51 protein-coding genes and 2 pseudogenes (1 of these 53 only partly in view) are annotated in these 56873 nt (G+C 61.7%); 39 read left to right on the plus strand and 14 right to left on the minus strand.

What is annotated here, in order from left to right; translation table 11 throughout:
- The coding region (locus EN807_RS15725; RefSeq protein ID WP_189522425.1) for a translocation/assembly module TamB domain-containing protein at nucleotides 1–3009 on the plus strand (3009 nt) is incomplete at its 5' end.
- A gap of 662 nt (nucleotides 3010–3671) precedes the next feature.
- Here the strand turns inward: EN807_RS15725 and EN807_RS15735 are convergent.
- Genes EN807_RS15735 through EN807_RS15750 form a run of 4 tightly spaced genes read right to left on the minus strand, consistent with a single transcriptional unit; the run spans nucleotide 3672 to nucleotide 6842 of the window.
- Nucleotides 3672–4355 (minus strand): transporter substrate-binding domain-containing protein, encoded by a 684-nt coding sequence (locus EN807_RS15735; RefSeq protein WP_135935584.1) that lies wholly within the window; start codon nucleotides 4353–4355, stop codon nucleotides 3672–3674.
- A complete protein-coding gene (gene hpaI, locus EN807_RS15740) occupies nucleotides 4342–5133 on the minus strand; it encodes a 4-hydroxy-2-oxoheptanedioate aldolase (protein ID WP_135935585.1) in 792 nt (263 codons plus the stop codon). Before hpaI ends, EN807_RS15735 begins: the two co-directional genes overlap by 14 nt.
- An 8-nt stretch (nucleotides 5134–5141) precedes the next feature.
- The gene (locus tag EN807_RS15745) at nucleotides 5142–5924 is read right to left on the minus strand and encodes a fumarylacetoacetate hydrolase family protein (protein WP_135935586.1); all 783 of its coding nucleotides are present in this window, start codon (nucleotides 5922–5924) and stop codon (nucleotides 5142–5144) included.
- 24 nt (nucleotides 5925–5948) lie between these two features.
- The gene (locus EN807_RS15750) at nucleotides 5949–6842 is read right to left on the minus strand and encodes an intradiol ring-cleavage dioxygenase (protein ID WP_135935587.1); all 894 of its coding nucleotides are present in this window, start codon (nucleotides 6840–6842) and stop codon (nucleotides 5949–5951) included.
- A 253-nt stretch (nucleotides 6843–7095) separates the two neighbouring features.
- Between EN807_RS15750 and EN807_RS15755 the strand changes: the two genes are divergently transcribed.
- The 14 genes from EN807_RS15755 (at nucleotide 7096) to EN807_RS15825 (ending at nucleotide 21629) form a co-directional block, all read left to right on the plus strand.
- Complete coding sequence (locus tag EN807_RS15755; RefSeq protein ID WP_135935588.1) at nucleotides 7096–7833, plus strand: GntR family transcriptional regulator; 738 nt, start codon at nucleotides 7096–7098, stop codon at nucleotides 7831–7833.
- Complete coding sequence (locus EN807_RS15760; protein ID WP_135935589.1) at nucleotides 7833–8654, plus strand: sugar phosphate isomerase/epimerase; 822 nt, start codon at nucleotides 7833–7835, stop codon at nucleotides 8652–8654. Before EN807_RS15755 ends, EN807_RS15760 begins: the two co-directional genes overlap by 1 nt.
- 46 nt (nucleotides 8655–8700) lie before the next feature.
- The gene (locus EN807_RS15765) at nucleotides 8701–9369 is read left to right on the plus strand and encodes an amino acid ABC transporter permease (RefSeq protein ID WP_135935590.1); all 669 of its coding nucleotides are present in this window, start codon (nucleotides 8701–8703) and stop codon (nucleotides 9367–9369) included.
- A 9-nt stretch (nucleotides 9370–9378) separates the two neighbouring features.
- Nucleotides 9379–10029 carry an amino acid ABC transporter permease gene (locus tag EN807_RS15770; protein ID WP_135935591.1) on the plus strand — a complete coding sequence of 217 codons (651 nt, stop codon included), beginning with the start codon at nucleotides 9379–9381 and terminating at the stop codon, nucleotides 10027–10029.
- Nucleotides 10030–10070: 41 nt separating this feature from the next.
- Nucleotides 10071–10895: a transporter substrate-binding domain-containing protein gene (locus EN807_RS15775; protein WP_135935592.1), complete on the plus strand. Its 825-nt coding sequence runs from the start codon at nucleotides 10071–10073 to the stop codon at nucleotides 10893–10895.
- Between the two features lie 7 nt (nucleotides 10896–10902).
- Entirely contained in the window at nucleotides 10903–11676 is a 774-nt protein-coding gene (locus tag EN807_RS15780; RefSeq protein ID WP_189522426.1) for an amino acid ABC transporter ATP-binding protein, read from the plus strand.
- Between the two features lie 18 nt (nucleotides 11677–11694).
- On the plus strand, nucleotides 11695–12555 hold the full coding sequence (locus tag EN807_RS15785; protein ID WP_189522427.1) for a shikimate dehydrogenase: 861 nt from the start codon (nucleotides 11695–11697) through the stop codon (nucleotides 12553–12555).
- Nucleotides 12556–12569: 14 nt separating this feature from the next.
- Nucleotides 12570–12938: a 5-carboxymethyl-2-hydroxymuconate Delta-isomerase gene (locus tag EN807_RS15790; protein ID WP_135935595.1), complete on the plus strand. Its 369-nt coding sequence runs from the start codon at nucleotides 12570–12572 to the stop codon at nucleotides 12936–12938.
- A gap of 33 nt (nucleotides 12939–12971) precedes the next feature.
- Nucleotides 12972–13421, plus strand: coding sequence for a type II 3-dehydroquinate dehydratase (aroQ, locus tag EN807_RS15795; protein ID WP_065009891.1), 450 nt, complete (start codon nucleotides 12972–12974; stop codon nucleotides 13419–13421).
- Between the two features lie 7 nt (nucleotides 13422–13428).
- Nucleotides 13429–14466 carry a Gfo/Idh/MocA family oxidoreductase gene (locus EN807_RS15800; protein WP_135935596.1) on the plus strand — a complete coding sequence of 346 codons (1038 nt, stop codon included), beginning with the start codon at nucleotides 13429–13431 and terminating at the stop codon, nucleotides 14464–14466.
- An 822-nt stretch (nucleotides 14467–15288) separates the two neighbouring features.
- Complete coding sequence (locus tag EN807_RS15810; RefSeq protein ID WP_135935597.1) at nucleotides 15289–16941, plus strand: ABC transporter substrate-binding protein; 1653 nt, start codon at nucleotides 15289–15291, stop codon at nucleotides 16939–16941.
- A 226-nt stretch (nucleotides 16942–17167) separates the two neighbouring features.
- Nucleotides 17168–18202: an ABC transporter permease gene (locus tag EN807_RS15815; RefSeq protein WP_135935598.1), complete on the plus strand. Its 1035-nt coding sequence runs from the start codon at nucleotides 17168–17170 to the stop codon at nucleotides 18200–18202.
- Nucleotides 18203–18214: 12 nt separating this feature from the next.
- Entirely contained in the window at nucleotides 18215–19372 is a 1158-nt protein-coding gene (locus tag EN807_RS15820) for an ABC transporter permease (RefSeq protein WP_135935599.1), read from the plus strand.
- Between the two features lie 52 nt (nucleotides 19373–19424).
- Nucleotides 19425–21629: an ABC transporter ATP-binding protein gene (locus EN807_RS15825; protein WP_135935600.1), complete on the plus strand. Its 2205-nt coding sequence runs from the start codon at nucleotides 19425–19427 to the stop codon at nucleotides 21627–21629.
- A 13-nt stretch (nucleotides 21630–21642) separates the two neighbouring features.
- Here EN807_RS15825 and EN807_RS15830 read toward each other — a convergent pair whose 3' ends face one another.
- Nucleotides 21643–22233 carry a hypothetical protein gene (locus EN807_RS15830; RefSeq protein ID WP_135935601.1) on the minus strand — a complete coding sequence of 197 codons (591 nt, stop codon included), beginning with the start codon at nucleotides 22231–22233 and terminating at the stop codon, nucleotides 21643–21645.
- 219 nt (nucleotides 22234–22452) lie between these two features.
- Between EN807_RS15830 and EN807_RS15835 the strand changes: the two genes are divergently transcribed.
- A complete protein-coding gene (locus EN807_RS15835) occupies nucleotides 22453–23991 on the plus strand; it encodes a trimethylamine methyltransferase family protein (protein ID WP_145972437.1) in 1539 nt (512 codons plus the stop codon).
- A gap of 82 nt (nucleotides 23992–24073) precedes the next feature.
- Nucleotides 24074–26515: an FAD-dependent oxidoreductase gene (locus EN807_RS15840; protein WP_135935603.1), complete on the plus strand. Its 2442-nt coding sequence runs from the start codon at nucleotides 24074–24076 to the stop codon at nucleotides 26513–26515.
- On the opposite strand, the gene EN807_RS15845 is transcribed toward EN807_RS15840, so the two are convergent.
- Entirely contained in the window at nucleotides 26495–26920 is a 426-nt protein-coding gene (locus tag EN807_RS15845) for a DoxX family protein (RefSeq protein ID WP_135935604.1), read from the minus strand. The genes EN807_RS15840 and EN807_RS15845 overlap by 21 nt on opposite strands.
- A gap of 191 nt (nucleotides 26921–27111) precedes the next feature.
- On the opposite strand from EN807_RS15845, the gene EN807_RS15850 reads away from it, so the two are divergent.
- Entirely contained in the window at nucleotides 27112–27600 is a 489-nt protein-coding gene (locus tag EN807_RS15850; RefSeq protein WP_135935605.1) for a hypothetical protein, read from the plus strand.
- A gap of 100 nt (nucleotides 27601–27700) precedes the next feature.
- Here the strand turns inward: EN807_RS15850 and EN807_RS15855 are convergent, their stop codons facing one another.
- Nucleotides 27701–28477, minus strand: a complete 777-nt coding sequence (locus EN807_RS15855; protein WP_135935606.1) for a VOC family protein — start codon at nucleotides 28475–28477, stop codon at nucleotides 27701–27703.
- Between the two features lie 179 nt (nucleotides 28478–28656).
- Here EN807_RS15855 and EN807_RS15860 point away from each other — a divergent pair.
- From EN807_RS15860 to EN807_RS15885, 6 genes and pseudogenes are all read left to right on the plus strand, one after another.
- Nucleotides 28657–29372 (plus strand): annotated as a pseudogene (locus EN807_RS15860) (gamma-glutamylcyclotransferase).
- Nucleotides 29373–29514: 142 nt separating this feature from the next.
- Nucleotides 29515–30879 carry an NAD(P)-dependent oxidoreductase gene (locus EN807_RS15865; RefSeq protein WP_135935607.1) on the plus strand — a complete coding sequence of 455 codons (1365 nt, stop codon included), beginning with the start codon at nucleotides 29515–29517 and terminating at the stop codon, nucleotides 30877–30879.
- A gap of 2 nt (nucleotides 30880–30881) precedes the next feature.
- Nucleotides 30882–32195 carry an NAD-dependent dihydropyrimidine dehydrogenase subunit PreA gene (preA, locus tag EN807_RS15870; RefSeq protein ID WP_135935608.1) on the plus strand — a complete coding sequence of 438 codons (1314 nt, stop codon included), beginning with the start codon at nucleotides 30882–30884 and terminating at the stop codon, nucleotides 32193–32195.
- A 110-nt stretch (nucleotides 32196–32305) separates the two neighbouring features.
- The gene (locus tag EN807_RS15875; RefSeq protein ID WP_065009902.1) at nucleotides 32306–32824 is read left to right on the plus strand and encodes an Rrf2 family transcriptional regulator; all 519 of its coding nucleotides are present in this window, start codon (nucleotides 32306–32308) and stop codon (nucleotides 32822–32824) included.
- 11 nt (nucleotides 32825–32835) lie between these two features.
- Nucleotides 32836–33294 carry a carboxymuconolactone decarboxylase family protein gene (locus EN807_RS15880; RefSeq protein WP_135935609.1) on the plus strand — a complete coding sequence of 153 codons (459 nt, stop codon included), beginning with the start codon at nucleotides 32836–32838 and terminating at the stop codon, nucleotides 33292–33294.
- A 59-nt stretch (nucleotides 33295–33353) separates the two neighbouring features.
- Entirely contained in the window at nucleotides 33354–33731 is a 378-nt protein-coding gene (locus EN807_RS15885) for a DoxX family protein (RefSeq protein ID WP_135935610.1), read from the plus strand.
- A gap of 152 nt (nucleotides 33732–33883) precedes the next feature.
- On the opposite strand, the gene EN807_RS15890 is transcribed toward EN807_RS15885, so the two are convergent.
- On the minus strand, nucleotides 33884–34693 hold the full coding sequence (locus tag EN807_RS15890; protein ID WP_135935611.1) for an SDR family NAD(P)-dependent oxidoreductase: 810 nt from the start codon (nucleotides 34691–34693) through the stop codon (nucleotides 33884–33886).
- A gap of 52 nt (nucleotides 34694–34745) precedes the next feature.
- Between EN807_RS15890 and EN807_RS37440 the strand changes: the two are divergent.
- Nucleotides 34746–34922: pseudogene (locus EN807_RS37440) on the plus strand (transcriptional regulator); the annotation flags it as partial.
- Between the two features lie 109 nt (nucleotides 34923–35031).
- Here EN807_RS37440 and EN807_RS15900 read toward each other — a convergent pair.
- Nucleotides 35032–35661, minus strand: a complete 630-nt coding sequence (locus EN807_RS15900) for a TetR family transcriptional regulator C-terminal domain-containing protein (protein ID WP_246684118.1) — start codon at nucleotides 35659–35661, stop codon at nucleotides 35032–35034.
- A 255-nt stretch (nucleotides 35662–35916) separates the two neighbouring features.
- Between EN807_RS15900 and EN807_RS15905 the strand changes: the two genes are divergently transcribed.
- The 4 genes from EN807_RS15905 to EN807_RS15920 all read left to right on the plus strand — a co-directional run bounded on the left by EN807_RS15905 (nucleotide 35917) and on the right by EN807_RS15920 (nucleotide 40450).
- Nucleotides 35917–37245, plus strand: a complete 1329-nt coding sequence (locus EN807_RS15905; RefSeq protein ID WP_135935613.1) for an aspartate aminotransferase family protein — start codon at nucleotides 35917–35919, stop codon at nucleotides 37243–37245.
- Between the two features lie 69 nt (nucleotides 37246–37314).
- On the plus strand, nucleotides 37315–38565 hold the full coding sequence (locus EN807_RS15910; protein ID WP_135935614.1) for a Zn-dependent hydrolase: 1251 nt from the start codon (nucleotides 37315–37317) through the stop codon (nucleotides 38563–38565).
- Between the two features lie 62 nt (nucleotides 38566–38627).
- A complete protein-coding gene (gene hydA, locus EN807_RS15915) occupies nucleotides 38628–40079 on the plus strand; it encodes a dihydropyrimidinase (protein ID WP_135935615.1) in 1452 nt (483 codons plus the stop codon).
- On the plus strand, nucleotides 40076–40450 hold the full coding sequence (locus EN807_RS15920) for a hypothetical protein (RefSeq protein WP_246684119.1): 375 nt from the start codon (nucleotides 40076–40078) through the stop codon (nucleotides 40448–40450). Before hydA ends, EN807_RS15920 begins: the two co-directional genes overlap by 4 nt.
- Before the next feature lie 35 nt (nucleotides 40451–40485).
- Here EN807_RS15920 and EN807_RS15925 read toward each other — a convergent pair whose 3' ends face one another.
- Nucleotides 40486–40890: a cupin domain-containing protein gene (locus EN807_RS15925; protein WP_135935617.1), complete on the minus strand. Its 405-nt coding sequence runs from the start codon at nucleotides 40888–40890 to the stop codon at nucleotides 40486–40488.
- Nucleotides 40891–41024: 134 nt separating this feature from the next.
- Between EN807_RS15925 and EN807_RS15930 the strand changes: the two genes are divergently transcribed.
- The 5 genes from EN807_RS15930 to EN807_RS15955 all read left to right on the plus strand — a co-directional run bounded on the left by EN807_RS15930 (nucleotide 41025) and on the right by EN807_RS15955 (nucleotide 45992).
- A complete protein-coding gene (locus tag EN807_RS15930) occupies nucleotides 41025–41816 on the plus strand; it encodes an ABC transporter ATP-binding protein (protein WP_135935618.1) in 792 nt (263 codons plus the stop codon).
- 469 nt (nucleotides 41817–42285) lie between these two features.
- Entirely contained in the window at nucleotides 42286–43164 is an 879-nt protein-coding gene (locus EN807_RS15940; protein ID WP_135935619.1) for an ABC transporter permease, read from the plus strand.
- Nucleotides 43161–44297 carry an ABC transporter permease gene (locus EN807_RS15945; protein ID WP_135935620.1) on the plus strand — a complete coding sequence of 379 codons (1137 nt, stop codon included), beginning with the start codon at nucleotides 43161–43163 and terminating at the stop codon, nucleotides 44295–44297. Before EN807_RS15940 ends, EN807_RS15945 begins: the two co-directional genes overlap by 4 nt.
- 81 nt (nucleotides 44298–44378) lie before the next feature.
- The gene (locus tag EN807_RS15950) at nucleotides 44379–45350 is read left to right on the plus strand and encodes an ABC transporter substrate-binding protein (RefSeq protein ID WP_029351531.1); all 972 of its coding nucleotides are present in this window, start codon (nucleotides 44379–44381) and stop codon (nucleotides 45348–45350) included.
- A gap of 192 nt (nucleotides 45351–45542) precedes the next feature.
- Nucleotides 45543–45992, plus strand: coding sequence for a CHRD domain-containing protein (locus tag EN807_RS15955; protein WP_127315319.1), 450 nt, complete (start codon nucleotides 45543–45545; stop codon nucleotides 45990–45992).
- A 40-nt stretch (nucleotides 45993–46032) separates the two neighbouring features.
- Here the strand turns inward: EN807_RS15955 and EN807_RS15960 are convergent, their stop codons facing one another.
- The 3 genes from EN807_RS15960 to EN807_RS15970 all read right to left on the minus strand — a co-directional run bounded on the left by EN807_RS15960 (nucleotide 46033) and on the right by EN807_RS15970 (nucleotide 49887).
- The gene (locus EN807_RS15960; RefSeq protein WP_135935621.1) at nucleotides 46033–47682 is read right to left on the minus strand and encodes a thiamine pyrophosphate-binding protein; all 1650 of its coding nucleotides are present in this window, start codon (nucleotides 47680–47682) and stop codon (nucleotides 46033–46035) included.
- The gene (locus EN807_RS15965) at nucleotides 47679–48854 is read right to left on the minus strand and encodes a CaiB/BaiF CoA-transferase family protein (RefSeq protein ID WP_135935622.1); all 1176 of its coding nucleotides are present in this window, start codon (nucleotides 48852–48854) and stop codon (nucleotides 47679–47681) included. The genes EN807_RS15960 and EN807_RS15965 overlap by 4 nt, the downstream gene beginning before the upstream one ends.
- A 97-nt stretch (nucleotides 48855–48951) precedes the next feature.
- Nucleotides 48952–49887, minus strand: a complete 936-nt coding sequence (locus EN807_RS15970) for an alpha/beta hydrolase (RefSeq protein WP_135935623.1) — start codon at nucleotides 49885–49887, stop codon at nucleotides 48952–48954.
- Nucleotides 49888–50090: 203 nt separating this feature from the next.
- Here EN807_RS15970 and EN807_RS15975 point away from each other — a divergent pair, with 203 nt between their 5' ends.
- A complete protein-coding gene (locus EN807_RS15975; protein ID WP_135935624.1) occupies nucleotides 50091–51116 on the plus strand; it encodes a ribonuclease in 1026 nt (341 codons plus the stop codon).
- 10 nt (nucleotides 51117–51126) lie between these two features.
- On the opposite strand, the gene EN807_RS15980 is transcribed toward EN807_RS15975, so the two are convergent.
- The gene (locus EN807_RS15980; protein WP_135935625.1) at nucleotides 51127–52419 is read right to left on the minus strand and encodes a GGDEF domain-containing protein; all 1293 of its coding nucleotides are present in this window, start codon (nucleotides 52417–52419) and stop codon (nucleotides 51127–51129) included.
- A gap of 262 nt (nucleotides 52420–52681) precedes the next feature.
- On the opposite strand from EN807_RS15980, the gene ettA reads away from it, so the two are divergent.
- The 4 genes from ettA to EN807_RS16000 all read left to right on the plus strand — a co-directional run.
- Nucleotides 52682–54331 carry an energy-dependent translational throttle protein EttA gene (gene ettA / locus EN807_RS15985; RefSeq protein WP_135935626.1) on the plus strand — a complete coding sequence of 550 codons (1650 nt, stop codon included), beginning with the start codon at nucleotides 52682–52684 and terminating at the stop codon, nucleotides 54329–54331.
- Nucleotides 54332–54379: 48 nt separating this feature from the next.
- Entirely contained in the window at nucleotides 54380–55150 is a 771-nt protein-coding gene (gene tam / locus EN807_RS15990; protein ID WP_135935627.1) for a trans-aconitate 2-methyltransferase, read from the plus strand.
- 205 nt (nucleotides 55151–55355) lie between these two features.
- On the plus strand, nucleotides 55356–56477 hold the full coding sequence (locus tag EN807_RS15995; RefSeq protein WP_135935628.1) for a beta-ketoacyl-ACP synthase III: 1122 nt from the start codon (nucleotides 55356–55358) through the stop codon (nucleotides 56475–56477).
- A 143-nt stretch (nucleotides 56478–56620) separates the two neighbouring features.
- A protein-coding gene (locus EN807_RS16000) for an MOSC domain-containing protein (RefSeq protein WP_135935629.1) crosses the window boundary here: on the plus strand, nucleotides 56621–56873 show its beginning. It continues 365 nt past the right edge of the window; only the first 253 of its 618 coding nucleotides appear in the window; the start codon lies at nucleotides 56621–56623; its stop codon lies beyond the right edge, outside the window.

Here is a 56873-nt window from a genome sequence, read left to right on the forward strand (position 1 = left end):
GCCACCAGTCTAGCTAAGGTCGAGGGGCTCACCCTGGCATTGCACTCGGACGCCTTCGATCTGAAGGGCCGGACAGGGCCGATCTCCGGCACGGTGACGGCGGACAAGATCGGCCTGGACAACCCGACGATCGCGCCGCTGATCGCCGGCAGGATCACCGCCAAGGTCGCCGGCAGCCTCGCCACTGATACCATCGTCATCGACAGCGGGTCGTTGACGGGCGACGCGCTGAACACCGGCTTCAACGGAAGGGTTTCGCTGGCCGACGGCGCCATCGATCTCAACCTTAGGGCGGATGCGGCTTCCGCAGCGCTGCCGGCGGCGGCGCGCGGTGTGCTCGCGGAGCGGACGGAACTCAGTGCCGCACTGAAGCGTGACGCCAATGGCAATGTCACCGCCAACGCGATCAGGCTGGTTTCCGGCGCGCTGACCGCCGACGGGCAGGCCAGCCTTGCCGACAATAAACTCGCCGCCGACATCAAGGGCGCGCTGGCCGACATCTCGCTTCTGTCCGGGGATGCCAAGGGCGCCATCGCTTTCGCGCTGAATGCGCAAGGCTCCAGCACAGCGCCCGACCTGTCGCTGACGGTCGACAGCGACCGGCTTTCGGTGGCCGAACGCGAGATCACCGGGCTGAGGCTCACCGCCACCGGCAAGGCCGATGCCGCCAACCCGGCGGCCAATGTGCAACTGTCCGGAAATGTCGCGGGCCAGGCCCTGCAAGGCAGCGCCGTGCTGGCGACGTCCGACGGCAAGCGCGCCATCAACGGACTTCTCCTGTCGCTCGGCAAGAACCGGATATCAGGCGACCTGGCACTTGATAATGCCTTCGTGCCGTCCGGTACCGTGGCCCTCGACCTGCCTGATATCGGTCCGCTCGCAGCCCTTGCCCTGGAAAAGGCGGAAGGCGACGTGCGCGGCACGATCGTATTCTCGAAGACCCGCGATGCGCCTGATGTCGCCATCAAGGCTTCGACGGCTTCGATTACGCGCGGCGATCTTTCGGCAAAGACGGTCACCATCGATGCGCGGATCGCCAACTATCTCGCCGCACCGGTGATCTCCGGAAAAATCCGCGCCGACAGCGTCACCTCCGGCGGCACCGTCATTCGCGGCATCGATGTCGATCTCACCCGCGACGGCGACTGGACCGGCTTTTCCGGCGGCGCCACCGTCAAGGACATTCCGGCCAGGGCCGCCGGCCGCGTCAGGGTTGCCAACGGCGCTACAACGGTCGAGCTCACCTCCGGCCAGGCGACCATGCGCGGCATCAAGGCGGCGATCGCTCAGGCCTCGACCATCACCATCGCCAACGGCACCACCAGCCTGGATAGGCTCGCGCTCAACCTCGGCGGCGGCACGGCGACGGTTTCAGGCAAGGTCGGGGAGGCGCTCAATCTCGACGCGACGCTGGCGCGGGTGCCGATGTCGCTCGCCAACAGTTTCTCGCCGGGCCTCGATGCTGCCGGCTCGATCTCGGGCACGTTGAAGGTGACGGGGGCGCCGGCCAATCCGGCCGTCGCCTTCAAGATCGACGCCGCAGGCGTCCAGACGTCGCAGACTCGCGGTGCCGGTTTCGGCGGCATGGGAGTTTCGTCCTCCGGCACGTATTCGGGCAACAGACTGACCTTCGACGCCAACATGAGCGATGCCGCCGGTCTCGGCCTCAAGGGCGGCGGCACGATGACAACATCAGGCACGCCCACCCTTGATCTCGACTTTTCCGGCAAGGTGCCGTTCGCCTTCCTCACCCGGACACTCGCAGCGCAAGGCCTGTCCTTGAGCGGCACGGCCGACGTCAATTTGAAGGTGCGCGGCCCGGCGACGTCGCCGGTGATTTCAGGCACGGTCCGCACGTCAGGCGCCCGCCTGATCGATGCACGCTCGGGACTTGCGATCAACGATATCACCGCCGATGTGGCGATCGCCAGTAGCGTGGCCAGGATCAACCGCCTGACCGGCAATTTGTCGACGCGCGGCAGCCTGTCGGCCAGCGGCACGGTCGGCATCAATCCGGCGCAAAGTTTTCCGGCCGACCTGTCGGTCAAGCTCGTCGACGGCCGCTACACCGACGGCAGGGTGGTCACCGCCAATCTCGGTGGCGACCTGACCATCAAGGGGCCGCTCGTGTCGGCGCCGGTGATCTCGGGTACGATCAACCTGGCCAAGACAGTCATCACCGTTCCCGAGAAGCTGCCGGGCTCGCTTGCGACGCTCAACGTCAAGCACAAGAACGCACCGGCCGCCGTGCGCGCACAGGACAAGGCGTTGCGCCCGGCGACGGCGAGCGGCAGCAGCGGTGGGGGCGGCCTCAACCTCGATGTCACGGTCAACGCGCCGAGCCAGATATTCATTCAGGGCAGGGGTGTCGACGCCGAGCTTGGCGGTTCGCTGCGGCTGACCGGCCCGGCATCGTCGCCGCAAGCGGTCGGCACCTTTACGTTGCAGCGCGGGCGGCTGACGATCCTCGCCAAGCGGCTGACCTTCACCGAAGGCACGGTCGGCTTTTCAGGCTCGCTGGTGCCTTATCTCAACCTCACGGCGACGTCGACGACGAGCAGCGCCACCGTCACCATCGTGGTATCGGGCGAGGCGACCAATCCGAAATTCAACTTCTCGTCGGTGCCGGCGCTGCCGGAAGACGAGGTCCTGGCGCAACTGATTTTCGGCCGCTCAATGTCTAACCTGTCGCCGCTGCAGATCGCCCAGCTTGCCGAAGCCGCCGCGCAGCTGGCCGGTGTCGGTGGCTCGACCTCGCTGCTCCAGAACCTGCGCAGCGCAATCGGCGTCGACGATCTCGACGTCATCACCGACGAGGAAGGCGGCACCGCGGTCTCGGCGGGCAAATATCTCAACGACCGCACCTATGTGACCATCCAGAAGGGCGACAAGCCGGGTTCGGGCAAGGCGGCGATCGATCTCGACGTCGGGCGCGGCGTCAAATTGCGCGGCGAGGCCACAGACGCCGGTGAAGCCAAGGGCGGCGTTTTCTACGAGCGCGAGTACTGAAGCCGGCCGACGCGAGAGGGTCTGGCAATCCGACATTTGTCGCCGTTTTGGCACCCCATCCGGGATCGGCTGGCGCTGTGCAAAGCTTCGCGCATGACGCCGGAAATCGGGACCGATTTTCGGTCAGACTAGAGGGCATCAACGTTCTCACACGGCAACTCAAACCACACCGCGCTCCTCTTCGGCGTGCGCTTCTGGAGAGGACGATAGTCCTAACGCAGTCGTACCACCCGGCAATAAACCACCGACCGGCTTCCGCGCCGTCGCCTGATGTTGCTCACCCAGTCGGTCGCTATCGCGCTCGCAGTTTTCCTGGCGGTCATGGTGGACCGTGTGGATGTGCCCGCGCGTCGGCCACGCCACGCCGCCACCGCGAGAATGGCCCAGATCGGCGCTCCTCTCCAGCGTCAGGACGCCGAATGGCAACGACTACGGCAAGGACTTGCTGCGCCAGCACCACGAAGCACACGCCCATGATCCAGGGCCACGGCCACCCCCAACCCTTCGGAACAAGAGTTGCTCGACATCGTACGCTAAGGCTCAACGAAACATGAACTTCCGAGTCAAAACGCTTGAGAGGGAAGAGGATTCCAATTGACTATTCGGGAGTTAACGTGTCGCGTCCCCTCGACCTGGCTCCCTCGCATGTCCCGCCAACTGCTTCAGTTGCTCGGCTTACCCGCACTGCAATGCTGTTGGATGAAGTCCGACAGGAAGGTTGAAGCGTGAACACACCTCCGATGCACAGCGATCGCCTGAGGCACTTTCGAGAATGTCCTCTCAACAATGCGGAAACCTGGATTCTCTTCGCAGAAACGTGACAGGGACTCGGTCAAGCCCGCAGCCGCATCGCACTGGGAGGATACAAGCATGTCCAGGGCGGAAGCGAAATTTTCGGTATGGAGGACAATTGCATTTCTAACCTGTCGCTCAAGCTGCTTTGTATACGCTGCGGTTCTGGCGGCGGCAATGCGCACCCCTTCGACGTCAACATGCTCCACGCTGCCTAGCGGGCTACTGTCTGGCACCAGAAAGCTGGCGGTCACCGCGGTATAGGGGGGCGAGAAGGAGAACCTGTCGGCACGTGATGGATCGGAAGCAATGAACGCAACGTCCCACTCGTTGCCTTCGGCAGCCGCAAGAATGTCAGCGGCCGATCCGTATTGAACCAGCGACAAACCGCAGTCGAGTTCTGCCGCAAGTTCGATCGCGATCTGCGCGCTCGGCCCTGTTAGAAAGCCTGTCACTGGATCGAGTTGGACAAGTGCGGCATTCGACATGTTGACCGCCGCTCTGAGGACTCCCGTCGGTGCGATTTCAGTGAGGAGCTCATCACGTTCCGACATCGTGGTACACTCCCTGAGATGCAAATCGTGCCGCGAGTGCTTCCGATCCCCTTGCCAGAACAGCGACATCGACACCAACGGCAGTAAATAGTGTTCCCAGCGAGAGGCACCGTGCCGCGAACTTCTCATCCGGGGTCAGAATGCCCGCAGGCTTGCCCAACGATTTCAGGCGTTCAATCGCGTCAACAATTGCATCGACCACCTCCGGGTGGCTCGGTTGGCCCCTGTGTCTGAAACTCGCTGCCAGGTCTGCCGGTCCTACGAATACGCCATCCACTCCCTCTACCGACGCAATCGACTCGAGGTTCCCAAGCGCCTCCCGCGTCTCAACTTGCAGCAACAGGCAAATTTCCCGTTCCGCATTTTGCGCATAGTTCGCAACTCGGCCGAAACGAGTGGCGCGCGTCAGGGCAGAAACACCACGAATTCCATCCGGAGGATATCGCACGGCCGCGACTGCGGCTTTCGCCTCTTCTGCGTTCTGAATGTAGGGAATGAGCAGTGTCTGAACGCCAATATCCAGGAAACGTTTGATGAGAACGGGGTCGTTGATGGCCGGGCGGACGACTGGGGAAACGTCGTATGGCGCGACCGCTTGCAATTGCGGCAGGACGGTCAGAACGTCACCTGGAGAATGTTCCGTGTCGAACAGGAGCCAATCGAAACCTGAAGGCGCGACGATTTCCGCGGCGTAGTTTCCCGGCAAGCCACACCACAGGCCGATCTGACTTTGACCAGAAAGAAGCTTCTGCTTGAATCGATTGACAGGATGTTCCATCTAGCACCTCACACAAACGACACGCCAATGGAGCCAACAGGGCCATAGTCGGCTTGAATGACATCACCTTTCGCGATATCGACAGGACGCGTGAAGGAGCCGGCCAGGACTATTTGTCCCTTCTTCAGGCCACCGCCCACAGCATAAAGTTTGTCGACCAGCCACGCGATGCCGGCTGCCGGATGTCCCATGATCGCCGCCGACACGCCCGACTCCTCGATGATGCCGTTCTTGGAAAGAGTCGCTCCGACCCAACGGATATCAATGTCCATCGGGCGAATTATACGGCCGCCAACGACGAGGGCGCCGAAAGCTGCATTGTCCGCAATGGTGTCGGTGATCGCTCGAGGGACTTCGGTCCGGTAGTCGATAATCTCGAGCGCCGGGACAACGAACTCGGTCGCACGCATGACGTCATAGATCCTGGTGCCGAGCCCGGCGAGATCCTCACCCATAACAAAGGCCAGCTCGACCTCGAGGCGCGGCTTGATAAACAAGTCAGCCCTGATCTGCGCTCCGTCGTTGTAAAGAGCATCGTCAAGAATGCAACCGTAGTCCGGCTCCGTCATTTTCGAAGCCATCTGCATTGCGCGTGACGTCAGGCCGATCTTATGCCCGACGATCCGTGCGCCCTTGGCCACCCTCGCCTCCGCCCACAAAGCCTGAATCCGGTAGGCGTCCTCGAGTTCGAGGTTCGGGTAGGTCTCGCTAGGCTGTATGATCGGCTTCCGCTCGATTTCAGCTTTGAGCAGCGCGTCTGCCGCGGCCTGGCGTTCTTCTTCGGTGATCATATCGTTTGCTCTGCTGATAGTGATTTATTTGATCGGGGGACGCGGCAAAACGGCTTCGCCGGGTTCCATGACATAGGTGTAGTCGAGCGAGAACCATGGGCCAGGAATATCCGTTTCGGTCGGATGGGGCGCCTCATGGCGAATGAAGTCGCCGGTCAGGGCTGCCGTGACACCGAACTGAACATCGGAGTCAATGTTCGGGTCGCTGGGGTCGAAGACCTGGGAAATCAGCGTCTTGTATCCGTGCTTGAAGATCAGTGCGTGCAGGTGCGCTGGTCGGTACGGATGGCGTCCCTGAGCTTTGAGCAGGCGTCCGACGACGCCATCGACCGGTATGGGATACCCGACCATCTTGACGGTCCTGAACCAGAACCGACCTTGCACGTCGGTCATGAATTTGCCGCGCAAGTTCATCTCGGCCTGGTCCGGGTCCTGGTTTTCGTAAAGACCGACGGGAGATGCATGCCACACATCCACTTCGGCGCCGGCAATTGGCTTACCGTCGCGGTCAACGACCCTGGCATGCACGAACAAGGGAGTGCCGGGCGTCTCGGATCGGATAATCGTCCCGCCATTTTCGACTCGCGGAGAGTCGAGGCGCCAGAATGGGCCCAACAGCGACTGGGAGGTCTCAGTCTGTCCCCTCTCGCCATTGTTAAGTAGGCAGACAAGTGAAGACACGCCAAGAGAACCGGCCATCAACACAAACTCGTTGTGGTGATCAGTATGCAGTTGCCCGATCTCATTCAGCATGGCTGTCGCCTCCCGAAACTCGACCTCCGTCAGTCGAACCTCGCGCACGAAGGCATGAAGATGCGTGACCATCGCCACGAGGATTCCTCGCAGGCGGGGGTCTTCAGTGCGATTCATCACAGCGAGGACGGCTGGCGTCAGATCGCTTTCAGTTTTGATCACCATGTGGGCTACCTCCCGATTTCCCCGACTATCCGAATAATCGATTATCTGTCAAGGCCGCCGTACATTCTCGCGGCTCCCACAAGTCGGGATAAAACAGGATATCGACATATAAATGATTGTTTTGATTATGTTTTATTCGCATAAAAAAAGCTAAGGCTTGACTTTTTGCAGATTTCATCGCACTCAAGTTGACAGGAATAATCGTTTATTATATTGATCAGCGACAATTAGTTCGGGAGCCTTGGGAGGAACAATGGTACCGGATGACGACGGCGCATTTGCTCCGACGACAGAAGATGCTCCATCGTCTTCTGGCTTTCTCGATGATGGCAAAAACACAATTGGGAGCCAGCTTGCATCCCGTCTTCGTGAAGCGATCATCTCCGGCGAGCTTCAGGCCGGCAGCAAGATCAATCTCGACAAGGCGCGCAAGACGTTCAACGTGAGCCTCAGTCCGCTGCGTGAAGGGTTGGCGCGGCTGATATCGGATGGTCTAGTGGAGTTCGAGGACAATCGCGGCTACCGCGTTTCATCAATTTCCTTGGCCAATCTGGAAGAGATAACCACCCTGCGCGAAGAGTTTGAAGTCTTTGCGCTTCGCGAGTCCGTGCGGGTCGGCGATGTGGAGTGGGAGGGTAACGTCATGCGCGCGCTGCATCGCCTTAACCGCACCAATCGTGACGCGGCTCGGCCAGAGACACTGGAGCGCTGGGAAGAGCTCCACCGCGAATTTCATCTGACACTCGTATCTGGCTGCGGGAAGCCGATCCTGCTCCATTTCTGCAGACTGCTTCTTAATCTCAACGACCGTTATCGCCGGGTGTTTCTGACCCGCACGTCGGGTGACCGCAACGTCAGCCAGGAGCACAGCGAGATTGCTCAGGGAGCCGTCGCCCGGGATCTGGACTATTCGTGCGATATGTTGCGTGAGCATATTCACCGCACGGGAACCAATCTGCGCAATCACCTCGCGACAAAGGGGATCTTGTGATGACCGTCGCGACGCCAAGACCGGACCTTGAACTGGGCGTGGCGCATTTTTCATCCATCGCGCTGCCGCCCAAGGAATTCGCCGTGATAGCTGCTCGGGCGGGTTTTGCGTCGATAGGGCTGCGTCTGCACCCCGCCTTTCCCGGAGCCCCTTTCTACGAGTTGCCGGTGGGCAGCCAGAGTGCCCAGGAATTCAAGACAATTGCCGATGGCGAAGGCGTCAAGGTGTTCGATATCGAGTTCTTCGTGATCGACGAGAGCTTCGTCGCGGGCTCCCATGAGGCGACCGTGGCAGCCGCTGCGAACATAGGGGCGCGCCGGCTGAGTGTTTGCGGCGATGATCGAGACGGCGGCCGTCTTGCCACAAACCTTTCAGAGTTTTGCGCCCTCGCGGCGCGATATGGCATGTCAGTCGACATCGAAAACATGGGCTGGCGGACGGTAAGAACCTTTGGCGACAGCGTCGCGGTCGTGAATTCCTGTGGAGCAGAGAACGCCGGTGCTCTCGTGGATGGGGTTCACTTCTTTCGAAACGGCGCCTCGATCGACGAGCTTCGCGGAAATGCAGGGAAGGTAAAACACGTCCAGCTTTGCGACGTCCGCGGGCCTGCTCCTAAAACGTCGGACGCAATGATCGTCGAGGCGAGAAGCGGTAGGTTCGCTCCTGGAGAAGGCGAATTGCCATTGAAGGACCTCTGGGCTGCAACCGAATACGGTACTGCTATCTCGGTTGAAGTGCCACTCGTCGGGTCGGTGGACCCGGAGGCACATCTAAAACATCTCCATGACAGCGCACTGGGAATTTTGAAACCGGATCAGTGATCCGGCGCCAACGCGGCGTGGGCCGGTCGGAAGGAGGAAGTCTTAGATGCCTTATACGTTCGATTTCGGTGCGGTCCTCGACCGGGCCCCGGAATTGCTATGGGGTTCGCTTGGAACGCTTGGCCTTGCGCTGGCTGGGATGCTCCTCGCACTCGTCATCGGAATCCTGGGCGTTGTTGCAAGGACTTCCAAGAGCGAGATCACGCGCACTTCCGTGATCGTTTTCGTTGAGGTCGTGCGTAATACGCCATTCCTCGTGCAGATCTTCTTCATATATTTTGCCCTTCCTCTCATGGGCATACGGCTCAATCCGACCGTTACGGCGATCATTGCCCTCGGCATCAATGGTGGGGCGTACGCAATCGAGATCATCCGAGGCGGGGTCGAGAGCGTGTCGCGCGGCCAGATCGAGGCAGGTTTCGCACTTGGACTGCACAAGGCGGACGTCTTCCGGCTCATCGTGCTCAAGCCGGCACTGCGGGCGATTTATCCCTCGCTCACAAGCCAGTTCATCATGCTGACACTGACAACGTCTGTCTGCACGTCAATCGCCGCTTATGAACTGACCTCGGCCGCTCAGCGCATTGAGTCTGACACCTTCCGCAGCTTCGAAGTCTATTTCACGGCGACCGCTATCTACCTGGTTATTTCGACGCTGATGATGGGCCTCTTTGCCCTCATTTCTCGCCACTACTTCAACTACCCGACGCGATAGGAGGCAGCCATGGGTCCCATCGGCGAAAATGAATTCTTCTTTTTGATGCAGGGTTTGAAGTGGACCGTGCTGCTCGCGATCGTGGGCTTCATCGGTGGGGGGATGTTCGGAATCCTGATCGCGCTGCTGCGCACCTCAAAGAAGAAGGTCGCCCGGACGATCACCGCAGGATATATCGGCATCTTCCAGGGCACGCCCCTTCTGATGCAGCTCTTCGTTGTCTATTACGGCGTTGCGCTGTTGGGCGTCGAGGTCAACGCGTGGATCGCGGTCGCAATCGCCTTCACGCTCCATGCTAGTGCCTTCCTGGGCGAGATCTGGCGCGGCTCCATCGAGGCTGTACCGAAGGGCCAGACGGAAGCCGCCAACGCCCTCGGTCTGCATTATGTCTCGCGGATGAAAGACATCATCTTGCCGCAGGCCCTGAAAATCTCGATGCCGGCCACGATCGGCTTCCTTGTCCAGCTCATCAAGGGCACGTCGCTAGCAGCAATCGTCGGCTTCATTGAACTGACTCGCGTCGGCCAGATCATTTCAAACCAGACCTATCGTCCGCTGCTCGTCTTCGGGATCGTCGGCGCAATCTACTTCATCATTTGCTGGCCGCTCTCCCATGCCGGAAGTGGCCTCGAAAAACGGATGGCGAAAGCTGCCCGCTAACCGCTTCGCTCGAAGCAAAACTCTTGAGGAGGAGAATAAGCATGCAAAACAATCGTAGGAATTTTCTCGGACTTGCACTGGCAACCGTTGCCTTCGCAACCGTTGGCGCTGCCGCCGCCTCTGCGGCAACTGTAGAGGAAATCAAGGCAAAGGGCACGCTTGTGGTCGGCATCCAGGGCGACAATGCGCCATGGGGGTTCGTCAACACGAGCGGCCTGCAGGACGGCTTCGACGCCGACGTCGCCAACCTTTTTGCCAAGGAGTTGGGCGTGAAGGTTCAATTCCAGCCGCTCGCCGTTGCCAACCGAATTCCGGCGCTTACGACCGGGAAAGTCGACATCCTGTTCGCAACGATGGCGATGACGGAAGAACGTGCGAAATCAATTCAATACAGCAAGCCCTATGCCGCTAACACGATTTCGCTTTATGCGGCGAAGTCCGACACGGTTACGAAGCCTGAAGACGTTGCGGGATGGGAGATCGGCGTTCCGAAGTCCAGTTCGCAGGATAAGGCAGTAACGGACGCCGTCGGATCCACCGCAACGGTTCGCCGCTTTGATGACGATGCCACAACCATCCAGGCTCTCATCTCCGGACAGGTAAAGGCGGTTGGCGGCAACCAGTTCTATGGTCAGCGTCTGGATGCCGCGAATGCCGGCACCTATGAGCGCAAGATTAACTTTCTGACGACCTACAACGGCGTCGGGACCCGGCTCGGCGAGAAGGACTGGAACGAAGCCGTCAACGCCTTCATCGACAAGATCAAGGCCAATGGTGAGCTTGCCGCCATCACGAAGAAGTGGATGGCGATCGAGCTGCCGCAGTTCCCTGAATCCATTCCGAATATCCCGTTCACCGTCAATTAAAGCCCAAATGGAGAGTTCCGTGCTCAATTCTGCAAAAGATCAATCGACGCTGATTTCCCTTGAGGACGTGCAGAAGTGGTACGGCGATTTCCATGCTTTGAAATCCATCAGTCTGTCGGTCCGCAAAGGCGAAAAAATCGTCCTCTGCGGGCCGTCAGGCTCCGGGAAATCAACGTTAATCCGCTGCATCAATGCCCTCGAAACGATCGAGGACGGCAAAATCGTCGTCGAGGGTCAGGTACTGGACGGAAGCACCAAATCCGTCGATGCGATACGTCGCGAAGTGGGAATGGTCTTCCAGAGCTTCAATCTCTTCCCGCACATGACTGTACTTCAGAACTGTACACTCGCCCCGATGCGTGTTCGAGGCACAACCCACACTGACGCAGAGCGACTGGCTCGAAAATATCTCGAGCGCGTTCGAATCCTTGACCAGGCCGAAAAGTTTCCTGCACAGCTATCCGGCGGGCAACAACAACGCGTTGCCATCGCTCGCGCGCTCTGCATGGAGCCGAAGGTCATGCTCTTCGACGAACCAACCTCTGCCCTCGATCCGGAAATGGTGAAGGAAGTGCTCGACACCATGATCGGGCTCGCCCGTGACGGCATGACGATGATCTGTGTCACGCACGAAATGGGCTTTGCCCGCCAGGTCGCTGATCGCGTCATCTTCATGGCCTCAGGAGAAATCGTCGAAGAGGCCGAACCGGAGATCTTCTTCAAGTCTCCCAAGCACGAACGCACGAAAAACTTCCTCGGCGAAATCCTTGCCCACCACTGACGTTCGAAAGCGATACCAATGCACGACAAGAAATTCCTCGTAGGGCTGATCGGAGCCGACATCCTAATGTCAAAGTCCCCGGCGCTCCACGAAACGGAGGCTCGACATCAGGGCTTCGATTACCGTTACGAGCTTCTCGATCTGGCCGAGCGAGGCCTTCCTGCCTCGGCGCTACCGGACCTCCTCGACGAGGAAGAGCGGCGCGGTTTTGCCGGGAGCAACATTACACATCCGTGCAAGCAGTCTGTGATCGCCCACCTCAGCCGCCTTTCCGAGGATGCAGAGATGCTCGGGGCGGTCAACACCGTGGTCTTTCGTGACGGCGAGAGGATCGGCCACAACACTGATTGGTACGGTTTCTACGAGAATTTCCAGCGCGGCCTTCCGCACGTCGCGAAGTCGCATGCCGTCCTGCTTGGCGCCGGCGGCGCCGGTGTCGCCGTGGCGCATGCTGCAATCAAGCTCGGTATTAAGCGATTGTCGATCTTTGACCAGGATTCGAAACGAGCAGAAACCTTGGCTGGGCAGTTGAACGATCGGTTCTCAAGGGATTGCGCTCGTGCCACGACGGATGTGGGCAGCACCCTGCGCTCCGCGGACGGCCTTATTCACGCGACACCGACGGGTATGAAGAGCCATCCTGGTTCGCCGATCGACCCGGAATGGCTTCTTTCACGGCATTGGGTCGCCGACATCGTCTATATGCCGCTCGTCACAGAGCTCCTTGCTCTCGCCGAAAGAAAAGGCTGCCGGACCCTTCGTGGCGGCGGCATGACCGTCTACCAGGCAGCAGCGGCTTTCGAATTGTTCACCGGGATAGCACCCGACGCAGAGCGCATGTCCCGTCACTTTATGGACTTGTGCCGCCTGTCGGCTTGATGGGGAGATCCCAAATGCCGCATATCATCATCGATTATAGCCGGGGCGCAGGCGAGCATGTAGCCATGGACCGGCTCACGCTGACCGTGCATCGCTGCGTTCGCGATGGCGGCCTTGTGAAACCTTCTGTCGTGCGCACGCTTGCGCGGGAGGCGACATATTCCTGCGTGGGCGATGAGCATGCCGATAATCATTTCATCCAAATTATCGTGCGGATGGCACCGGGTCGTACTGCAGAGACTAAGCAGAAGCTTCTCACTGCCGTTCTCGAGGCCGCGCGGGCGATCGCCGCGCCTGCTCTCGAAGCTGGAAGGCTCGGCTTGCGCGCAGATCTCTACGAGTCGGACCCTGATTTTGCTGTTCAAGCAATCGCGTTCGTCTGACCAGGACAGCGTGCTCAAGAAGGAAAATATACTATGAGCCTGATCTACGTTCTCAATGGACCAAACCTCAATCTGCTTGGCAAACGCCAGCCGCACATCTACGGGCATGAAACGCTCGCAGACGTAGAGGCGGACTGCCGCAAACTGGCGGCCGAACTCCGCCATGAAATCCGCTTTCACCAGAGCAACCGGGAATACGAGATCATCGATTGGATTCATGAGGCGCGCGAGGACGGTGCGGGCATCGTCATCAATCCGGCAGCCTTTACCCATACCTCACTCGCCATCCTCGACGCTCTGAACACATTTGAAGGGCCTGTGATCGAGATCCACATCTCCAATGTGCACAAGCGCGAAAGCTTCCGACACCATTCGTTCGTTTCGCACCGCGCGGACGGCGTGATCTGCGGCCTTGGAACAGAAGGATACCAGCTTGGCATCCGGCGCGCGGCGACAATGATCAAGGCGGCGAGCAAGGGCTGAGGTGACCATGACCCAACGGGTTAAGCTGGCCGTACTTGGCGCAGGCCTCATCGGTAAGCGCCATATTCAGCACGTCCTGGCCGAGCCCTCGGCGCAACTCAGTGCCGTGGTCGATCCCTCGCTGGTTGGCGAGACTATTGCCAAGGAAGCCAGCGTGAAGTGGTTTACAAGCTTCGCGGACATGGTTGCCGCAGACCGACCTGACGGGATCATCGTGGCTACGCCCAACCAGGCTCACGTCCAGAACGGGTTGGAAGCCGTTGAAGCCGGCGTTCCCGCACTCATCGAGAAGCCTATCGCCGACGACATTATATCCGGGGAAAAGCTGATCGCAGCGGCTGAGGCAAAAGGTGTTCCTCTTTTGGCCGGCCATCACCGCCGACACAATCCGGTGATGCAGAAGGCAAAGGAAGTCATCGAAAGCGGGAAGCTCGGCCGCGTTCTTGTTGTCAATGCGATGTTCTGGCTGTTCAAGCCCGACGATTATTTCGACATCTCGTGGCGTCGTGAGCGCGGTGCGGGGCCGGTTTTCCTCAATCTCATCCACGATGTCGATAATCTGCGTTACCTTTTCGGCGATGTGGCTGCGGTTCAGGCACGCGAGTCCAACGCAGTGCGCGGCAACGCAGTTGAGGAAACGGCTGTGATCCTGATCGAGTTCAAGAATGGAGTTTTGGGAACTGCGACAGTCTCGGACTCGGTGGTCGCACCGTGGAGCTGGGAGATGACAACCGGAGAGAATCCGGCCTACCCCAGAACCGAGCAATCCTGTTACATGATCGGAGGAACGCACGGGTCGCTGGCTGTTCCGTCGCTCGAGGTCTGGCGCAATCCTGGTAAACGGAGCTGGTGGGAGCCACTTGACCAAAAGCGTATCGAGGTCGACGGCGAGGACCCGCTCGTCCTGCAGATCAGGCAATTCTGCAACGTGATCCGCGGAGACGAACCGCCGCTTGTCAGCGGGCGTGAGGGGCTCGAAACCTTAAGGGTAATCGATGCGGTAAAACGCTCGGCGGCAACGGGAGAACGTATTAAGTTGAACTGACGCCTGAGCAATGTGTAACGCAACCGCCTGCTCGCCCTTCGCGTCTCCTTGCATCCGATGCGAGGAGAACGCCGGCTCAACACCGACGAACGAGCAGTTGCGGCGGTCCTGTTTTCGAGCGCTCCTGTTCGAGACCGCTGGCAGTTAAGCCACTTCGACATTCCTCAAATCGGCTGCATGCGCCGCATGTCGGATAGCTGGCCACCCTCGACTTAGGCATCGCCCTTCTGGCGGAGGAAACCGTCGCCGAGGATTTGGCCGATGGCCGTCTGCGTCACTGCCGCCGCTCTGTCTTCGCCACCATCGAAACGCGCCCGCTTCCGGCTACGACGCAACGCTTCATCGAATTTCTAGGTGACTGCTTGGAGCCGACTTAGGCGAGAAATCAACGTCCGCCTTGAGCGTACCTTTTTGTCATTCGGTACTTGGGTCCGGATGTCCGCAACGGGTCGCAGCTTGCCGTCCCCGAGGTGCCCATCTAACCACCGTTGTTTGGCGGCGGCCATATCCCCGTCGTGTGAACGTTGCCATGGCGCTTAAACTAGTAAGGATTATGCGCGAAATCAAAGTGCTACAGCCTCCTTTGCGCGCCCCAGAGGACGCGCGGCGCTGTCGTGAATGTCTCAGTTTGATCGATCCCGGAGATTCGAACGAAATCTGCCGGGCAATAGCAATTTTGCGCCAAGACTGTCGTTATCACGCGAACTGCTTCCCTTCCAAAGTTGCACATTCCTTGGCATGTTCCCAACCCGTGCCGTTTTTGACATCATGGCCCGGATGCGGAATGGTAAAAGGCAGAAAGCCAACAATGGGAGTTTCGTGATGACAATCTACGAGAGTAATGGCGATCGCGTTCCGGATCACATCCATGCAATGGCCGAAGAAGCCAAGGCCGGACGTGTCGACCGCCGCGAGTTTCTGGCTCTGGCCAGCGTCTTCGGCGCGTCCACGGCGATGGCCTATGGTATGCTCGGCCTCGCCGACCCGACGCCGGCGCGAGCGCAGGACGTACAGGGCAAAAAGGGCGGCATATTGAAGGTCGCCATGTGGATCAAGGATCCGAAGGATCCGCGCAAGGCCGACTGGTCGGAAATCGCCAATGCCGAGCGCCAGGCACTCGAGCCGTTGGTCAAGTACACAAACGAATTCACGTTCCGCCCCTACCTGCTCGAGAGTTGGGACGTCAACGACGACGCCACCGAATACACGCTGCATGTGCGCAAGGGCGTCACCTGGAACAACGGCGATCCGTTCACCGCGGATGACGTCATCTTCAACTTCAAGCGTTGGGCCGACAAGAAAGCCGAAGGCAATTCCATGCCCGGTCGTCTCGGCTCGCTGGTCAAGGACGACAAGCTGGATGAGAGCGCAGTCACCAAGGTCGACGAACACACGGTCAAGCTAAAGCTCAGCACGCCTGATATCGCGCTCATTCCCAACGTGTGCGACTATCCCGGCCTCATCGTCCACAAGACCTTCGACGAAAAGGGCGGCGATTTCAAAGCCTGCCCGATTGGCACCGGCCCATTCGAGCTCGTCTCCTACGATGTCGGCCAGAAAGTCGTCTACAAGCGCCGCGAAGACAACAAGTGGTGGGACGGCGAGGTCTTCCTCGACGGCATCGAGTTCATCGACTACGGCACCGATCCCGCGGCTACGGTCAGTGCCTTCGAATCGGGAGAGGTCCATACCAATTTCGAGACGTCGGCCGACTATGTGTCGATCCTCGACGGTGTCGACCTAGTCAAGTACGAGGTGGTCACCGCAGCGACCATCGTCTGCCGCACCAATGTGGCCAACAAGCCTTATGACGATCAGAAGGTCCGCAACGCGCTGCAGCTCGCAGTCGACAACGCCGTCGTGCTGCAGCTTGGCATGGCCAATGCCGGTACTGTCGCCGAAAACCACCATGTCTCGCCGATCCATCCGGAATATTACGAGCTGCCGAAGATTGCCCGCGATCCGGCCAAGGCGAAGGCGCTGATGGAGGAAGCCGGTCAGGCCGATTTCGAGCACGAGCTGATCACGGTCGACGAAGACTGGCACAAGAATACCGGCGATGCGATCGCCGCGCAGATGCGCGACGCCGGCATCAAGGTGAAGCGCACGGTGCTGCCGGGTTCGACGTTCTGGAACGACTGGACGAAGTATCCGCTGTCGATGACCAACTGGAACATGCGGCCGCTCGGCGTCCAGGTTCTGGCGATCGGCTACCGCACCGGAGAAGCCTGGAACGAAACCGCCTGGTCGAATCCCGAATGGGATGCCAAGCTCAACGCCGCGCTCGCCGTTGCCGACGCCGCCAAGCGCAAGGAGATGATGAAGGACATCGAGCAGATCCTGCAGGATTCCGGCATCATCATCCAGCCCTACTGGCGCAAGCTCTACAGTCACTCGGTGGCTGCCGTTAAGAACTACGCCATGCACCCAACCTTCGAGCGCGATTACGGCAAGGTCTGGCTCGACGAGGCCTGATCGGGTCGATCGTGGAAGGGGCGGTTCGCCCCTTCCACCCACGCCATGCATGATTCCAGAACCGAAGTAGGCGCAGCAAGAAAGGCGCGGACTCTTCGGATAGGGGCGTGCAATAAGACAGGGTTGATCGCATTCTGAGGGTCCGTTTGACAGCCAACTCTGCCGATAGCGGCTGAAGTGGCGCCAAGCCGGCCTCAACCCCAACCAGACCGGCAGGGGGACCGCCATGCTTTCTTTCATCCTTCGACGCCTCGGCACCATGGCATTGACGATGCTGTGCCTGACGTTGGTCGTCTTCTTCCTGATCAATCTCGACCCCAATCTGAAAAAACTGGCGATCAGCCAGACCGAAATGCACACCTCGGCCGAGCAGCTCGAAAGCTGGCTGGTCAACCATGGCTATCGCCAGAATTTCTTCTCCCGCTATGGCCAATGGCTGGGTATCGTGCCCAAACAGCCGGTCACAGACCCGGCAACGGGCAAACCCGCGCGACGTTTTGCCTTCTGCAACGATCCTGTCGAGCCGACGTTCTCCGGCGTGTTGCAGGGTGATTTCGGCTGCTCGACCAAGTTCAAAACGACGGTCGCGTCGAAGCTTTTCCCGGCGCTCGGCGCCACCGGTATCCTGATGTTCTGGGTGCTTGTGGTGATGGTGCCGATCTCGCTTCTGATCGGCATCCTCGCCGGCATGCGCGAAGGCTCGCGAACCGATCGAACGTTGTCCGTCGCCTCGATCGCCTCGACGGCAACGCCCGAATATGTCTCGGGCGTCATTTTCACCGTCATTTTCGCCTCATGGCTCGGCCTGCTGAACGGTTCGGCGGCTTCGGCCAGCCGGGGCATCACCTTCTACAATTTCACCTTGCCTGTCATGACGCTGGCGATCTACGGCATCGGCTACATCGCCCGCATGACCCGCGCCTCGATGGTCGAGGTGATGACGCAGCAATATATCCGCACCGCGCGGTTAAAGGGCCTCTCCTTCGGCAGCGTCGTGGTCAAGCATGCGCTGCGCAACGCGCTAATTGCGCCGTTCACAGTCATCATGCTGCAATTTCCCTGGCTGCTCACCGGCGTCGTCATCGTCGAGGTCATGTTCCGCTACCAGGGGTTTGGCTACACGCTGGTCGAGGCGGCCGGCAACAACGACATCGATCTTTTGCTTGGCTGCTCCCTGGTTTCGGTGTTCATCGTCCTGATCACGCAGCTCATTTCCGACGTCGGTTACGCGTTTCTCAATCCGCGTATCAGAGTTCAATAGGGGATCGGGCGGATGCAGCTTGAATATATCGGCGCCTTCGATGTGGTGCTTGGCGTGCTTGCGCGTTTCTGGCCGGTCTGGATCGCTCTCGTCCTGGTGATGGGGGCGAGCTTCGCTTACAAGAAGAGGCTTGGCCTCTACGGTCAGCTGTTCGACAGCAGCGTCGGCATCGTCGGCGTCGGCATCTGCCTGTTCTGGCTGTTCACGGCGATCTTCGCGTCGACCATCTCGCCCTTCAATCCGCTTGTCCAGATCCCGATCATGAAGGATGCGCTGCCGGGCGCGGTCGAGCCGCAATCGGGACTTGTCTACCTGTTCGGCGGCGACAAGCTTGCCCGCGACGTGTTCAGCCGCATGGTCTATGGCAGTCAGATCGTGCTGATCATCGCGCCGGCGGCGACCGGTTTCGCGCTGATGGTCGGCATCACGCTTGGCCTGCCGGCCGGCTATTATGGCGGGAGGATCGATACGGTGCTGTCATTCCTCGCCAACCTGGTGCTCGCCTTCCCGGTGATTCTCCTGTTCTATCTCTTGGTGACGCCGGGCATCATGGAGACGCCGATCCCCTATGCGATGGCCGGGCTGTTCTTCCTGTTCCCGATCATCTTCTTCAGCGTGCTGTTCTGGACGCGCTACAAGAAGCGGCCGGACCGCCTTTACATCCTCCTGGGGCTGACCCTTGCCATTGGCGGCTGGGTCTATGCCGGCCTGGTCTTCGATGCCGACCCGTTCAGGATAATCCATATCGATCCCAACCAGCTCAACATCTTCGTGGCGGTGGTGTTCGCCTCCAGCCCCGGCGTGTTCCGCATCGTGCGCGGCCTTGTCATGGACATCAAGACGCGCGACTATGTGGCGGCGGCGCAGACGCGCGGTGAATCGCCGTGGTACATCATGCTGTGGGAGATCCTTCCCAATGCACGCGGGCCGCTGATCGTCGATGCCTGCCTGCGTATCGGCTACACCACGATCCTGCTCGGCACGCTCGGCTATTTTGGGCTGGGGCTGGCGCCCGAGAGCCCGGACTGGGGCACAGCGATCAAGGACGCCAGCCGGCTGCTGCGCTCCTTCATCCATCCGGCGCTGCCGCCGACGATTGCGCTGATGTCGTTCGTGCTGGGCCTTAATCTGTTGGCCGACTCGCTGCGTGAACAATCGATGAAAGATTGATGGACGGGTTCTCGACCCGATATGCTTGCAAGAACAAGGATTGGAGCGACCCATGAATGAGGCAGTTCGAAATCCCGCCGAGCCGATCATCGAGATCGAGAACCTGTCGATCTCCTTCTTCACCCGCAAGGGTGAGATACCGGCCGTTATGGACTTCTCCTGCACGGTCATGCCTGGCGAGGCGATGGGCATCGTCGGCGAATCCGGCTGCGGCAAGTCGACCGTGTCGCTCGGCATCATGCGCGACCTCTCCAACATCGGAAAGATCGTCGGCGGCCGGATAAAGTTCCAGGGCAGGGACATGGGCGAGCTGTCCGACGAGGAACTGCGCGCCATCCGCGGCAACAAGATCGCGATGATCTACCAGGAGCCGATGGCCAGCCTGAACCCGGCGATGAAGGTCGGCCAGCAATTGATGGAAGTGCCGCTGATCCACGACAAGGTGTCGAAGGAAGAGGCTTATAGACGCGCACTGGAAATGGTGCGCGCGGTCAGGCTGCCCGATCCCGAGCGCATGATGCGCTCCTTTCCGCACCAGCTTTCCGGTGGCCAGCAACAGCGTATCGTCATCGCCATGGCGCTGCTGTCGAAGCCGGCGCTGCTCCTGCTCGACGAGCCGACGACGGCGCTCGACGTGACGGTCGAAGCCGGCATCGTCGATCTGGTCAAGGGGCTCGGCGAGAAGTTCGGCACCTCGATGATCTTCGTATCGCACAATCTTGGCCTGATCCTGGAAACCTGCGACCGCATCACGGTGATGTATTCGGGCGAAGCGGTGGAGACCGGCAAGATCAAGGACGTCTTCGACCGGATGCGCCATCCCTATACCCAAGGCCTGTTCCGCTCGATCCCGCTGCCCGGCGCCGACAAGAATTCGCGGCCTCTGATCTCCATCCCGGGGCAATTGCCGCTGCCGCACGAGCGGCCGAAGGGCTGCAATTTCGGCCCCCGCTGCCACCATTTCGTCGAGGGCGTCTGCAACGCCGCCGAAATCCCGATGATCGCGGTCGACGGCCATGAAGGCCATTTTTCGCGCTGCGTGCGCTTCAACGAGATCGACTGGGAGGCGCTGCCGCCCGGCGCCAAGAAGCTCAACGAGCGCGTAGAGCCCGGCGCGCCGGTGCTCAAGATCGAGGACCTCAAAAAATACTACAAGGTCGGCGGCAGCGAAGTGTTCGGCTCAAGCGAAGGCCGCGTCGTCAAGGCCAACGAGACGATCTCCTTCATGGCGCGCGAATCCGAGACCGTCGCCATTGTCGGCGAGTCCGGTTGTGGGAAGTCGACGCTGGCCAAGGTGCTGCTCGGGCTGGAGACGGCAAGCTCGGGCAGCGTGACGCTCGGCAACCAACAGATCCAGTCGACCGGCGTCGAGAAGCGCAGTGTCGAGACGGTGTCGTCGATCCAGATGGTGTTCCAGAATCCGTTCGACACGCTCAATCCCAGCCATACGGTCGGTTCGCAGATCATCCGCACGCTGGAAAAGTTCAATGTCGGCAACACGGTCGCCGATCGCCGTCAGCGCATGCTGGAGCTTCTCGACCTGGTGAAGCTGCCGCGGGCGTTCGAGACCCGCAAGCCGCGCCAGCTCTCAGGCGGCCAGAAGCAGCGCATCGGCGTGGCGCGGGCCTTTGCCGGCGACGCCAAGGTGGTGGTGGCCGACGAGCCGGTTTCGGCGCTCGACGTGTCGGTGCAGGCGGCGGTGACTGAGCTCCTGATGGACATCCAGCGCAAGAACAAGACGACGATGCTGTTCATCAGCCACGACCTGTCGGTGGTGCGCTACATCGCCGATCGTGTCGTCGTCATGTATCTCGGCTATATCGTCGAGCAGGGCACGACCGAACAGATATTTTCGCCGCCCTATCATCCCTATACCGAGGCGTTGCTGTCGGCGATCCCGATCGCCGACACCAGCGTGATCAAGAAGCACATCGTGCTGGAGGGCGACATTCCGTCGGCGATGAACCCGCCAACCGGCTGTCCGTTCCAGACGCGTTGCGGCTACAAGAAGCTGGTGCCGGACAATCTTTGCGAGACGCAGGTGCCGCCGGTGAAGAATCTCGGCGACGGTCATTTGAGCCTGTGCTGGCTTGCCGACGACGTGCTGGCGAAAATGGAGCCGGTAATCAAATTCGACAAGGAGCATGCCGCCCATGAGGGGTTGCCGGACGACGCGCCGCAAGGCATCGGTCCTGGCTTTGCCGGCGCTCCGCCCAAGCGTCCGCGCGGCAAAAGGCCGAAGCTGACGGATGGCTAGATCCTTGGCTTCATCAACGCGCGCATTGGCGTAGCTGCGCGGCATAATCCCGAGCCATCTTCTCGGTGGCTCGCGCATAGCGCTGCACGCCGGCATCGCCGCGATTCCCGCGGCCATAGGCCGTCCAGCCGAGATAATAGGCCAGATAGAGGTTGTAGGTGTCGTTGCGGGCGACGCCGAGCGTGTCTGATGTCTTGGAATGATACCAGCCGACGAAATCGACGGCATCGGCAAAGCTGGTGCGGCGCGCCGCCCAGCTGCCGGTCTCGCTTTGATACTGCGCCCAGGTGCCGTCGAGCGCCTGCGAGAAGCCGGTGGCGCTGGAGACACGTTTCCAGGGAATGAAGCCGAGAAGCTTGGTGCGCGGCGGCCTGGCGTTGCTCTTGAAACCGGATTCCTTCCGCACCGTCGCCATCAGCACGGGAACCGGCACGCCGTATTTCTGCTCGGTACGCTCGGCCGCCGCCTGCCAGTTGTCGAACCAGCCGTCATTCTGGTCGAACACGGCGCAGACATCGTTGATATGGCGTGGCGGCGTCGCGCAGGCCGACAGCGCCAGCAACACTGTAACAGCTATAATTTTACTAAAACTCGACCTACCCATTGGAACAGGATTAGGCCGAAAACATAAAAGGAATCTTGCTGCGTTCCTTAACGGTCCATCGGCCGCTTTGGTCCCGGCAGAGGCGAGGGTAGATATTCCGACGTTTTCTGTCGCTTTTGTCGGCGTGAAATTCCCGATATGCCGCCTTGGCTAAAATCACGCCCGCATGTGGCGGATTTCTGACAGCCCGATCCTCGTGCCGGCGCTTTGATGCGCCGCATGAACGAACCGAGACGCAAGCGCGGCGCCGAGCGAACCAGCAACCGGGGACTGGCCGCCATTCCGCAACTGCCGTTGCGCCGCGTGACAAATCCGTATCCGCCAATGGCGATGCTCTCGGCCGACCAGATCGAGGCTATCCACCAGGCGTCGATGCACATTCTGGAGAATTTCGGCATCGAGGTGATGAGCCGGCGGGCGCTTTCGCTGTTCGAGAATGCCGGGGCCAAGGTCGATCAAGCGTCGATGACCGTCCGCATCGACCGCGGTATGGTCGACCAGGCAATGCGGACGACGCGGTCGAGCTATACGCTGACGCCGCGCAACCCCGGCCGTACCGTTCATCTCGGCGGCAACACCATCAATTTCACACTGGTCGCCGGGCCGCCCAATGTGCATGACATGGAACGCGGCCGCCGCGCCGGCAATTTGCGCGACTATTGCGATCTCACCCGGCTGGCGCAGCATTTCAACTGCATCCACATGCTGGGCAATCAGGTCTGCGCTCCGGTGGAACTGCCGGCCAATTCACGCCACCTCGACACCTATTTCGCCAATCTGACGCTGACCGACAAAAGTTTTCACGTCTCGGCGATCGGCCGCGGCAGGGCGCTCGACGGCATCGAAATGATGGCGATTTCGCGAGGGCTGACGCCCGACCAGATGTGCGACGATCCCGGCGTCACCACCATCATCTCGGTCAACTCGCCGCGCCGTTTCGACGAGATGATGACCGAAGGGCTGATGACCATGGCCGAGTTCGGCCAATCGGTCGCGGTGACGCCGTTCACGCTGATGGGGGCGATGAGCCCGGTGACGCTTGCCGGCGCGCTCGCGCAACAGAACGCCGAGGCGCTGTTCGGCGTGGTCTTGACGCAGCTTGTCCGCCCTGGCGCCCCGGTCATGTATGGCGCCTTCACCTCCAATGTCGACATGAAGTCCGGTGCACCGGCGTTCGGCACGCCGGAGAACACCAAGGCCAACATCGCCTCCGGGCAGCTGGCGCGGCGCTATGGACTGCCCTACCGGACGACGCCGGGCTCAGCCTCCAACGCCGCCGACGCGCAAGGCGCCTATGAGACGCTGATGGCGCTGTGGGGCGCGGTGCTCGGCCACGGCAATCTCGTCTACCACGCCGCCGGCTGGCAGGAGGGCGGGCTGACCGCGTCGTTCGAAAAGTTCATCATCGACGTCGAGATGATCCAGCATATGATGGAGTTTTTGCGCCCGATCGAAGTCAACGAGGCCGAACTCGCCGTCGAGGCATTGGGGGCGGTGCCGACCGGCGGCCATTTCTTCGGCGAGCCGCACACGCTGGAGCGCTACGCCACCGCCTTCTATCAGCCGATGCTCTCCAATTGGCAGAATTACGAGGCCTGGCAGGAGGCCGGCGGGCTCGACGCCACGGCGCGGGCGACGCGGCTGTGGAAGAAAGCGCTGGAGGATCATGTCGAGCCGGCGATGGATATTTCCGTGCGCGAGGCGCTGGAGGCGTATGTGGCAAAGCGCAAGGAAGCGATCGGGCAGGGCGAGCCGTGATGTCTTTGGTATCGGTCCGCTCAACTCCTGTCATCCCGATTCACTTCACCCGTCCAACTCACTGGAGTAAACGAGAAAATTCATGAAATCGCATGCAAAGGTCGTGGTCATTGGCGGAGGCGTCGTCGGCTGTTCCGTGCTGTTCCATCTCGCCCGTCACGGCTGGACCGACATTGTGCTTCTGGAGCGTGACGAGCTGACTTCCGGTTCGACCTGGCACGCGGCCGGCGGCATGCACACGATCAATGGCGATCCCAACGTCGCCAAGCTGCAGAAATACACGATCTCGCTCTATAAGGAGATCGAGGAGCTGTCCGGCCAGGCGACCGGCGTACATCTGACCGGCGGCGTGCTTTTGGCGGCGACCGAGGCGCGGCTCGACTGGCTGCGCGGCGTCGTTGCGAAGGGCCGCTATCTCGGCATCGATCTCGAGGAGATTTCGCCGAACGAAGCGGCCGAACTGATGCCGCTGCTCGATCCGAAGCAGTTCGTCGGCGCCGTCCGCAACAAGGAGGACGGTCATCTCGATCCATCGGGCGTCACCCATGCCTATGCCAAGGCCGCGAGAAAACTTGGCGCCGACGTTGAGCGCTTCACCAAGGTCGAGGGCATCGTGCGCCGCCCCGACGGGCTGTGGCGCGTCATCACCAACAAGGGCGAGGTGGTGGCCGAGCATGTCGTCAACGCCGGCGGTCTATGGGCGCGCGAGGTCGGCCGCATGATCGGGCTGGAACTGCCGGTGCTGGCCATGGAGCACATGTACCTGATCACCGAGGACATGCCGGAAGTCGCCGCCTGGAACCAGAAGACCGGCACGGAGATCATCCACGCGGTCGATTTCGACGGCGAGCTCTATCTGCGCCAGGAGCGCGGCGGCATGCTGATGGGTACCTATGAGAAGGCCAATAAGCCATGGTCCGAATTTTCCACGCCGTGGAATTTCGGCCACGAACTGCTGGAGCCCGACATCGACCGCATCGCGCCGTCGCTGGAAGTCGGCTTCAGGCATTTCCCGGCCTTCCAGAACACCGGCATCAAGCAGATCATCAACGGTCCCTTCACCTTCGCGCCGGACGGCAACCCGCTGGTCGGACCGGTGCGCGGCCTGCCGGGTTTCTGGGTCGCCTGCGGCGTCATGGCGGGTTTCTCACAGGGCGGCGGCGTCGGCCTGGCGCTGGCGAACTGGATGATCGAGGGCGATCCCGGCGCCGACATCTGGGCGATGGATGTCTCGCGCTACGGCGACTGGGCGACGATGGCCTACACCAACGCCAAGGTGCGTGAGAATTATTCGCGGCGTTTTTCCATTCGCTTCCCCAATGAGGAGCTGCCTGCCGGGCGGCCGCTCAAGACCACGCCGGTCTATGACCTTTTGTCGGTCAAGGGCGCGCAATGGGGCGTGGCCTATGGGCTGGAAGTGCCGCTGTGGTATGCGCCCGAGGGCGTCAAGGACGAGTTCTCGTGGCGGCGCTCGAGCGATTTCCAGCATGTCGCAAAAGAGGTGAAGACGGTGCGGACACGGGTCGGCCTGTCGGAAATCTCGTCATTCGCCAAATACAGGGTGACGGGCGAGGGCGCGGCGGGCTGGCTCGACCGCCTGCTTGCCTGCAAGCTGCCAAAACCCGGCCGCATGACGCTGGCGCCAATGCTGAAGGAAGACGGCAGGCTGATCGGCGACTTTTCGCTGGCCAATCTCGGCAGTCCCAATTCCAACGGGGAGGACTGGTTCCTCGCCGGCTCCGGCATTGCCGAGCAGTATCACATGCGCTGGTTCGAGGCGCATCTGCCGCAAGATGGCTCGGTCCGTATCGAGGCGCTGGGGGCGAAGCTGACGGGCCTGTCGATCGCAGGACCCAAGGCGCGGGACGTGTTGGCCAGGGTTACGCGGGCGGATGTGTCGAATGCGGCGTTTCCGTTCATGGCTACGGCCAAGATGGATGTCGGTATGGCGCCGTGCCTGGTCGGCCGCGTCAGCTACACCGGCGATCTCGGCTACGAGATCTGGGTGGCGCCGGAATATCAGCGTGCCGCGTACCAGGCCCTGATGGCGGCTGGCGAAGAATTCGGCATCGGCCTGTTCGGCTCGCGCGCGCTCAATGCGCTGCGGCTGGAGAAGAACTACGGCTCGTGGGCGCGCGAATACCGGCCGATCTATGGTCCGCTGGAGGCCGGGCTCGATCGCTTCGTCGCCTACGGGAAAGAAACCGAATTCATCGGCAAGCAGGCGGCACTCGCCGAGCGCCGGCAAGGCGGCAAACTGCGGCTGCGTGCCTTTGTCGTTGATACGGCAGACGCCGACGTCATCGGTGACGAGCCGATCTGGTTCGACGGCGCCGTGCGCGGCTGGGTCACGTCAGGCGGCTACGCGCATCATTCGAAGACGTCTGTGGCTATGGGCTACGTGCCGAAGGAAATCGCCGACAAAGCCGACGGTTTCGAGATCGAGCTCTTGGGTAAGCGCTTTCCCGCGCGCGTGCAGCCGACACCGCTGTTCGACGCGAATCTAGAGCGGATGCGGGGGTAAAGGCGCCGCTGGTGGCGGCTCAACGCTGCGGCGGTTGTCCAGCGCCAAGGCGCCGGGACCGGCGAACACCAGATAGAGAAAGGTGAAACAGAACGAGATTGCCGCATCGCCACTATTGTTGGCGGGGAAGAAATCGCGCGGCATGTGCGCCATGAAATAGGCGATCGCCATCTCGCCGCAGAGCAGGGACGCCACCGGCCGGGTCAGGAGCGCAAGCGGGATGCCGCCGGCGAATTCGAGGTGCCGGCTGCCAGGGGCAGCCCGCTCAAGGTGCCGGCGTGTTTGGTGACCGGGAAAATTGAACAGCTTCTTTGTGCCGTGCTCGATGAACTGCGACGCGGTCACGATGCGCAGAGCGCCCTGCACCTGCGGCTGATATCTGGCGAGGTCGTCGAACGGCTTCAGCTAAGCTCCATTTGCCCCGAACGGCCATAGATTATCGCCCGGCAGGGACCATTCACTTCGCATGGCCTGCCACCAACAATCGGTGATTGGATGTTCCTCGCCCTTTAAATCTTTTCGCTCTGGGGTTGTATTACAATCGCTATAGTTGTAGTAATAGCTAGACACTCCAAACCATATGGGTTCCGTTTGCTATGAGAAAAGTTGTCGTGAGCCTATTCGCCATCCTTGCAGGGACCAGCGTCGCCATAGCCGACGACGCCGGCTGTGCTGCTTTCAAATGGCCGGTGACGCGCGAGGAGGCCCTGTTTGCGGCAGCGCCCGCCGCGCAATCCGGGGCTGACCTTGCGGTCGGCGAGGCTGCGGATGTGGCGTTGGCGCCGGTCGACACGATCAGCTTCACCGTTCCGCCGGAACGCGTGCCGGCAGCCGGTACATTCGGCGCGACGGCAAGCGTAGCCGTGCCCCCTGAGGGAGAGCTCCAGATCAGCCTGTCTGATGAGGCCTGGGTCGATGTCGTTCAGGACGGCAAAGCCGTGAAGTCGGCGGCTTTCAGTCGCATGAAGACCTGTCCGGGGATCCGCAAGAGCGTGCGCTTCAAGCTGGCCGCCGGCCCGGCGACGGTGCAGTTCAGCGGCGCGAAAAAAGAGACCCTTAAGGTCGCGGTGCTGACGCCGGAGTAATTCTCGAAGGGGCGGAAGGACAGGGCTCCTCCTTGTCCTGCCGGACATCTCCCCCAATTGGGTCCCAATTGGGGGAGATCGGCCACTGCCGCTGACGTTGTTACCGCACCGGCGCCGTTAGTGCGAAATGGGCACCTTGTGGGTCCGTGCACATCACGATCCAGCCGCCGCCGGGGACCTCCATCGGGCCCATAAGGATCTTGCCGCCATTGTCGGTTACGCGCTTGGCCGCCGCGTCGATGCTAGGTACATTGAAATAGAACTGCCAGACCGGCACGGGAATCTGCTCGGGCTTGTTCATCATGCCGCCGATAGGTTCGCCGCCGGCGGTAAAGAGCTGGTAGATGCCCATCGGCCCCATATCCATGGCATCGCCCTTTTCCCAGCCGAACTGGTCGGAGTAGAAATCGAGGGCCGCCTTCCAGTCTGATGTATAGAGTTCATGCCAGCCGATATTGCCAGGAGTGGTGGCCGGCAGGGCAGGTTGGTCGGGGCCTTCGGGCTGCAGGAAATTGAACACCGCGCCTTGCGGATCGGCGACGACGGCAAAACGACCGACACCGGGGATGTCGTCGGGTTCGCGGTGAACCGCACCGCCGGCCTCCTTCAGCGATTTCGTTGAAGCATCGACATCCCTGGTGTGGATGTAACCGACCCACGCCGGCGGCATACCCATCTTGCGTACTTCATCCGGCTGCGCCATCAGCCCGGCAACGCCGCGCTCGCCGACATTCATGATGATATAGCGCGGCATGCCTGGTGCGCTGTCGAAGACTTGCGCCTTCCAGCCGACCACGTCGGTATAGAATGCCTCGGCAGCGTCGAGATCAGTTGTCATCAGCTCGTACCAGAAGAAGGGCATCGGGGACTTTGACATTGTCATCCTCCTTGGGTTTCCAGTTGGGGATTGTGGTTCGATCCATCCTAGGACGATCTTGGCGACAGAAATCCGACATCTGGGCCACAAATCGATGGCGGCAAGGCGTCCCTCATTTCGCAATCTTGCGCATGTTGCGGTTTTCGACTTTGCTTGCCGTCAACGAGGGTTGTTGATCCATGCTCCGGATGTCGCTCACTTCAGAGCTTGTCGCGCTATGCCATGGGAGGAGGCCGATCCCGGTCCCGACGGAAGCTGGACGCAACTGAACGATGAGGATTTCCAGACCCTCGCGTCGCGGCTATCGAGCGAAGCAGACGCGGGCCCCTTGTGGGTGTTCGCCTATGGCGCGCTGATCTGGAAGCCGGCTTTCGAGTCCGTCGAACAACAGCGCGCCACTGCTTTCGGCTGGCACCAGTCCTTCTGTCTCGACATTGCCCGCTGGCGCGGCAGCGCTGCGCAGCCGGGACTGATGATGGCGCTCGAACGAGGTGGGCGATGCGATGGTGTGATCTACCGCTTGCCGGAGGGGGAAAAGCCGCTGCAGATCGAAAAACTGTTGCGGCGCGAGATCGACGATCACGAGAGTGTCGGCTCGGTCAGATGGCTTCCGGTGCGTACGGCTCAAGGCACGCTCTGGGCGCTGGGCTTCTGGGTCGGCGTAACCGGCAGGGGCACCTCGCTCATTCAGCCCTTGGAAAATGTGGCGCGGGTGCTGGCCAGGGCATGCGGGCATGTCGGGTCCGGCGCCGAATACCTCTACAACACCGTCCATCACCTGGAAGCGTTCGGCATTCGCGACCGCAATCTGTGGCGGCTGCAGGAACTGGTCGCGCACGAGATCAGGTCGATCCATGGCGGTGCCCCTGATCTTGACCTCCCCTCCGCACAGTAATCGCGCGTGAAATCTCAAAAAACATGAGTAACTTTATCATGTTTTACTCAGCCTTTTCAGCGGCTTGCGTCAAAAATTGACCAATTGATAAAAAAACAAAACGTGCTAGCCTTCCCAAAACAACAAGGAATGGGGAAGCGGAATGGCGACTGGTCATTTCAAGCAGGGCATTGCCGGCGGCCGGCTTTCGCCCGAACAATATGCGGATAATTTTTCCGACCTGCATCCGCCGCTCGATCATCATGAGGCGTTGGTCGAGTCCGATCGCTGCTATTTCTGCTATGACGCGCCGTGCATGAACGCATGCCCGACCTCGATCGACATCCCGCTGTTCATCCGCCAGATCTCGACAGGCAATCCGATCGGCTCGGCCAAGACGATTTTCGACCAGAATATTTTGGGCGGCATGTGCGCTCGCGTCTGCCCGACAGAGACACTGTGCGAAGAGGTCTGCGTGCGCGAAGTGGCGGAAGGCAAGCCGGTGCAGATCGGCCGCCTGCAGCGTTATGCCACCGACGTCGCCATGGCTGAGAATAAGCAATTCTATGCGCGCGCCGCCCCGACCGGGAAGACGATCGCCGTGGTCGGCGCCGGACCGGCCGGCCTTGCCGCCGCCCATCGGCTCGCCCGCCATGGTCATGAGGTGACCATCCTGGAAGCCCGCCCGAAAGCCGGCGGTCTCAATGAATACGGCATCGCCGCCTACAAGAGCATCGACAATTTCGCCCAGGCCGAGGTCGATTATATCCTGTCGATCGGCGGCATCGATATCCAGAACGGCAAGGCGCTCGGCCGCGACTACCAGCTGTCGGACCTGACAAGGAATTACGACGCGGTGTTTCTCGGCATGGGGCTTGGCGGCGTCAACGCGCTGCGCGCCGATGGCGAGGACGCGCAAGGCGTGACCAATGCGGTGGAGTTCATAGCGGAGCTTCGCCAGGCCAGTGACCTTGCCAGCCTGCCGGTCGGCCGGCGGGTCGTCGTAATCGGCGGCGGCATGACTGCGATAGATGCGGCGGTGCAATCGAAGCTGCTCGGCGCCGAAGAGGTGACGATCTGCTATCGGCGCGGGCAGGAGCACATGAACGCTTCCGACTTCGAGCAGGACCTGGCCGCCGCCAACGGCGTCATCATCCGTCACTGGCTGCAGCCGAAGCGGGTCATTGCCGCAGGCGGCAAGGTGTCTGGCATTGAACTCGAATACACGGCAATGGATGGCGACAAGCTCGTCGGCATCGGCGAGCGGCTGACGCTCTCCGCCGACCAGGTGTTCAAAGCCATCGGCCAGAGCTTTGTCCCGGCTGCGCTCAACGGCAGCGGTGCCTTGCTTGCTTTGGAGGGCGGCCGCATCAAGGTCGATGTCGAAGGCCGCACTTCGTTGCCAAATGTCTGGGCCGGCGGCGACTGCATCTTCGGTGGCGACGACCTTACCGTCTCGGCCGTTGCACAGGGCCGCGACGCGGCCGAATCGATCCACCGGGCACTGACCTCGAACGGGAGGGCATGAGCATGGCAGACATCCGCAACAATTTCGTCGGCATCAAATCGCCGAATCCGTTCTGGCTGGCTTCGGCACCGCCGACCGACAAGGCCTACAACGTCATCCGAGCCTTCAGGGCGGGCTGGGGTGGCGTGGTGTGGAAGACGCTTGGCGAAGAGGGGCCGCCGGTGGTCAACGTCAACGGTCCGCGCTACGGCGCGATCTGGGGCGCCGATCGGCGCCTGCTCGGCCTCAACAACATCGAACTGATCACCGACCGCGACCTGCAGGTCAATCTGCGCGAGATCAAGCAGGTCAAGATGGACTGGCCCGACCGAGCCATCGTCGTCTCGTTGATGGTGCCTTGCGAGGAGCATGCGTGGAAGGCCATCCTGCCGGTGGTCGAGGAGACGGGGGCCGACGGCATCGAGCTCAATTTCGGCTGCCCGCACGGCATGTCGGAACGCGGCATGGGCTCGGCGGTCGGCCAGGTGCCGGAATACATCGAAATGGTGGTGCGCTGGTGCAAGGCCAACACCCGCATGCCTGTTATCACCAAGCTGACGCCCAACATCACCGATGTGCGCAAGCCGGCGCGTGCCGCCCTTGCCGGCGGCACCGACGCCGTCTCGCTGATCAACACCATCAATTCCATCACAGGCGTCAATCTCGATAGTTTCGCACCGGAGCCGACAATCGACGGCAAGGGTTCGCATGGCGGCTATTGCGGCCCGGCGGTGAAGCCGATCGCCATGAACATGGTGGCCGAGATCGCCCGCGATCCGGAAACGCACGGGCTGCCGATCTCCGGTATCGGTGGCATCACCACGTGGCGCGACGCCGCCGAATTCATGGCGCTCGGCGCCGGCAATGTGCAGGTGTGCACGGCGGCGATGACCTATGGCTTCAAGATCGTGCATGAGATGATCGCCGGCCTGGAAAACTGGATGGACGAGAAGGGCCATGCCTCGCTGGACGACATTATCGGCCGCGCCACGCCCAACGTCACCGACTGGCAATATCTCAACCTCAACTACGTCGCCAAAGCGCATATTGACCAGGACGCCTGCATCAAATGCGGCCGCTGCCACATCGCCTGCGAGGACACTTCGCACCAGGCGATCACCGCAATCGTCGACGGCGTCAGGCATTTCGAGGTGATCGAGGCGGAATGCGTCGGCTGCAACCTCTGCGTCAATGTCTGCCCGGTCGAGAACTGCATCACGATGGAGCCGCTCGCGGCTGGCGTGATGGACCAGCGCACCGGCAGACCGGTGTCGCCGGTCTACGCCAACTGGACGACGCATCCGAACAATCCGATGGCCAAGGTGGCGGCGGAATAGGGCGCAGCCTGTTGTGGAAAGCGGCGCCTGCGGGCGCCGCTTTTTCAAATCGATATTGCAGATAATAGTTATCCACGATAATATGTATCCATGAATTGGAGATCAGCACAATGAAGCTGGGCGAGGGCGTCGAAGCGGCCATCCACTGTGCCGCGATGCTTGCCGGCATGGAAGGCGAGGCGACCATGCCGGGTGCTGCCATGGCGGAAGCGTTCGGCCTGTCGCCGAGCTATCTCCTCAAGCATCTCAACGCGTTGACGGCGTCGGGCATCCTGGAATCGGTGCCGGGGCCATCGGGCGGTTACCGGCTGGCGAGGCCGGCCGCGCGGATAACGCTGCTCGACATCGTGCTCGCCGTGGAAGGAGGCGAACCGGCCTTCCGCTGCGGCGAAATCCGTCAGCGCGGGCCGGTCAGGCTCGATGCCTCGGTCTATGTCAAACCCTGCGGCATCAACGTCGCGATGCTGAAGGCTGAGCGCGCCTATCGCGCCGCTCTTGCCGAGGCGAGGCTGTCCGACATCGTGGCGGGATACATGAGCGATGCCGATCCTCGTTCAGTCGCCGCAAACTGCGCCTTTGTCGAGCGCCATCAACGACCGCAGAAATCGAGTGCAACCAAGCAAGCATGAAAGGTAAAGCGATGAAACAGAGGCTGCAATTTTTCGGTGCGGCGCCGGCGATCATGAAAGCGGTGTCGGCGCTCAACAAGACGGTCGACGAATGCGGGCTCGAGAAAAGCCTGTTGCACCTGATCAAGCTGCGGGCGTCGCAGATCAATGGCTGTTCGTATTGCGTCGAGATGCACAGCCGCGAGGCGCGCCATGACGGCGAGACCGAACAGCGGCTTTATCTCGTCTCCGCCTGGAAGGAATCGCCGCTGTTTTCCGCGCGCGAACGCGCTGCCTTCGCCTGGACCGAAGCGGTGACGAAGATCGCCGATAACGGTGTCTCGGACGAACTCTATGCGCGGGCGCTCGAGCATTTCTCGGAAGAGGAACTGGTCAAGCTGTCTGTCGCGCTTGGCATGATCAACACCTGGAACCGGCTTTGCATCCCGTTCCAGGCTATTCATCCGATGCCGGCGGCGAACGCCGCCTGAGCGGTCGAACCGGCGCGCGGCCTTGCGCCGCGTGCCCTTTTTGTTTGGAGATCAATAAGATGTTGGCGAATTTTGAGAATGAGATTCTGTTTGCCGCCCGCCTGCTGCTTGGCGGCGCGTTCGTCTTTGCCGGTCTGCGCAACATCCAGAATGCAGGCTTCCTGACCAAGTTGATGGCGACGCGCGGCGTGCCGCAGGCGCGGCTGATGCTGTGGCTGGGGATCGTCCTGCAGATCGTCGCCGGAGTTCTGGTGATATCAGGTGTCTGGACCGCCGCCGCCGCTCTGTGCTTGGTGCTGTTCCTAATTGTCGCCACCCCGATGTTCCACAATTTCTGGGATCATCAGGGGCCCGATCGCGCGTCCCGTATCAATGGTTTTGTCGGCAATGTGGCGTTGACCGGAGGGTTCTTGGCGCTGGCGGCGCAGCCGCTTTGATGGTTCGGACGGCCGCCTCGTGGAGGCAGCCGTCACGGTCTTTGGCGACAGCCAGCTTCCGCGCCGCGAGGCCGATGCGGAAGAGCCGCTGACGATCACGGCATGTGAGTATTTCTCGCTCGTGAACGTTATCTCGATGTTGAGGTGGCCGACTAACGCCCGACGAGGTCGAGGCTCAGTGTCCGCAATTGCTGTCTTGCCTTTGCGTCATAGGCCTGCGCGTCGGCGCGAGATTCTCTCTGGCCGTCGAAATAGAGGCCGCTCCGCCCTTCGAGCGCGGGCGACGTGGCAAGGTTGAGGATGGCGTCAGCGCCGGTCTCGACCGAGCTCCAAGGCGTGACGCCGGCTTGCCGGACCATGGTCGTGTTCATGTAGCTTGCCGGATGCAGGCTGTTAGCGGTGACGCCGGTGTTCTTCAGCTTCTGCGCCAGGTCGATGGTGAATATGATCTGCGCCAGCTTGCTCTGGCAGTAGGCGCGGACGCCGTCGTAGTTGTGGGTCAGCATGACATCGTCGAAATCGATCGCCTGCTGGCCGGCCGAGGCGACATTGACAATGCGCGCCGGCGCACTCCCCTTGAGCAGCGGCAGAAGCTCTGACGTCAGCAGGAAGCCGGCGAGATAGTTGACGGCAAAGCGCAGTTCGTAGCCGTCGGCGCTGACCTGTCGTTTGGTGCCGGCGGTGCCGACGCCGGCGTTGTTGATGAGGATATCGAGCCGGTCCGTGTGGGCGCGAACAACCTCGGCGAGACGCCGGACTTCGGCCAGGGACGAGAGGTCGGCGACGAGAAGCTCGGCCTTGCCGCCAGCGGCTTCGATCTCGGCGACGACATCCTTGCCCCGTGTCGCATCGCGGCCATGCACGAGGACCCGCGCGCCGTCGGCGCCGAGCCTTTGCGCGACCAAACGGCCGACGCCGTCGGTCGATCCGGTGATGAGGACGGTCCTGTCTTTCAGTTCCATGCTTGGAGCCTCCATGTTGCTCTGAGGGGAAGATGGGGCATCCGACACACCTGTAAAGCATGTCAGACATCCGACAGCCGGCAGCATGGCGTTCGAGCATATGAGTTTTTCGATAGACGGCGGCTCGGATATGAAGCTGATCGTCCACACAGCACTCGCCGAGCAGAATTCGATCGCCAAGCTCGAAAAGCTGCTGGAGACGCTTCTGGCCGAGCGGCGCAGCGCGTGACATTGGTTGGCCGCAGCTTCGTCATCCCAGGGCGTAGCAGCCGCGAAGCGGCGTCGCGGAGACCCCAGAACGACGACGCAATGAACGCCTCGGCCAATCCCCGCGGCCGCTAGCTCTTCGGCTTCAGCCCTTCGATGAACAGCTGCTCGAGAAATCTTGCCGCATCCTCGAAACGGCCGTCACCGCCGCGGTTGGGCCCGAGCACGGCACGGACCTGAACGTCGAAATCGGCATAGTGCTGCGTCGTCGCCCAGATCGAGAAGATCAGGTGCCAGGGGTCGGTGCGGGCGATCTTGCCGGCGCGCATCCAACTCTTGATGATGGCGGCCTTCTCGTCGACCAGCGTCTTCAGCTCGCCTTCAAGCATCGGCATGATGCGCGGCGCGCCCTGCAGGATCTCGTTGGCGAACAGCCGGCTTTCCCTAGGAAAATCGCGCGCCATTTCGAGTTTGCGCCTGATGTAGCTGCGCAATTCGGTTAAGGGATCGCCGATGTCGTCGAGTTCGCGCAACGGCGCCAGCCAGGTGTCCAGAAGCCGCTGCATCAGCGTCTCGTGGATGTCCTCCTTGCGGCGGAAATAGTAGAGCAGATTCGGCTTCGACATTCCGGCGGCTTCGGCGATCTGGTCGATGGTCGAGCCGCGAAAGCCGTTGGTTGAGAAGACCTCGAGCGCCGCCCCCAGGATGAGCTCGCGCTTTTCCTGCTGGATGCGGGTGCGGCGCGGGGCAGGGGTGTCCATGCCTGTCGTCATCTCCGCAGGACATTGCCGCGAGGGTCATCTGGACCAATTCTCTGGACCAGTTTTTCTCCGGCCTGTGGAGCGCGCCTCAGCTGCCGCATTTCCGCTAGTAATCCCTTGACCGCCGTCAGGGCGGTGCTAACGTTTGTCCAATCGGTCAAAAATTTGCGTAGCACGAAAACGCAGCAGAGACCAAGTGTCGGGAAGACCAAGCGTTAGCCGCACCGAAACAGGTTACAAGGGGAAGTCTTGGTCATGTCCAACCGGCTAAAGGTCACGCCGAACGATCTCAGCGCATTCTGGATGCCGTTCACGGCGAACCGGCAATTCAAACAGGCGCCTCGCATGATGGTGTCCGCCAAGGACATGCATTACACGACCAGCGACGGGCGCAAGGTTCTCGACGGCACCGCCGGCCTGTGGTGCGTCAATGCCGGCCACTGCCGGCCGAAGATCACCGAGGCGATCCAGCAACAGGCCGCCGAACTCGACTATGCGCCGGCCTTTCAGATGGGCCACCCGATCGTCTTCGAACTGGCGAACCGTTTGGTCGACCTCGCGCCGAAGGGCATGGACCACGTGTTCTTCACCAATTCCGGATCGGAATCGGTGGAGACCGCGCTGAAGATGGCGATCGCCTACCATCGCGCCAAAGGTGAGGGCTCACGCACCCGCCTGATCGGTCGCGAGCGCGGCTATCACGGCGTCAATTTCGGCGGCATCTCGGTCGGCGGTATCGTCACCAATCGCAAGATGTTCGGCACGCTGCTCGGTGGCGTCGACCACATGCCGCACACGCATCTTCCCGAGAAGAATTCGTTCACCAAGGGCGTGCCCGAGCATGGCGCGGAATTGGCCAACGAACTGGAGCGCATCGTTGCGCTGCATGATGCCTCGACTATCGCGGCCGTCATCGTCGAGCCGGTGGCCGGTTCCACCGGCGTCATCCTGCCGCCGAAGGGCTATCTCGAGAGGCTACGCGAGATTTGCACCAAGCACGGCATCCTGTTGATCTTCGACGAGGTCATCACCGGCTTCGGCCGCCTCGGCACGCCGTTTGCCGCCGACTATTTCGGCGTCACCCCCGATATTATGACGACCGCCAAGGGCGTCTCCAATGGCGTCATCCCGATGGGCGCGGTGTTCGTCAAGAAGGAGATCCACGACGCCTTCATGACCGGCCCCGAGCATATGATCGAGTTCTTCCACGGCTACACCTATTCGGGCAATCCGATCGCCTGTGCGGCTGCGCTCGGCACGCTCGACACCTACAAGGAAGAGGGGCTGCTGACCCGCGGCGAGGAACTGGCGCCGTATTGGGCAGACGCGCTGCATTCGCTGAAGGGCGAGCCGAACGTCATCGATATCCGCAACATCGGCCTGATCGGCGCGATCGAGCTGGCACCCATTCCCGGCAGTCCGACCAAGCGTGCCTTCTCGGCCTTCGTCAAGGCGTTCGAGCGCGGCGCCCTGATCCGCACCACCGGCGACATCATCGCGCTGTCGCCGCCGCTGATCATCACCAAGGGCCAGATCAACGAATTGATCGACCATGTGCGTGAAGTGCTGAGGGCGGTGGACTAGATACTCGACAACGTATAGGGCGGCGACGGGAACCGTCGCCCTATATGTGAATAGATGAGAGGAACTTGAATGGCCGCTCCCGGCGAGAATCTGCGAATCAATTCAGACCGTTTGTGGGATTCGATAATGGAGATGGCGAAGATCGGCCCCGGCATTGCCGGCGGCAACAATCGCCAGACATTGACCGACGAGGACGGCGAGGGGCGGCATCTGTTCAGGCGCTGGTGCGAGGCGGCGGAGCTCGAAATGGGCCTCGACGAGATGGGCACGATGTTTGCCCGCCGCGAAGGCGCCGACCCTGATCTGCCGCCGGTCTATGTCGGCAGCCATCTCGACACCCAGCCGACCGGCGGCAAGTATGACGGCGTGCTCGGCGTGCTTGGCGGGTTGGAGATCGTGCGCTCGCTCAACGAGCTCGGAATCAAGACCAAACATCCGATCGTCGTCACCAACTGGACGAACGAGGAAGGCGCGCGCTTCGCGCCGGCCATGATGGCATCCGGCGTTTTTGCCGGTGTGCTCGACCAGGCCGACGTCTATTCCCATGTCGACAAGGACGGCAAGAAATTCGGCGAGGAGCTCGAACGCATCGGCTGGAAGGGCACCGAGAAAGTCGGCGCGCGCCAAATCCACGCCTTCTTCGAGCTGCATATCGAGCAAGGACCGATCCTCGAGGATGAAGGCATCGACATCGGCGTCGTCACCCATGGCCAGGGACTGAAATGGCTGCAGGTGACGTTGACCGGCAGGGAGGCGCATACCGGCTCGACGCCGATGCCGAAGCGCCGCAACGCCGGGCTCGGCACGGCTCGGGTGATCGAGCTGGTGCACGAGATCGCCATGGACTACCAGCCCGATGCCGTAGGCGCGGTCGGCCACATGGAAGTCTATCCGAACTCGCGCAACATCATCGCCGGACGCACCGTCTTCACCATCGACATCCGCTCGCCGGAAAAGGAGGTGCTCGACGCGATGGACGGGCGCATCCGCGAAGGCATCGACACGATCTGCGAGGCGCTCGATATCAAATATCAAATCGAGCAGGTCGGCCATTTCGATCCGGTCGCTTTCGATCCGGGCTGCGTCAAGGCTGTGCGGGATGCGGCGGAGCGCCTGGGTTATACGCATCGCAACATCGTCTCCGGCGCCGGCCATGACGCCTGCTGGATCAACCGCGTCGCGCCCACCGCAATGGTGATGTGCCCTTGCGTCGACGGGCTGTCGCACAATGAGGCTGAGGAAATCTCCAAGGAATGGGCGGCGGCCGGCGCCGACGTGCTGTTCCACGCGGTGGTGGAAACAGCGGTGATTGTGGAGTGAACTAGAAACCAAGATTCCGAACGCCGCTCACCAAGAAGCGCGAGAAAAACAAGGGAACAAAAATGACCAAAGTCATCAGGAACGGCACCATTGTCACCGCCGATCGCACCTGGAAGGCCGACCTGCTGATGCAGCACGGCAAGATCGTCGCCATCGGCTCCAACCTACATGGCGACCATGAGTTCGACGGCACCGGCTGCTATGTCATGCCGGGCGGCATCGATCCGCACACCCATCTCGAAATGCCGTTCATGGGCACCTACTCGGCCGATGATTTCGAGAGCGGCACGCGCGCCGCACTTGCCGGCGGCACCACGATGGTCGTCGATTTTTGCCTTCCGTCGCCGCAGCAGTCGCTGCTCGAGGCCTTGCAGATGTGGGACAACAAGACCTCGAAAGCCTCCTGCGACTATTCCTTCCACATGGCGATCACCTGGTGGGACAAGCAGGTGTTCGACGAGATGGCTGATGTCGTCGATAAGGGCATAACCTCGTTCAAGCACTTCATGGCCTACAAGGGCGCGCTGATGGTCGACGATGACGAGATGTATTCGTCGTTCCAGCGCTGCGCCGACCTTGGCGCGCTGCCGTTGGTTCATGCCGAGAATGGCGATGTGGTGGCGGCGCTTTCGCAGAAGCTTCTGGCTGCCGGCAACAACGGCCCGGAGGGGCATGCCTATTCGCGCCCGCCGGAGGTCGAAGGCGAGGCCACTAACCGCGCCATCATGATCGCCGACATGGCCGGCGTGCCGCTCTATGTCGCGCATGTCTCCTGCGAGCAGGCTCACGAAGCCATTCGGCGGGCGCGGCAGAAAGGCATGCGCGTCTTCGGCGAGCCGCTGATCCAGCATTTGACACTCGACGAGAGCGAATATTTCAACAAGGACTGGGATCATGCGGCGCGCCGCGTGATGAGCCCGCCCTTCCGCAACAAATTGCATCAGGATTCGCTCTGGGCCGGCCTGCAGGCCGGATCGCTGCAAGTGGTGGCGACCGACCATTGCGCCTTCACCACTAGCCAAAAGCGCAACGGCGTCGGCGATTTCACCAAAATCCCGAACGGCACCGGCGGGCTCGAGGACCGCTTGCCGGTGCTGTGGACGACGGGCGTCAACACCGGCCGGCTGACGATGAACGAATTCGTCGCGGTGACCTCGACCAACATCGCCAAGATCCTCAACATGTATCCGAAGAAGGGCGCCATCGTTGAAGGTGCCGATGCCGACATCCTCGTCTGGGACCCGAAGCGCAAGAAGAAGATCACGGCCAAAAAGCAGCAGTCGGTGATCGACTATAACGTCTTCGAAGGTTTTGAGGTGACCGGCCTGCCGCGCTTTGTCTTCTCGCGCGGCGAACTGTCGATCCAGGAAGCTGAGGTCAAGGCGAAGCCCGGCCATGGGGAGTTCGTCGCTCGCGAGCCGAATGCAGCGGTCAACCGGGCACTGTCGACCTGGAAGGAAATTTCCGCACCGCGCAAGGTGGAACGCACCGGCATTCCGGCGACCGGGGTGTGAGCTTGGCGCGTTCGGCAGCGATCGCCTCACTGGTTGTGGCGAGCATTACCTGCGTACCGGCAGCGGCTGAGGTTCTTGCCGGTTCCTATGGCAATGATGTCGGTTGTGCCGGTGTATGGCTCGGTTATCAGGACAGTGATGCCTATGTCGTGCTGACCGCCGACGGCGTTGAAACCTATGGCGGCGGCTGCCGGTTCGCGCGGCAACTGGTGACGGCGCCTGGTACCCAGTCGTTGAGCTCGACCTGTTTCGCTGAAGGCGAGGAGGGAACGACGACTGAGACCGTCAAGGTCACCAACAAGGGAGCTGACGGTTTCTTCGTGACCATTCCCGGCCTTGAAGAGATAGGGCCGTTGAAGTCATGTTCGTGACGGTGCCGATGATGGCCTCTCCGTCGGTGCCGACCTCAGGCGACCAGCCCATCCAGTTCCGGCAGCAGGACGACACTTTCCTGTTCGTTGGGATCGGTGCGGGCGATGACCGCCGAGGCCGAACTGTCGCTCAGATTGGCCGGCAAATGCGGCACCCCGGCAGGAATGTAGAAGAGGTCGCCGGCCTTGACCACGATCTGCTGTTCGAGCCGGTCGCCATACCAGGTATGAACCTCGCCGGAGAGCACATAGATCGCCGTTTCATGGCTTTCGTGCATATGCGCCTTGGCGCGGGCACGGGGCGGCATGGTCAGCAGGTGCATGCAGATGCCGGTCGAGCCGACCGTCTCGGCGGCGATGCCGGCGAAATAACTCAGTCCCTGCTTGCCTTCATAAGAGCTTTCAGGGCGGATAAGATGACAAGTGGGTTTGGACGACATCTGGGATGCTCCGGGCGTCGATCGAGTGGGAACTCTCAGTCGGATAGGACGGGGCGAGTGGAAAGCAACATCGCGGCAAAATCAACCGGATTCCGCCCGGCGCAGCAGCGGCGCGAAAAGGCAGGCTGCGGCCTATGACGGGAACATCGCCAGCCGTCGTTTCGGCAAGCAAGCTCGGCCTGACCTTCCAGACCAATGACGGCCCGGTGCAGGCGCTGTCGAATGTCGACCTGACCATCGGCAAAGGTGAATTCGTCTCCTTCATCGGGCCGTCCGGCTGCGGCAAGACGACCCTGCTGCGGGTCATCGCCGATCTGGAAAAACCGACCTCGGGAAGCATCTCCGTCAACGGCATGACGCCCGAGCAGGCGCGCCAGAGCCGCGCCTATGGCTATGTCTTCCAGGCGGCGGCGCTTTATCCGTGGCGTACGATCGAGCGCAACGTGGCGCTGCCGCTGGAAATCATGGGCCTGTCGAAGACAGAGCAGGCGGCGCGGATCAAGCGCACGCTCGACCTCGTCAACCTGGGCGGCTTCGAGCAGAAATACCCGTGGCAGCTTTCCGGCGGCATGCAGCAGCGCGCCTCGATCGCGCGGGCGCTGGCCTTCGACGCCGATCTCCTGTTGATGGACGAGCCGTTCGGCGCGCTGGACGAGATCGTGCGCGACCATCTCAACCAACAGCTTCTGGAGCTTTGGGGGCGGACCAACAAGACCATCTGCTTCGTCACCCATTCCATTCCCGAGGCGGTCTACCTCTCGACGCGGATCATCGTCATGTCGCCGCGTCCGGGCCGCGTCAGCGACGTCATCGAATCGACGCTGCCCAAGCAGCGGCCGCTCGACATCCGCGAGACGCCGGAGTTCCTGGCGATCGCGGCACGCGTCCGCGACGGGCTCAGGGCAGGACACAGCTATGATGATTGAGGTGGTTCCTCGTCTCCCCAATGGGGGTGGTGGGCCCACCCATGCTTTCGTCATCCTAGGGCGGAGCCGCCGCGAAGCGGCGGGCGTAGAGGGAGCGGCCAACCACGCCTTCGTCATCCTAGGGCGAAGCAAGGAGCGAAGCGACGCGGCGCAGACCCTAGGATCCATGCCGTTAACTTCGCGCTCCGCAACGGTGCGGAACATCGCTCCCTGTCTTGAGGGAACGTCGGCTGCCGTGGCTTGGCTGGTGGATATTCTGGACCGCTTGGGCCATTCCGCCGAAGTCACGGAATGGATCCTAGGGTCTACGCCCGCCGCTTCGCGGCGGCTTCGCCCTAGGATGACGAAGGCGTGGTTGGCCGCTCCCTCTACGCCCGCCGCTTTGCGGCGGCTCGGCCCCAGGATGACGAAAGCGCGGTCACTCTCTCGCGTTACGCAGAGCGTGTGCCAACCTGGCGAGGGCTGCTAGATGGATAGCTTTCGCGACAAGATCGTTCCGGTGACCTCGATTCTCGCAGGCGTGGTGGTCGTCTGGTATGTTTTCGCCGCCATCCTAAACGCGCCGTTCCAGCGCGATCTCGACCGCCGCGCCGGCGAGACGCCGGGGGTTGTGGAATTCATCGGCAAGACGATGTCGCAGCCGAAGCCGACGCTGCCGGCGCCGCATCAGGTGGCTGTGAATTTCTTCGAGAACACGTTTCTGCGCAGCGTCACCAGCAACCGCAGCCTTGTCTACAATACCTGGGTGACGTTGTCCTCGACGCTGCTCGGCTTCGCCTTCGGCACGGCGCTCGGCATCGTGATTGCCGTCGGTATCGTGCATGTGGCGACGCTCGACCGCAGCCTGATGCCGTGGATCATCGCCTCGCAGACCATTCCGATCCTGGCGGTGGCGCCGATGATCATCGTCGTGCTGGCGGCGATCGGCGTCACCGGGCTGATCCCGAAGGCGCTGATCTCGACCTATCTGTCGTTCTTCCCGGTGGCCGTCGGTATGGTCAAGGGTTTGCGTTCACCCGAGCTCACCCATCTCGACCTGATGCACACCTACAATGCCAGCCCCTCGCAGACCTTTTGGAAATTGCGCGTGCCGGCGTCGGTGCCGTTCCTGTTCACCTCGATGAAGGTGGCGGTCGCCGCCAGCCTGGTCGGCGCCATAGTCGGCGAACTGCCGACCGGCGCCGTCGCCGGCATCGGCGCCAAGCTGCTTGCCGGCGCCTATTACAGCCAGACCATCGACATCTGGTCGGCGCTGGTTGCCGGCTCGGTCGTGGCAGCCCTGCTGGTTATGGTGGTCGGCATGGCCGGGCGCATCGTCGACCGCGCCATGGGCGGGAGGCCGGCATGAGCGATCTCCTCAGCCTTTCGTCAATCACGCCCCGTTCCTGGCAGGGATATGCCGCGCTTGTCCTTCTTGCCGGAGCGCTCCTTCTTTGGCCGCTTGTCAATGCCACGCCCGGCTACGGTGTCGCTACCGTGGCTTTGATTTTCCTTTTGCTGCTTCTGGCAATCGCGGCCGATAATTTCCCACCGGTGATTGGGGTGGTGTTGCTCTTCCTTGGCGCGCACGGCGCGGCGTGGATGCTGCTCGCCGGCATAACCGGCAATGAGGGGACCGCTCGCGCATCCTTCTACTTACTGCTTGCCGCGGCATGGCTTCTGGCCTGGCGCTGCGTGACAGCCCTGTCCGCGCTTCGCCCTACCTCGCGCTGGGCGGCGACCGCTTTGAGGCTGATCATCCCGGCGATCTTCGGCGCCTGGATCCTGATCATCTGGGAGGCGGTGACGCGCGGCGCGGGCATCCCCTTCATTCTGCTGCCGCCGCCAAGCGCCATCGGCGTGCGCATCGCCAATTCGCTGCCGGTGCTGGCCGCCGACGTGCGGCAGACCATCTTCAAGGCGGTGATCTTCGGCTATGTGGTTGGCAGCGGCGCCGGCTTCCTCGCCGCCATCGCGGCCGACCGCGTGCCGTTCCTGCGGCGCGGGCTTTTGCCGATCGGCAACATGGTGTCGGCGCTGCCGATCATCGGCGTGGCGCCGATCATGGTCATGTGGTTCGGCTTCGACTGGCAGTCGAAGGCCGCCGTCGTCATCATCATGACCTTCTTCCCGATGCTGGTGAATACGGTCGCCGGCCTTGCCGCCTCCGGCCACATAGAGCGCGACCTGATGCGCACCTATGCGTCGAGCTACTGGCAGACGCTGTTCAAGTTGCGGTTGCCGGCGGCAGCCCCCTTCATCTTCAACGCGCTGAAGATCAATTCGACGCTGGCGCTGATCGGCGCCATCGTCGCGGAGTTCTTCGGCACGCCGGTGGTCGGCATGGGATTCCGGATTTCGACCGAAGTCGGGCGGATGAACATCGATATGGTCTGGGCCGAAATCGCAGTTGCAGCACTTGCGGGTTCGGTCTTTTATGGCGTGGTCGCTCTTTTCGAGAGAGCCGTTACGTTTTGGCATCCCTCCATCCGTGGTGGATAGGGCGGTGGCGGGTTTGGAATCAGGAGCGCATTGAAGGTCCTGATCCTAAAGGGTGAACACTTAACTTCAGAGGGTAAAAACATGAAAAGACTTGTTATTTCGATGCTGGCCGGCGCGATGTCGCTTGCCGCGTTCCAGGCGATGGCCGCGGACAAGGTGACGCTGCAGCTGAAATGGGTCACGCAGGCCCAGTTCGCCGGCTACTACGTCGCCAAGGACAAGGGCTTCTATGAGGCCGAGGGCCTCGACGTCGAGATCAAGCCGGGCGGCCCCGATATTGCGCCGGAGCAGGTGATCGCCGGCGGCGGCGCAGACGTCATCGTTGACTGGATGGGCGGCGCGCTCGCCGCCCGCGAAAAGGGCGTGCCGCTGGTCAATATCGCCCAGCCGTTCAAGAAGGCCGGCATGCAGCTGGTCTGCCCGAAGGACGGCCCGGTCAAGACCGAGGCCGACTTCAAGGGCCATACGCTCGGCGTCTGGTTCTTCGGCAACGAGTATCCGTTCTACGCCTGGATGAACAAGCTCGGCCTGAAGACCGATGGCGGCCCGGACGGCGTCACCGTGCTGAAGCAGAGTTTCGACGTGCAGCCGCTGATCCAGAAGCAGGCGGATTGCATTTCTGTCATGACCTACAACGAATATTGGCAGCTCATCGATGCCGGCTACAAGCCGGAAGAGCTGATCGTTTTCAACTACTCCGCTATGGGCAACGACCTGCTTGAGGACGGGCTCTATGCCCTGGAGGACAAGCTCAAGGATCCGGCCTTCGAGGACAAGATGGTGCGTTTCGTGCGCGCCTCGATGAAGGGCTGGAAATACGCTGTCGACAATTCCGACGAGGCGGCCGGCATCGTCATGGACAATGGCGGCCAGGACGAGAACCACCAAAAGCGCATGATGGGCGAAGTCGCCAAGCTGATCGACAATGCCGACGGCAAGCTCGACCCGGCGACCTACGCGCGCACCGCCAAGGCGCTGCTCGACCAGAAGATCATTACCAAGGAGCCGACCGGCGCCTACACGACCGCCATCACCGACAAGGCGATCAAGTAGGGCCATCAAATAGGGCGATCAGGTAGAGGCGATCAACCGGGCCTATGCAGCCTGCAATTCGAAAAAGGGGCGGGCGACCGCCCCTTTTTGCTGGGTTGTAAAATAGCCGTTACCGGTGGAAACATCCGCTCGCCACAACCGTTGTCCCAGTGCATCCAGCTTCAGCGGATGTCACCGCCAACGGAGATTCCCATGCGAATGCAATCCTTCTCGCCGATGCTTTCGGCGCTGGCCGTTTCGGCTTCCGTCCTATGCGCTTCACCGGCCTTGGCCGACATGATGAAGATGAAGGCGACGCTCGATGGCGCTCAGCAGAATCCGCCCATCACCACCGAGGGCAAAGGTACCGCCGCTCTCGTCTTCGACACCGCCACGAAACAGCTCACCTGGAACGTGACGTATTCAGGTCTCAGCGGCCCGGCTACGGCCGGACATATTCACGGTCCGGCGGCAAAGGGTGATAATGCCGACGTCGCCGTCCCGTTCAAGGGCGCTCCGAAAAGCCCGTTCAAGGGGGCGGCGATTCTGACCGACGCGCAGGCTGCCGACCTGATGGCCGGCAAATACTACATCAACATCCATACGGCGGCCCACAAGGACGGCGAGATCCGCGGACAGATCGAGAAGGCGGCGACGATGTAGCCGACTCCTCTGCCGACGGAAGGAGCGCCTTCTTATCGGATCACGACCTGTTCCTTATCTGGGTCATCGTTCGGGTTGGCGTGATGGCTTCGGGGTCGAGCCTGATCTCGACAATCGACGGCTTGCCGCTGGCACGCGCGCGTTCGAAGGCCGGCGCGAAGTCGGCCGTCTTCTCGACCGTTTCGCCATGGCCGCCATAGGCGCGGGCCAAAGCCGCAAAGTCGGGATTTCGCAGATCGGTGGCGACGACACGGCCCGGATACTCGCGCTCCTGATGCATGCGGATGGTGCCGTAGATGCCGTTGTTGACGACGACGACGATGATCGGCAGATCGTATTGCACGGCGGTGGCGAACTCCTGCCCGTTCATCAGGAAGCAGCCGTCGCCGGCAAAGGCTATCACATCGCGCTCGGGGAACAATTCCTTGGCTGCGACCGCTGCCGGCGTGCCGTAGCCCATCGAGCCGGAGGTGGGGGCGGCCTGCGTGGCAAAGCGCCGGGACCGGTGGAAACGGTGCACCCAGGTCGCGTAGTTGCCGGCGCCGTTGGTGAGGATCGCATCGTCGGGCAGCATTTTTTCGAGATAGTTCATGATCGGTCCCATTTGGACGGCGCCGGGACCACTTTCGGGCGGTGTCGACCAGTCGAGATAGGCGGCGTGCAGCTTCGGTGTTTCATCCGCCCAGACCGGCGTGGCGGCTGGCTTGCGCCCGGCGAAGGCTTCGACGAACGCGGAAGGCGAGGCGTTGATCGCCAGCATCGGCCGATAGACACGGCCGAGCTCGCCGGCATCGGCGTGGACATGGACCAGCGTCTGGTCGGGGTAGGGGCTCTTGAGCAGCGTGTAGTCGGAGGACGGCATCTCGCCCATGCGGCCGCCGATCAGCAGCACGAGGTCGGCCTGCTTGATCGCGGTGGCCAGCTTCGGGTTGATGCCGATGCCGACATCGCCGGCATAGTTCGGATGGAGATGATCGAACAGCATCTGGCGGCGGAAGGAGCAGCCGACCGGCAGCGACCAGGCTTCGGCGATCGTCCGCATCCGCGCGACGGCCTCCGCATCCCAGCGCGTGCCGCCCAGGATAACGAAGGGGCGCATCGCCTTGTTGAGGAGCTTTTCGAGAGCATCGAGCTCGGCCTCGCCCGGCCGCGTTTCGACCGGCGTGTGGGGCAGGGCTTCTGGCGCCTCGGCAAGGCTGGCCAGCATGTCTTCCGGCAGCGAGATGACGACCGGTCCGGGGCGGCCGGACGTCGCTACCGCGAAGGCCCGCGTGACCAATTCGGGGATGCGCGAGGCATCGTCGATCTCGACCACCCATTTGGCGATATCGCCAAAGAACCTGACATAGTCGACCTCTTGAAAAGCCTCGCGCCCCTTGGCATGGCTGGCGACCTGGCCGATGAACAGGATGACGGGAACCGAATCCTGCATGGCGATGTGGATGCCGGCCGAGGCGTTGGTGGCGCCGGGGCCACGGGTGACGAAGCAGATGCCGGGCTTGCCGGTCAGGCGGCCATGGCAATCGGCCATCATCGCAGCACCGCCCTCCTGGCGGCAGACGATGGTGCGGATCGTCGAATCGTGCAGCGCGTCGAGCACCGCAAGATAGGATTCTCCGGGCACGCAATAGATGCGGTCGGTGCCGTTGGCTTCGAGTGCATCGACGATCAGTTGTCCGCCGGTCTTCATTTTCCTGACCTCTCCAGTTCGGCAAGGATTTCTTCGGTGTGTTCGCCAAGACGCGGCGAGGGCCGCTCATAGACCAGCGGCGTGCCCGACATGACCATCGGCGCGCGCACCGAGGGCAAGAGATTGCCGTGGCCGTCGTCGAGGTCGAGCCGCATGCCACGCGCGATGGTCTGCGGGTCGGCGAACATCTCGCCGATCGTGTTGATCGGGCTGGCAGGCACACTTGCCGCCTCCAGTTTGGCCAGCAGCGGATCGCGATCGAAGGTTTTCAGCGCCTCGATTATATGCTCGCGCAGCTTCGCCCGGTTGGCGACCCGGGCGGGATTGGTGGCGAAATCGGGGTTCGATGGCAGGTCGTCCAAGCCGATGGCCGCGCAGAATTTGGCGAACTGCCCGTCATTGCCGATCGCCAGGATGATATGGCCGTCCTTCACCGGCACCACTTCGTAGGGCGCAATGTTCATATGCGCGTTGCCCATCTGCACCGGCGATTTTCCGGAGACCAGATAGTTGAGGTTCTGGTTGCCGAGCGCCGAGATCTGGGTGTCGTAGAGCGCCATGTCGATATGCTGGCCCTCGCCGGTCTTCTCGGCATGGCGAAGTGCGGCCTGGATGGCAATCACTGAATACAGGCCGGTGAAGATGTCGGAGACGGCGACACCGGCCTTTTGCGGCTCGCGGCCGGCCTCGCCGGTGATCGACATCATGCCGGCCATGCCCTGGATGATGAAGTCATAGCCGGCGCGCGGCGCATACGGCCCGTCCTGGCCGAAGCCGGTGATCGAGCAATAGATCAGCCGCGGGTTTATTTCCCTGAGGCTCTCATGGTCGAGCCGGTATTTCTTCAGGCCGCCGAGCTTGAAGTTTTCGATCAGAACGTCTGATGTGGCGACCAGCCGGCGCACTGTCTCGGCGCCCTCGGGCGTCGAGAAATCGATGGCGATGGAGCGCTTGCCGCGATTGCAGGAATGATAGTAGGCGGCTGAAAGGTTTTCGCCGTCATGGCTCATGACGAAGGGCGGACCCCATTTGCGGGTGTCGTCGCCGCCATCAGGGCTCTCGACCTTGATGACGTCGGCGCCGAGATCGGCGAGCAGCTGCCCCGCCCACGGTCCGGCCAGGATGCGGGCGAGTTCGATTACGCGGACACCTTTCAGCGGAGGCTCAGTCATGGATCACCGTGATTGATCGGAAACGCAGCCTGTATCAATCCCGCGTGATGCTGTCACGGTTCTTGCAATGGGCCAAACCCGATCTTGTCGATGTCGATCATGGTTGTTTCAGCACGCTGTCGGCCCATGCGGCGAAATCGTCCATGATTTTATCTCGATTCACGTCGTTCAGACTTTCGTGGCGGGTCTCGGCGTAAACCTTTGAAACGAGATTCGAAAAACCCATCCTGTGCAGGCGGCCGGCGAGATGGCTGACCGCCTTGCCGCCGTCGGTGGCGGGGTCCTTTTCGCCGCCGACCAGGCAGATCGGCAGGGTCTTGCGGACACCGGAAAAATTAGTGTCGTCGGCGCCGTCGAAGACGAACCCGAACAGGTCGCGCCACATCGACACGGAGGCATCCCAGCCGCATAGCGGATCGGCGATATACTTGTCGACTTCGGCTGCGTCGCGCGACAGCCAGTCGAACGGCGTGCGGTGATCGGGGACGGCTTTGCCCCAGGCCTGGAAGGTCAGTCTCGGCAGCATGCGCGACGGCATGTCGGAGCCGAGCCGGAATTGTTCCCAGGCCAGGATGATTCGCGCGACACGGCTGGCGAGCCCGGCGGAAAAATTAGCGTTCCAGATGGCGGCGGCGTGCAGGCGGCTCGAATGATGAAGCATGAAATTCAGCGCGACGAGGCCGCCCATGGAATGGCCGAAGACGATGACGGGCAGGCCGGGGTGGTCGCAGGCGATGAGGTCGTGCACAGCCGCGACATCGGCGATGACGTTGGCGCCGCCGTCTGTTTGAGCGAACCTGCCGAGCGGAGCGTCTGGCGCCTTGGTTGCGCCATGGCCGCGATGGTCGTGGGCGTAGACATGGAAGCCGCGCTCACCCAGAAAGGTAGCGAAGCGGACATAGCGCGCGGCGTGTTCGGCCAGTCCGTGATTAATCTGGACGACCGCGCGCGGGCGGCCCTCGGCGCGTTTCACATAAACGTTGAGCTCGGCGCCGGTCGGGGATCGGAGCACGCGCTGCTGGCTGAATGACATTGTCGCTTCGTCTCCAACGCGTCTTTCACGCCCGCGGACGTTTGTGTGCGCCGAGGCCGGTTTTGCGTCAATCCGTTGGCCTAGTTTTTCCGCAGTGCTGTTCTTGCGTCGCAACGCGGGTATCGCAATTCTGACATGGAGAATTTGATACCAAGAGAGGGCGGCCGTCTTGTTGCCGCAGCATTTTTCACCGGGGTACTTTTATGCATACGCGGACAGGTCTGGTTTTCGAATTTGCGCTTGTCGCCGCGTTGCTAGCGGGTGCTGCTCGGGCCGAGGTGAAGATGAGCGGCTCCTTCGTGGCCGACGCCACCTGTCCAGCGACACAGGCCATCAAGAACGGCAAGAATCCCGGCAACATCTCGACCGATGCGGGACAGAGCTATGAACTGCTGGCTGGCAACAAGGATGCTCCCACGCACTATCTGATCCGAGTGCCGGGCGCCGACCCCGAGCGCCGCTGGGTGAAGGTCGATTGCGGCCACGTTTCGGGCGGCAGTGCATCCACGGAACCGGCAGCTCCCGCGCCCGCCGGCCAGGAGAAACCTGATGCGCCGGCTTCTGGAAAACCCGAATATGTCCTCGCGCTGAGCTGGCAGCCGGCGTTCTGCGAAACCAAGCCCAGCAAGACCGAATGCAAGGCGCAGACCGCGGCCGGTTTCGAAGCGAGGCATTTCACCTTGCATGGGCTGTGGCCGCAGCCGAACGGAAATTTCTATTGCCAGGTGGCAGCGGCCGACAGGGCGAACGACAATCCGGCGCACTGGCGGGACCTGCCGCCGGTCGAGCTCGACCCGAACACCCGGTCGGAGCTCGATCAGGTGATGCCAGGCACCGCATCCGCTCTCGACAGGCATGAGTGGATCAAGCATGGCACCTGTTACGGCAAGGGCCAGCAGGAGTATTTTTCCGATGCGCTGAATTTGACGCGCGCGGTGAATGCTTCATCGGTGCGTGATCTTTTCACGCAAAACGTTGGCCGGGATCTAACCTCCGACCAGATCCGTGCCGCCTTCGACAGTGCTTTCGGCACTGGAGCCGGCGAGCGGGTTCGCGTCTCCTGCCTGAACGACCATTCGAGCGGCAGGCGGCTGATCGGCGAACTGACGCTCGGCCTGGCCGGCCCGATCGGTCCGAACTCTTCGCTCAGTGAGCTGTTGCTGGCATCAGTGCCGACGAACAATGCCGGCTGTCCGAAAGGCACCGTCGATCCCATCGAGTTCCAGTGACACGGAATGCCTATGCGCCGACGCCGCGCGCTGGCCTGGTCCGTGGGAGGCTATCGGCCTCGTGGCCGCCCGGTTCGCCGACAACGCGGTCGCGGCCGGTCGATTTGGCTTTGTAGAGGCGCTGGTCGGCCAGCGCAAAGACATCGGCAAGGCAGCGGGTCGTGTCGCTGACGGTGGAGATGCCGGCGCTGACGGTTATGTCGAACCGGCTGGTGCTTGCCGATGTCTTGACCGCCTGCCTGATGCTTTCGCCGAGCAGCCTGGCGACCGAATGCGAACGTGAGCAGAGGATGGCGAATTCCTCGCCGCCGATCCTGAACACCTGATCCTCGGGATCGACAATTTCGCCAAGCAGGGCAGCGACGGATTTCAGCACCTTGTCGCCCTCGGCGTGGCCGAAGCGGTCGTTGATCGATTTGAAATGGTCAACATCGATGATCACGAGGCTGAGCGGCTTGGCCGTTCGCAGACTGGCGCCTACAGCGGCTTCACCGTCGCTGTCGAAGCGTCCCCGGTGCAGCAGGCCGGTGAGGCCGTCGCGGCCGACATGCTCGACCAGCGCCTCGTAGCGCTCGCGATAGGTCAGCGTTTCGAAAATATCGGACAGGCCGCGCGGCGCCGGAATCTGCCGCGCCTCGAACCATTTGATATAAACGACAAGCATGGTGCTGTAGGCAAGTGCTGCCGCCATCTTGGCGAACCAGCCGCCAAAGAAAACCGCGATCGGCGCGCCGGTGACGACGTGCAACGCGGTGAAAAATCCAGCCTGGTCGAAAGTGAGCACGCAAGCGACGGAGATCAGGATGCGGAAGAACAGCGCTTTGCGAAGATAACGCCCAAGCTTTTCGTAAAGCAGGATGATCAGGATAGCGTCGACGAAGAGCAGCGTCGTGCCCCACACCATCAGCCAGCCCATCTGGTCGATGAAACCGATGTCGGGAAGTTTGCCCTTGGGAAGCGGTGCGATCTCATGCAGGCGCAGGACCAGCACAAGCCCGATCATTAGGGCATTGCCAAGCAACAGGCCATAGATCGGCTGCCGGACGGTTGCCGCGTCTTCCTTGATGTAGAGCAACAGCAGCATCACCAGCTTGCCGGAAAACAGCACGGCGGACCCGGGCGAAACCATGCCGAACGGCAGCGCGACGTAAAAGACGCTGGCGAGGTAGGTTTCCAGGAAATGCATGGCCCCGAGGGCGCAGACAAAAACGCCGAGGCCGATACGGTGCCTGAACCGGAAAAGCGTGACCATGACGCCGAAGTAGAGAGCCGCTTCGACAAGGAGCAGAAAACTGTTCAGCAACGCCGTCGATCCGATCTTTCTCTGCAGAAATCGCGGCTTGCTGGCGATTCCCCATCCATCACCTTTCTGACGCGGAATAATTAACCGGAGCTTTCGTCGGGCTATGCAGCGAACCAAAAGCGAAGACAGGTCGATGAGCGTGTCCGGCCCGAAGATAGGTCCGAAATGCCAAAACAGTTTGCCGTTCGGCGCGGCATCGCCTACATAGCGCCCAACTTCCATTCAATCCGACATTACAGTCGACTTTTCAGGGAAAGCGCGCGTGGCACGCCAGTTCATCTATCACATGGCCGGCCTCAACAAGGCCTATGGCACCAAGAAGGTGCTCGAGAATATTCACCTCTCCTTCTACCCCGACGCCAAGATCGGCATCCTCGGCCCGAACGGCGCGGGCAAGTCGACCATCCTCAAGATCATGGCCGGCATCGACAAGGAGTGGAGCGGCGAGGCGTGGCTGGCCGAAGGCGCGACTGTCGGTTACCTGGCGCAGGAGCCGGCGCTCGATGCGAGCAAGACCGTGTTCGAGAACGTCATGGAAGGCGTCGCCGCCAAGACCGCGATCATTGAGCGCTACAATGAATTGATGATGAACTATTCCGACGAGACGGCCGACGAGTCGGCCAAGCTCCAGGACGAGATGGACCGGCTGAACCTGTGGGATCTCGAACAGCAGGTCGAAATGGCGATGGAAGCGCTGGGCTGCCCGCCCAAGGAAGCCGACGTCACCAAGCTGTCGGGCGGCGAGCGCCGGCGCGTCGCGCTGTGCCAGCTCCTGCTGCGCCAGCCCGATCTCTTGCTGCTCGACGAGCCGACCAACCATCTCGACGCAGAGACGACAGCCTGGCTGGAAAAGCATCTGCGCGCCTATCCGGGCGCGGTGATGATCATCACCCACGATCGCTACTTCCTCGACAATGTCACCGGCTGGATCCTCGAGCTCGACCGCGGCCGCGGCATTCCCTATGAGGGCAACTACACCAAATATCTCGAAGCCAAGGCCAAGCGGCTCAAGCAGGAGGGCCGCGAAGACGACGCGCGCCAGCGGGCGATCGGCCGCGAGCGCGAGTGGATCCAGTCCAGCCCGAAAGCCCGACAGACCAAGTCGAAAGCGCGCATCCAGGCCTTCCAGGATCTGCTGGATGCGGCCGACAAGCGGCGTCCGACCGACTCGCAGATTGTCATTCCGCATGGCGAGCGGCTTGGCAATGTGGTGATCGAGGTCGACGATCTGTCGAAGGGCTTTGGCGACAAGCTGCTGATCGATGATCTCGAATTCAAGCTGCCGCCGGGCGGCATCGTCGGCGTCATCGGCCCGAACGGTGCCGGCAAGACGACTTTGTTCCGCATGATCACCGGTCAAGAAAAGCCGGATGCCGGCATGATCCGCGTCGGCGAGACGGTCAAGCTCGGTTACGTCGACCAGAGCCGCGACGCGCTCGACCCGACCAAAACGGTGTGGGAAGAGATCTCGGGCGGCGCCGAAGTGGTCAAGCTTGGCAAATACGAAGCCAATACGCGCGCTTATTGCTCCTCGTTCAACTTCCGCGGCCAGGACCAGCAGCAGAAGGTCGGCAACCTTTCCGGCGGCCAGCGCAACCGCGTGCATCTGGCCAAGATGCTGAAGACCGGCGGCAATGTGCTGCTGCTCGACGAACCGACCAACGATCTCGATACGGAAACGCTGGCGGCACTCGAAGACGCGCTGGAAAACTTCGCCGGCTGCGCCGTCATCATCTCGCACGACCGCATGTTCCTCGACCGGCTGGCGACGCACATCCTGGCGTTCGAGGGCGATAGCCATGTCGAATGGTTCGAGGGCAATTTCGAGGATTACGAGCAGGACAAGATCCGCCGGCTCGGCCCCGATGCCGTCAATCCGCACAGGATGACGTACAAGCGGCTGACACGGTAAGGTTCTTATTTTAGGGCGGTGAATTCTCAAATGATCTGAGGAGCTGAAATGGCCGACTGGTCCGCCGCCCTCTACCTGAAATTCGAGGACGAGCGCACGCGTCCGGCGCGGGATCTGGTCACGCAGGTGCCGGTGGAGGCACCGCGCCGGGTGGTCGACATCGGCTGCGGGCCGGGCAATTCGACGGAATTGCTGGTCGAGCGCTGGCCGAGCGCGCAGGTCACCGGTCTCGACACCTCGCCTGACATGATCGAGAAGGCGAGGGCACGTTTGCCTGATGTGACCTTCGAGCCGGCGGATGCGACGGCGTGGCAGCCCGAACAGCCGGTCGACGTGATCTTTGCCAATGCGGTGTTCCAGTGGCTGCCGGAACATCCGGCTGTTTTCCAGCGGCTGATGGGATTTTTGGCGCCGGGCGGCGCGCTTGCCGTGCAGATGCCCGACAACATGAGCGAGCCCTCGCACCGGCTGATGCGCGACACGGCGGCCGAAATGCCGTTTGCCGAAAAGCTCGCGGGTGCTGCGCGCGGGCCGCTGCCGCCGGTGTCGTTCTACTACGATCTTTTGTCTCCGTTCTCCGACCGGCTCGACATCTGGCACACCGCCTACAATCATCCGCTGGCCGGTGCCGAAGCCATCGTCGAGTGGCTGAAGTCGACCGGGCTGAAGCCGTTCCTCGATCCGCTCGACGCGGCCGAGCGACGGTTTTTTCTCACGCGCTACACCGCTGGGATAACCGAGGCCTATCCGAAGACGGCGAACGGCAAGGTGCTGCTGCGTTTCCCGCGCCTTTTTATCGTCGCGCGGCGATCCGCTTAGAAACGGAGCCACACGAGAGGCAGTGCCTGGCGGCGCTTGACCCGGTTTCACCACCATGCGCATTTCAGCGCAAGGTCGTTGTCTTTTGCCTCAGGCATTTGATTTAAGCCGGCGTAAACACCCACCAGGTACGAAAAACAGTTGCGCCCAGCCTTCGCGGCGCCCACATCAAGCCGCAACGCTGCGCATGGGGACGAACTGAAAAATGCATCGCGTCATCATCAGCGGCATCGGCGTTGAAATCCCCGAGCCTTCGATCACCAATGAAGAACTGGTCGACAGCTTCAATGCCTGGGTCGACATGGAGAATGTCCGCCGCGAGGCTTCGGGCGAGACGCTGCTGCAGAAGTCGGACAGTGCCTTCATCGTCCATGCTTCGGGCGTGCAGACCCGCCATGTGATCGAGCGGGAAGGCATTCTCGACCCGACCCGCATGGCGCCGCGCATTCCGGCGCGGCCTGACGATGCGCTGTCGCTGGAGGCTGAGTTCGGCATCGCGTCCGCCAGGAAAGCGCTCGACCATGCCGGCCTGGAGCCTGGGGATATCGACCTGGTGATCTGCTCGGCCTCGCATCACCAGCGGCCCTATCCGTCGATCGCGATCGAGATCCAGCAGGCGATGGGCACGAAGGGCGCCGGCTTCGATATGGGACTTGGCTGCTCGTCGGCGGCGGCGGCATTGCACATTGCGGTCAATCTGGTGCGGGCCGGCGCACAAAGGCGCGTGCTGGTCACGACGCCCGAGATCATCACCGGCCATCTCAATTTCCGCGACCGGCAGACGCATTTCATCTTCGGCGATGCTTCTGTCTCGATGATCGTCGAGGGGCTTGCCCAGGGCGACAAGCGGCCGGGACGCTTCGAGGTGCTCGACACGAGGACCTGGACGCAGATGTCAAACAACATTCGCACCAATCTCGGCTATTACACACGCGCCGCCCAGGAGGATCCTTATATGATCAATCTGGAAGGCAACCTGATCAAGCAGGTCGGCAACAAGGTGTTCAAGGAAGTCACCGTCGCCGGGCACAAGTTCATCGTCGAATTCCTGGCCGAGCACGGGCTGACGCCGCAAGCGATTCGGCGCTTCTGGCTGCATCAGGCCAATGCCCGGATGAACGCCATGATCCTGAAGCTGTCGTTCGGCCACGAGGTCGGCCATGACCGTGCGCCGATGGTGCTGGAGCGCCTCGGCAATACCGCAGGCGCCGGCGCGATCGTCGCCCTGTCGGAGAACCACGCCGACATGAAGGCCGGCGACTATGGCCTGCTCTGCGCCTTCGGCGCCGGCTATTCGATTGGCGGGGCGCTATTGCGCATGCTCTGATTTGTCTTGACGCGAACGGCACCAGCATTAGCGGGCGCCGGTTGTAATCGCATCAGTCTGCTTGATTGGAGCATCAGTGCTTTAGACTGGACCTGATGAGCTCACTGCGGCTAATTGCACGCGTCACGCACGGAGCGAAGCCTATGCTGCATCTCTTCCCCGAGACCGAAAACCCGGTCGAAATCATCCCGGCGCGGAAGCTTGCCGCGCAGGTGGCCGCGCTTTACGTCGCGCCATCAGATCATTTCGAGACACGCGCGGTGGATGAATTGCGGCTCGGCTTCAACGGCATCGACGGCGATTTCCACGCTGGCGCGACGCGGCGCTCCGGCGGGCGCGAGCCCTGGTATCCACGCGGCACCGAGATGCGCAACGAGCGGCAGCTGTCGATCGTGG

It is taken from the genome of Mesorhizobium sp. M5C.F.Ca.ET.164.01.1.1 (assembly GCF_004792125.1).
GTDB classification, from domain to species: Bacteria; Pseudomonadota; Alphaproteobacteria; order Rhizobiales; family Rhizobiaceae; genus Mesorhizobium; species Mesorhizobium wenxiniae.

What these genes read in the sequence shown, in the direction of transcription:
- EN807_RS15950 (WP_029351531.1), top strand. Translation starts at nt 44,379, where the DNA reads ATGAAAAGACTTGTTATTTCGATGCTGGCCGGCGCGATGTCGCTTGCC.
- EN807_RS15765 (WP_135935590.1), top strand. Translation starts at nt 8,701, where the DNA reads ATGCCTTATACGTTCGATTTCGGTGCGGTCCTCGACCGGGCCCCGGAA.
- EN807_RS15820 (WP_135935599.1), top strand. Translation starts at nt 18,215, where the DNA reads ATGCAGCTTGAATATATCGGCGCCTTCGATGTGGTGCTTGGCGTGCTT.
- EN807_RS15755 (WP_135935588.1), top strand. Translation starts at nt 7,096, where the DNA reads ATGGTACCGGATGACGACGGCGCATTTGCTCCGACGACAGAAGATGCT.
- EN807_RS15830 (WP_135935601.1), bottom strand. Translation starts at nt 22,233, where the DNA reads ATGGGTAGGTCGAGTTTTAGTAAAATTATAGCTGTTACAGTGTTGCTG.
- EN807_RS15875 (WP_065009902.1), top strand. Translation starts at nt 32,306, where the DNA reads ATGAAGCTGGGCGAGGGCGTCGAAGCGGCCATCCACTGTGCCGCGATG.
- EN807_RS15770 (WP_135935591.1), top strand. Translation starts at nt 9,379, where the DNA reads ATGGGTCCCATCGGCGAAAATGAATTCTTCTTTTTGATGCAGGGTTTG.
- hydA (WP_135935615.1), top strand. Translation starts at nt 38,628, where the DNA reads ATGACCAAAGTCATCAGGAACGGCACCATTGTCACCGCCGATCGCACC.
- EN807_RS15815 (WP_135935598.1), top strand. Translation starts at nt 17,168, where the DNA reads ATGCTTTCTTTCATCCTTCGACGCCTCGGCACCATGGCATTGACGATG.
- EN807_RS15775 (WP_135935592.1), top strand. Translation starts at nt 10,071, where the DNA reads ATGCAAAACAATCGTAGGAATTTTCTCGGACTTGCACTGGCAACCGTT.
- hpaI (WP_135935585.1), bottom strand. Translation starts at nt 5,133, where the DNA reads ATGGAACATCCTGTCAATCGATTCAAGCAGAAGCTTCTTTCTGGTCAA.
- preA (WP_135935608.1), top strand. Translation starts at nt 30,882, where the DNA reads ATGGCAGACATCCGCAACAATTTCGTCGGCATCAAATCGCCGAATCCG.
- EN807_RS15825 (WP_135935600.1), top strand. Translation starts at nt 19,425, where the DNA reads ATGAATGAGGCAGTTCGAAATCCCGCCGAGCCGATCATCGAGATCGAG.
- EN807_RS15940 (WP_135935619.1), top strand. Translation starts at nt 42,286, where the DNA reads ATGGATAGCTTTCGCGACAAGATCGTTCCGGTGACCTCGATTCTCGCA.
- EN807_RS15855 (WP_135935606.1), bottom strand. Translation starts at nt 28,477, where the DNA reads ATGTCAAAGTCCCCGATGCCCTTCTTCTGGTACGAGCTGATGACAACT.
- EN807_RS15810 (WP_135935597.1), top strand. Translation starts at nt 15,289, where the DNA reads ATGACAATCTACGAGAGTAATGGCGATCGCGTTCCGGATCACATCCAT.
- EN807_RS15910 (WP_135935614.1), top strand. Translation starts at nt 37,315, where the DNA reads ATGGCCGCTCCCGGCGAGAATCTGCGAATCAATTCAGACCGTTTGTGG.
- EN807_RS15865 (WP_135935607.1), top strand. Translation starts at nt 29,515, where the DNA reads ATGGCGACTGGTCATTTCAAGCAGGGCATTGCCGGCGGCCGGCTTTCG.
- EN807_RS15905 (WP_135935613.1), top strand. Translation starts at nt 35,917, where the DNA reads ATGTCCAACCGGCTAAAGGTCACGCCGAACGATCTCAGCGCATTCTGG.
- EN807_RS15835 (WP_145972437.1), top strand. Translation starts at nt 22,453, where the DNA reads ATGAACGAACCGAGACGCAAGCGCGGCGCCGAGCGAACCAGCAACCGG.
- EN807_RS15945 (WP_135935620.1), top strand. Translation starts at nt 43,161, where the DNA reads ATGAGCGATCTCCTCAGCCTTTCGTCAATCACGCCCCGTTCCTGGCAG.
- EN807_RS15900 (WP_246684118.1), bottom strand. Translation starts at nt 35,661, where the DNA reads ATGGACACCCCTGCCCCGCGCCGCACCCGCATCCAGCAGGAAAAGCGC.
- EN807_RS15780 (WP_189522426.1), top strand. Translation starts at nt 10,903, where the DNA reads ATGGAGAGTTCCGTGCTCAATTCTGCAAAAGATCAATCGACGCTGATT.
- EN807_RS15885 (WP_135935610.1), top strand. Translation starts at nt 33,354, where the DNA reads ATGTTGGCGAATTTTGAGAATGAGATTCTGTTTGCCGCCCGCCTGCTG.
- EN807_RS15760 (WP_135935589.1), top strand. Translation starts at nt 7,833, where the DNA reads ATGACCGTCGCGACGCCAAGACCGGACCTTGAACTGGGCGTGGCGCAT.
- EN807_RS15850 (WP_135935605.1), top strand. Translation starts at nt 27,112, where the DNA reads ATGAGAAAAGTTGTCGTGAGCCTATTCGCCATCCTTGCAGGGACCAGC.
- EN807_RS15735 (WP_135935584.1), bottom strand. Translation starts at nt 4,355, where the DNA reads ATGTCGGAACGTGATGAGCTCCTCACTGAAATCGCACCGACGGGAGTC.
- EN807_RS15750 (WP_135935587.1), bottom strand. Translation starts at nt 6,842, where the DNA reads ATGGTGATCAAAACTGAAAGCGATCTGACGCCAGCCGTCCTCGCTGTG.
- EN807_RS15965 (WP_135935622.1), bottom strand. Translation starts at nt 48,854, where the DNA reads ATGACTGAGCCTCCGCTGAAAGGTGTCCGCGTAATCGAACTCGCCCGC.
- tam (WP_135935627.1), top strand. Translation starts at nt 54,380, where the DNA reads ATGGCCGACTGGTCCGCCGCCCTCTACCTGAAATTCGAGGACGAGCGC.
- aroQ (WP_065009891.1), top strand. Translation starts at nt 12,972, where the DNA reads ATGAGCCTGATCTACGTTCTCAATGGACCAAACCTCAATCTGCTTGGC.
- EN807_RS15955 (WP_127315319.1), top strand. Translation starts at nt 45,543, where the DNA reads ATGCGAATGCAATCCTTCTCGCCGATGCTTTCGGCGCTGGCCGTTTCG.
- EN807_RS15790 (WP_135935595.1), top strand. Translation starts at nt 12,570, where the DNA reads ATGCCGCATATCATCATCGATTATAGCCGGGGCGCAGGCGAGCATGTA.
- EN807_RS15925 (WP_135935617.1), bottom strand. Translation starts at nt 40,890, where the DNA reads ATGTCGTCCAAACCCACTTGTCATCTTATCCGCCCTGAAAGCTCTTAT.
- EN807_RS15785 (WP_189522427.1), top strand. Translation starts at nt 11,695, where the DNA reads ATGCACGACAAGAAATTCCTCGTAGGGCTGATCGGAGCCGACATCCTA.
- EN807_RS15745 (WP_135935586.1), bottom strand. Translation starts at nt 5,924, where the DNA reads ATGATCACCGAAGAAGAACGCCAGGCCGCGGCAGACGCGCTGCTCAAA.
- EN807_RS15970 (WP_135935623.1), bottom strand. Translation starts at nt 49,887, where the DNA reads ATGTCATTCAGCCAGCAGCGCGTGCTCCGATCCCCGACCGGCGCCGAG.
- EN807_RS15890 (WP_135935611.1), bottom strand. Translation starts at nt 34,693, where the DNA reads ATGGAACTGAAAGACAGGACCGTCCTCATCACCGGATCGACCGACGGC.
- EN807_RS15995 (WP_135935628.1), top strand. Translation starts at nt 55,356, where the DNA reads ATGCATCGCGTCATCATCAGCGGCATCGGCGTTGAAATCCCCGAGCCT.
- EN807_RS15800 (WP_135935596.1), top strand. Translation starts at nt 13,429, where the DNA reads ATGACCCAACGGGTTAAGCTGGCCGTACTTGGCGCAGGCCTCATCGGT.
- EN807_RS15880 (WP_135935609.1), top strand. Translation starts at nt 32,836, where the DNA reads ATGAAACAGAGGCTGCAATTTTTCGGTGCGGCGCCGGCGATCATGAAA.
- EN807_RS15840 (WP_135935603.1), top strand. Translation starts at nt 24,074, where the DNA reads ATGAAATCGCATGCAAAGGTCGTGGTCATTGGCGGAGGCGTCGTCGGC.
- EN807_RS15960 (WP_135935621.1), bottom strand. Translation starts at nt 47,682, where the DNA reads ATGAAGACCGGCGGACAACTGATCGTCGATGCACTCGAAGCCAACGGC.
- EN807_RS15975 (WP_135935624.1), top strand. Translation starts at nt 50,091, where the DNA reads ATGCATACGCGGACAGGTCTGGTTTTCGAATTTGCGCTTGTCGCCGCG.
- EN807_RS15930 (WP_135935618.1), top strand. Translation starts at nt 41,025, where the DNA reads ATGACGGGAACATCGCCAGCCGTCGTTTCGGCAAGCAAGCTCGGCCTG.